The sequence below is a fragment of the Micromonospora sp. NPDC007208 genome, assembly GCF_042869175.1.
Classification (GTDB): Bacteria; Actinomycetota; Actinomycetes; order Mycobacteriales; family Micromonosporaceae; genus Micromonospora; species Micromonospora foliorum.
Genome location: NZ_JBIAFG010000006.1, coordinates 228,111 through 284,328 on the forward strand (window position 1 = coordinate 228,111; position 56,218 = coordinate 284,328).

Sequence of the window (56,218 nt, forward strand, 5' to 3'; positions counted from 1 at the left end):
GGGTCACCGCCACGATCGACGGGAGCCCGGCCAGCGCGGCCAGCCCGAGCAGCGGGTGCAGCAGGAAGACCGCGCCGAACAGCAACGTCAACTGCACCGTGGCGATGACGATGGTGGGCACCACGTCCCGGACGGTCGTGCCGACCGTCGACACGTCGACGGAGCTGCGGGTGGCCAGGTCACCGGCGCCGGCGCGTTCGACAACCGAGACGGGCAGCCCGAGGACCCGGGAGACGAACTCCTCGCGCAGCTCGGCGACGGCCCGTTCGCCGAAGCGGTGGCCGGCGTACTGGGCGTACCGGGAGAGCAGGGCGCTGACCAGGACGCAGCCGGCGATGGCCAGTGCCAGCCGGTCCACGGTGGCCACGCCCGCGCCCGCGGTGACCCGGTCGACGATGGTGCCCAGCAGCCACGGCGGGGCGAGCCCGGCGACCGCGGCGGCGCTGTGCAGCGCCAGCACGACCCCGACGGCGCGCCGGTGCCGGCTGATCATGTCCCGTAGGGCCCGGCGGACGGTGCCGCGGTCGGCCACCGGCAGCCGGCTCACCGGTACGCCTCCTCGCTGCCGCGGGCCACCAGGTGCCGGTAGGCCGGGTCGGTGTCGAGCAGGTCGGGGTGGCTGCCGGTGGCGGTGATCCGGCCGGCGCTCAGGTGCGCGACCAGGTCGGCCCGGCCGAGTAGCAGCGGTGACGTGGTGATCACCACGGTGGTCCGTCCGGCCCGTGCGGCCCTCAGCCGCTCGGCGATGCGTGCCTCGGTGTGCGCGTCCACCGCCGAGGTCGGGTCGACGAGGATGAGCACCTCCGGCTCGCTGTGCAGCGCCCGGGCCAGGCGGACCCGTTGGCGCTGACCGCCGGAGAGCGTCCGGGCGCGGGCCTCGATCGGGGTGTCCAGTCTGGCGGGCAGGGCGTCGACGATGTCCTGCGCCGAGGCGGTCCGCACGGCCGCGCTCATCCGCTCGTCATCGTCGTCGGCGCCGGCGCGCAGGATGTCGCGCAGCGTCCCGGCGAAGAGGTAGGAGTCGTGGTCGGCGACGAGGATCCGCGCGCGGACCTCGTCCAGGGCGACCTCGCGCAGCGGCACACCACCCCAGGTGACGCCGCTGGCCACGTACCGGCCGAGCCGGTCGGCCAACGCCACGGCCGCCGCCGGATCGTCTGCCGCCACGCCGGTCAGCTGGCCGGCGCGTACGGTCAGGCCGGTCACCGGGTCGTGCAGGTCGGCCGGGCCGTCCGGCGCTCCCGGGTCGTCCGGCCGGCGGGCCTCGGGCACGGCGCCCGGCCACCGCCGACCCGGGCCACCGACGTCGTCCGGTGTCACGGTGAGCAGGTCGGCGATCCGTCGGGCGGCGACCCGACCGCGGATGAGCTGGTAACTGCCCTCCAACAGAAACCAGACCGGCACGATCAGGGTGGCCACGTAGCCGTAGACGGCGACCAGCTCGCCGATCGTGACGTCACCGGTCACCGCCATCCGGGCCGTCAGCCACACCACCGCCGCCAGGAACAACCCGGGGATGGCGACGGTCGCCGCGTCGATCCAGCTGTTGACCGCGCCGACCCGGTAGCCCTCGGCGCGCAGCTCCTGGGACCGGGCCGCGTAGCGCCGGGCGAACAGGTCCCGACCGCCCACCCCGGCGAGCACCCGCAGCCCGGCCACGATGTCGCCGGATCGGGCGGTGAGCGCGCCCTGTTGCCGGCGGTAGACCGATTCGACCTGCTCCAGGCGGCGCAGCAGCGGCCCCACGACCAGACCGACCGCCGGCACCCCCACCAGCACGCACAGCGCGAGCATCGGGGAGATCGACCAGAGCACCACGGCGATCACCCCGTACGCGACGACCGCGCCGACGCCCGGCCCGGTCAGCGTCAGCACCTGCGCCGTCCAGTCGATGTCGGAGCCGCCGATGGTGGACACCTCGCCCGCCCCGACCCGGCGGGGCAGCACGGCGCCGATGCGGGACAGGTGGCGCAGCAGGACCTCCGCCGAGCGGGCCTTGGCGTCCTCCCGGATGAAGGTCATCGTGCGGTGCCGCATGATGCCCAGGTAGGACAGGCCCACGCCCGCGACGACGATGGCCGCGACCCAGAGCGCCAGGGCCTGGGTGTCGCGTTCGCGTAGCCCGTCGTCGACGGCGCGGGCGATCAGGTAGGGCCGGGCCGAGAGCCCGATCATCCAGGCCGTGCCGATCAGGCTGCCGCGCAGCACCCGCCAGGGTTGGCAGCGGACCAGCCACCAGAGGTATCGCATCGGACCCCGGGTGTCGGGGGTGCCAGGATCGGAGTGCGGGATCTGCGGAGGCACCCGGTCACGCTACCGACCGGCCCCGACACCGCACCGACCCGGCGGCGGTGAGGTGCGCCTCCGTTTCTGTCGGATGGGAGAGGCAGAATCACGTTCGTGCTGGTGGCGGTGGTGTCCGACGAGCGGGGTGGGGGAGTGCTGTGCCCGCTGGACGCCGCCGGCCGGCCGACCGGCCCGCCCGAGGCCGTCACCGATCTGGTCGCCGCGGTCGCCGCCCGCGAGGCCGCCGCGCACCCGCGCTGGGTCTGGTCGAGCGCCGTGGCGGTCTACCCGACGCTGCTGCGCGCCGGCGTCCGGGTCGATCGGTGTCACGACGTGGAGTTGACCGAGGCGTTGCTGCTCGGGCACGCGGGCCGCTGGGGCGAGCCTCGCTCGCTGGCCGCCGCGTGGGCCCGGCTGACCGGCGCGGCGGTGCCGCCGGACCCGCCGCCGCGCGCCGCCGCGCCGCCCGGGCACGGGCAGGGCGCGCTCTTCGACACCCTGCCCGGTCCGCCGGGCCCGGGCATCGAGGCACTGACCCAGGTGTACGCCGACCAGCTCGCCCGTGTCGCGGCGACCGAGCACCCCGGCCGGTTCCGGCTGCTGGTGGCCGCCGAGTCGGCCGGCGCGCTGATCGCGGTGGAGATGGGCGTCGCCGGGCTGCCCTGGCGGGCCGACGTGCACAACGAGATCCTGCACGAGCTGCTCGGTGAGGCTTCCCCGGTCGGTGGGCCGCCACGCCGACTCGCCGAGTTGGCCGCCCGGATCGCCGACGCGCTCGGCGTACGCGGCCTGCACACGGACTCCCCGGCCGAGCTGCTGAAGGCGTTCGCCCGGGTCGGGGTGGAGCTGCCCAACACCCGGGCCTGGGTGCTGCGCGGGGTGGACCATCCGGCGGTGCCGCTGGTGCTGGAATACAAGGAGCTCTATCGGATCTGGACGGCGCACGGCTGGGCCTGGCTCGATCAGTGGGTGCGGGGTGGCCGGTTCCAACCGGAGTACGTGCCGGGTGGTGTCGTCTCCGGCCGGTGGGCCACCCGGGGTGGTGGCGCGTTGCAGATTCCCAAGGTGATCCGGCGGGCGGTGGTGGCCGATCCGGGCTGGCGGTTGGTGGTCGCCGACGCCGGCCAGTTGGAGCCTCGGGTGCTGGCCGCGGTCTCCGGCGACGCCCGGTTGGCGGCGGCGGGCGGCGCCGGCGACCTCTACGCGGCCCTGGCCCGGGACTCGTTCGGCGGCGACCGGGCCAAGGCCAAGGTGGCCCTGCTCGGGGCGATGTACGGGCAGACCGGCGGGGCGGCGGTGCCCGCGTTGGCGGTGCTGAAGCGCAGCTACCCGACGGCGTTCGGTTACGTCGAGGCGGCCGCGCGCACCGGTGAGACGGGTGGGCTGGTGCGGTCGTGGCTGGGGCGGACGTGCCCGCCCGGCTCGGCCGGGTTCGGTGATCTCGACGACGAGCCCTCCGCTTCGGAGGGGGCGGCAGATCCGCACAGTCCACGGGCGCGTGCCGCCCGGTCCCGGGGGCGCTTCACCCGCAACTTCGTCATCCAGGCCACGGCGGCGGAGTGGGCGTCCACGTTGCTGGCCACGTTGCGGACGGAGTTGTCCGGCACCGACGCCGAGTTGGTCTTCTTCCAGCATGACGAGGTGGTCGTGCACGCGCCCGCCGGTCAGGCGGACGCGGTCGCGGAGGCGGTCAACCGGTCCGGCGAGCGCGCCTCGGCGCTGCTCTTCGGTGCGACGCCGGTCCGGTTTCCGCTGGATCTGTCCATCGTCGACTGCTACGCCGACGCGGTCTGACCGACGGAGTGTCCGCGTCGGGAGATGCCGGTCGTGTAACGGTTGTGCTATTTCTCCTTTTCGCCCCGCCACCCCCGGCTGGCCGTCCTCGTTGCAGTGTCCGTAGGAGGGGATGGATCGGTCACGGTCCGTCCCGTGCTGGAGGGGGCGCAGCTGAACGGGATCGCAGGAATGATCATCGCCGCAGGCGGGGGACGACGGATCGGTGGTCCCGAGGCGCTGCTGCACCAGGGCGATAAACCCCTGGTCAACCAGATGATCGACACGATGACCGAGGCGGGCTGCGAGCAGATCGTGGTCGTCCTGGGTGCCGCCGCCGAGCAGGTCCAGGAGACCGCCGACCTGGGCAAGGCCACCGTTGTGATCAACAAGGCGTGGGGCACCGGAGTCGGCTCGTCCATCCGGGCCGGCCTGGCCGCCATGGACGACGAGGGGATCGAGGCGGTGGTGGTGGTCCCGGTCGACATGCCGGGCCTGACCGCCGAGGCGGTCAGCCGGGTGGCCGCGCTGCCGTACCCGGACGTGCTGGTCTGCGCCACCTACGACGGGTTGCGCGGCTACCCGATGCTGTTCGGTCGCCGGCACTGGCCCGGCATCGCCACCCTGGCCAGCGCCGACGTGGGTGCCCGACCGTACCTGTTGGCGCACAAGGACCAGATCGTCGACATCGCCTGCGACTCGGTGGCCGACGGCAGCCGGGTCGACACCCCGGAGCTGATGGAGATGTACGGCCTGACGGTCCCGCCGCAGCGCGTCGGGGTCTGAGGCGGACTGGGTATCCGTACGGATGCGTCGGGCCGTCCAGCGGCGATACTCGTTGCCATGCGTCGACTCGTCACCGCTCTGCTGTGCCTGGCCGCGCTCGTCAGCTGCGCCAGGCCGGGCGAAGTGCCCGTGCGGGCCGGCCCAGCCGCGGACGACGGTTGGGTCACTTACCAGGCTGATGTCACGGCCGTCCGGGTCAGCGCGGACCCGCGCGCGCTCGTGCTGACCGTGGCGCTGCTGGGCGACGCCGACGGTTGCTCCCGGAACCCGCGAATCACCTACTTCACCGAGGAGAACAACCGCGTTTACGCCAACGTGGTGCAGGATTCGCGCCTGTCCGAGGTGGTCGGGGCCTGCCCCACCCACACGCCGGGCGAGGTGACGTTGACAGCGCCGGGGCAGATCGCCGGCCGGGTCGTCGTGTTGAACCAGGAGCCCTGGAAACGCGACGGCGCCGAGTACCACCGCTGCGACCCGACGTTCGGTTGCGATCCGATGCCGACGGACCGCTGCGACCCGGCGTGGGTCAGCGTCGCGGTCCGCGGCATGGACGTCTCCCGGCACTCCACCGGATCGGTCGAGGGCTGCGACGGCACCTGGTTGGTCATGACGGTCCCGTTCGATCCGGTGCCGTGCGGTGCTGAGGCGCGGCCCGGCTGCGACGCGTCGGTCAACGTTCGCCGGTACTTCCTGCGGTGGGCCGGCCAGGGCGGCTGGGCGACGATCGCCAACTCGACGAGGGCCGGCTGTGGAGATGTCCGCGCCACCGAGCCGACGTTCCCGAGCAGGCTCTGCGCCGACCTGCCCCGACCGTGATCGCGGTGCCTCCCCGGCGGCTGCGGGTCGAGCCGACCGGCCAGCCGCTTGGCCACCGCGGCGGGGCGCGGTCCGAATCAGGTCTGGCGGCGGGTGGTCGCGCGCACCACGACGCGCCAATCGTGGCGTGTTGATGCCGTGGCGGGGCGTCCCAGCGCCGTACGGGCACAGTGCGCGCCCTGCTCGCGCAGGGACTGTGCCAGGGTGGTCAGTCCGGCGTCCGTAGCCGCGTCGGAATCGTCCCAGCCCGTCAATGCGACGTCGTCGGGGACGCGTAGGCCGGCGCTCGCCACGGCGCGCAGCGCACCCAGGGCGAGTTCGTCGCTCATCGCGGCGATGGCGTCCGGTGGGTCGGTGCCCCGGAGCAGTTCGGCGACGAAGGTCTCGCCCTCGGCGATGTGGTTGATCGGACAGACGGCCAGTCGCAGGTCCTCGACTCGCTGACCCGAGTGGGTCCAGGCGTCCCGGAACCCCTCCCACCGGTGCCGGGTCACCGGAAACCTCACCTCCGGCTCCTCGTCGCCGGTGAGCAGGTGGCGGGCGCGGCTCCGATCGAGCGGAAAGCCGAGCACGAGCGGGCGTCGGGCCTCGGCGAAGGCCACCCGTCCGACCGCGGCGGCAGCGGCCCGGTCATCGATGCCGATCACCGGTAGGTCCCGCCGGTGCGGGCCGGCGTGCACCACCGCGGGCAGGCCGGTGTCGGCGACGGCGTCCAGAACCGGGTCGTCGTCGCTGGTGGTCCAGACGACGAAGCCGTCCACGGCTGCCTGCGCGACGCGCTCGGCGTCGGAGGGTGCGCCCGTGATCGGGACCAGGGTGAGTCCGACGCCTTCGGCGGCGCACACGTCGGAGACCCCGGCAAGAAAGCGTGCCGCCTGCGGATCGTCGAAGGCATAGCTCAACCGCTCACCGAGCACGACGCCGAGCGTGCCGACCCGCCCACGGCGCAACCCGCGGGCCGCTGGGTGCGGCCCGGGATAGCCCAGCTTCCGCGCTGCCGCGCGCACCTTCTCCGCAGTCTCCGCGGAAACCCTTCCCGGCTGGGAGTAGGTGTAGGAAACCGTCATCGGCGAGACGCCGGCAGCGCTTGCCACCTGGCGCAGCGTCGGCCGCCTGGGGTTGCCTGCGGGGCGGGTCATGGCACAGACTCTATCTGTGTATCGATACACAACGCGGCGGCAGGCCGCGACCGAGACCGAGACGTTCGTACGGGATGCGCCGACCGTGCTGTCGTACGCCGCCCTGGGTTGCTGGACGTTCTGGCTGTACGCCTTCGGGCCGGCGCTGACCCTCCTGCGCGAGGAGTGGGGGTTTTCCTACACCCTGCTCGGCGTCTACGAACTCCTCCTGGCGACCGGCGCTGCCCTCGCCGCGATGGGGTTCGTGTGGGCGGCTCGCCGTCTGGCCAGGGGTGTGCTGTTGTGGTGCTCGGCCCTCGCCACGGTCGTCGGTGCGGGTCTGTTCACCCTTGGCGGGGCCGTGCCGGCCACCCTGCTCGGAGCCGTGGTGCTCGGCCTTGCCGGGACCACGATGCTCACCGTGGTTCAGGCGGTTCTGTCCGACCGACACGGTGATCGGCGCGACCGGGCGTTGACCGAGGCCAACGTGGGCGCGGGCGCCTCCGCGGTGTTCGCCCCGCTGATCCTCGGCGTGCTGGCGGCCAGCGCGGTGGGCTGGCGCGCCACGTTCGCGTTGCCGGCCGCCGTCCTCCTGGTGCTGTACCTGCGCTACCGCCACCAACCGCTACCGGCGGTGCCTCAGCCCGCCGCGGCGAAGGGCGCCGGAGGCTTGCCGCTGGCCTGCTGGCTGTTCGCCGTACTGACCGCGGTCAGTTCGGCGATCGAGTTCTGCCTGGTGTACTTCGGACCCCAGATGCTCATCCACGCCGGCATGTCCGCCACCGCCGCCAGCACCGCGCTGAGCAGCAACTACCTCGGTATCCTGATCGGGCGCCTGCTCGGCGCGCGGCTGACCCGCCGTCCCGGTCGCGGTGTCGTGTTGCTGTACGCCTCACTGGCGGTCACCGGCCCCAGTTTCGTCCTGTTCTGGCTGACCGACCAGCCGTTCCTCGCCGTCCTCGGGCTGTTCCTGTGCGGGCTGGGAATCGCGAATCTCTATCCACTCTCGCTCGCCCTCACCCTCGGCGCGGCCGGCGGACACGAGGACCGGGCCAACGCCCGCTCGCAACTGATCCTCGGCGTGGTCGCCGGCGTCTCGCCCTTCCTGCTCGGCAGCCTGGCGGACCAGTACGGGCTGGTCACCGCCTTCGCCCTCGAGCCGGTACTGATCGGCATCTGCCTCCTGATGCTGTGGGGCGGGCTTCGTGCCCGCCGCAGCAACGCCTGAGACGGACGCCGTTCCCGGTGACAGTCGGGTGCGTGGCGGTCGGGGTGCCGGAACGACGTCGCCGCCACCAACCCTGAACGGGCGGGTGACGGCGACGCGCAATCGGTCGGTCAGTCCTGCGCCTGGTCCAGCTCACCGGTGGCGGCGAGGCGCTGGTACCAGTGGGCGCTGTCCTTCCAGGTGCGTACCTGGGTGTCGTAGTCGACCCGGATGATCCCGAAGCGACGGTCGTAGCCGTAGCCCCACTCGAAGTTGTCCAGCAACGACCAGACGAAGTAGCCGCGGACGTCCGCGCCCTGCGCGCGGGCGTCGGCCATCGCGCCGATGTGGCGACGCAGGTAGTCGATCCGCCGGTCGTCGTGGATCCGGCCGTCGGCCGACACCACATCGTCGAACGCCGCGCCGTTCTCGGTGATCATCATGGGCTGGCTGGGGTATTCGCGCTGGAGGCGCAGCAGCAGCTCGGTCAGCGCCGGCGGGTCGATGTTCCAACCCATCGCCGTGTACGGGCCGGGCTGCGGCAGGAAGTCGACGTTGTCCGCGGCGACCCACGGCGTGGACGTCGACGCGCCGTGCCCGTCGGCGTCGGAGCGGGCCGACACCCCGTCCCAGGCCCGGACCAGGGTGCTGGAGTAGTAGTTGACCCCGAGCACGTCCAGCGGCACCGCGATCAGCTTCTCGTCGCCCTCGCGGACGAACGACCAGTCGGTGACGGAGGCGGTGTCGGCCAACAGGTCGGCCGGGTACTCCCCGTCCAGCATCGGGCCGAGGAACGCCCGGTTCGCCAACGCGTCGATCCGCCGGACCGCGTCCTGGTCGGCGGCCGAGTCGGACGCGCCCCGAATCACGTGCAGGTTCAGTGTCACCGACAGCTCGGCGGACGGGGCCAGCTCCCGGACCACCCGGCCGGCCAGGCCGTGCGCGAGGTTGAGGTGGTGCACCGCGGCCAGCGCCGCCGCCGGCTCGGTCCGACCCGGCGCGTGCACGCCGGAGGCGTAGCCCAGGTACGCGGAGCACCACGGCTCGTTGAGCGTCGTCCAGGTGTGCACCCGGTCGCCCAGCGCGCCGACGATGCCCGCCGCGTACTCCTGGAAGCGCAACGCGGTCTCCCGCGCCGCCCACCCGCCGGCGTCCTCCAACTCCTGCGGCAGGTCCCAGTGGTACATGGTCGCGACCGGGCGGACGCCCCGCTCCAGCAGCCCGTCCACCAGCCGCGAGTAGAAGTCGATGCCCGCCTGGTTGAACCGGCCCGAGCCGCCCGGCTGCACCCGGGGCCAGGAGATGGAGAACCGGTACGCCCCGAGCCCGAGGTCGGCGATGTGCCCGAGGTCGTCGGCCCACCGGTGGTAGTGGTCGGCGGCCACGTCACCGGTGTCACCGTTGAGGGTCCGGCCGGGCGTGTGGCTGTAGGTGTCCCAGATGGACGGTCCGCGCCCGTCCTCGGTCGCCGCGCCCTCGATCTGGTACGCGGCGGTCGCCGAGCCCCAGACGAAGCTCTCCGGGAAGTGGTGTTGCGTCATCGTTCCGTCCCCTGGATCTCGCAGATGTAGCCCGTCGAGGTGCCGGCGACCAGTTCGGCGCTGGCCGTCCCACCCTCGTAGCGCACGTCGAACTCGGCGCCCGGTCCGTTGCCGGGTGACGGTACCCGTACCCGGGTCCGCTGCCCCTCGGTCGGTGCGTACACCCGCAGCCGCACATCGTCGGCCCACTCGTAGTCCGGTCGGTCGGTGCGCGAGCCGAACGGGATGACCGCGCCCGGTCGGGCCAGCACCGGCAGGCTGTCGAAGCCGTGCTTCTCGGTCACCCACGCCGGGCCGGTGACCTGCGCGCCGGTGACCAGGTGCGTCCAGGTGCCGGCGGGTACGTAGTACGTGACGTCGCCGTCGGCGCTGAGCACCGGGGCGACCAGCACGTCCGGGCCGAGCATGTACTGCCGGTCCAGGTGCGTCGTCGCCGGGTCGTCCGGGAACTCCAGGAACATCGGCCGCATCACAGGCGTCCCGTCGCGGTGTGCCTCCTGGGCGGCGGCCGCCAGGTACGGCATCAGGCCGAGCTTGAGGTGGGTGAAGTGCCGCAGCACGTCGACGGCCTCCTCGTCGTACGCCCACGGCACCCGGTACGAGCCGGACCCGTGCAGCCGGGAGTGCGAGGAGAGCAGCCCGAAGGCGACCCAGCGCTTGAACACCGCCGGGTCGGGGGTGCCCTCGAAGCCGCCGATGTCGTGGCTCCAGTAGCCGAAGCCGGACGCCGCCAGCGACAACCCGCCGCGCAGCGACTCGGCCATCGCGACGAACGTCGACTCGCAGTCGCCGCCCCAGTGCACCGGGAACTGCTGCCCGCCGGCGGTGGCCGAGCGGGCGAACAGCACCGCCTCGCCCTCACCGCGCTCGGTCTCCAGCAGCTCGAAGACCGCCTTGTTGTAGAGGTACGAGTAGTAGTTGTGCATACGCTGCGGGTCCGAGCCGTCGTGCCACACCACGTCGGTCGGGATGCGCTCGCCGAAGTCGGTCTTGAAGCAGTCGACGCCCATGTCCAGCAGCGCCTTGAGCTTGCCGGTGAACCAGCGGACCGCGTCCGGGTTGGTGAAGTCGACGAGCGCCATGCCGGCCTGCCACTTGTCCCACTGCCAGACCGAACCGTCGGGGTTGCGGACCAGGTAACCGGCCGCGCGGCCCTCCTCGAAGAGGTACGAGCGCTGCGCGATGTACGGGTTGATCCAGACGCACACCTTCAGGTCACGCTCGTGCAGCCGGCGCAGCATCCCCTCCGGGTCGGGGAAGGTCGCCGGGTCCCAGACGAAGTCGACCCAGTGGAACTGACGCATCCAGAAGCAGTCGAAGTGGAACACCGACAGCGGCAGCCCACGCTCGGCCATCCCGTCGACGAACTCGGTCACCGTCTTCTCGTCGTACGAGGTGGTGAACGACGTGGACAACCAGAGGCCGTACGACCACGCGGGGATCCGGGCCGGGCGGCCGGTGAGGGCGGTGTAGCGGCGCAGCACGTCCTTCGGGTGGGGCCCGTCGATGACGTAGTAGGTGAGCGACTGGCCCTCGACGCTGAACTGGGTCTGCGTGACGACCTCGGAACCGACCTCGAACGACACGTGCTCCGGGTGGTCCACGAACACCCCGTACCCGGCGCTGCTCAGGTAGAACGGCACGTTCTTGTACGCCTGCTCGCTGGCGGTGCCCCCGTCGGCGTTCCAGATGTCGACGGTCTGCCCGTTCTTGACGAACGGGCCGAAGCGCTCGCCCAGCCCGTACACCGTCTCACCGACACCGAGGGCGAGCCGTTCGTGTACGTGCCGGCGGCCCTCGGCGTCGGTGACGACGCCGATGCTGCGCGCGGTGGACGCGGTGACCAGCCGATCGCCGTGCAGGAAGTCGACCCGCCACCCGTCGATGAGCGCGACCCGCGCGGTCAGCTCGCCGGTGGTCAGCGTCGCGCTGAGCCCGGTGACGTCGATGGTGACCGGGTGTGTCTCGTCGGTGTTCAGCCCGAAGTGCGGCTCGCGGGGCAGCCCTCCGGTGTGGTGGGCGATGGTCACCCCGATGACGCCGGGGGCGGGGGAGAAGAACCGGACGGTGACCACCGGGCGGTTGAGGGTGTCGCCGCGTCCGGTGATCTGACCGGTCGGTGCGAAGACGGTGAAGCCGCGCTCGTCCGGCTCGACCGACTCCACGGTGCCGGGGCGCAGGACGCTGACGCCGGGGCGCAGCTGCCAGTACCCGTCGGTGAACTTCACTTCTCGGCTCCTGCCGTGATGCCGCGCGCCAGAGTGCGCTGGAAGATGAGGAAGAAGAGGATGGCCGGCACCAGGCTGATCAGCGCGCCGGCGTTGGTGGTCGGAGCGTCCATCAGCCGGTCGCCCTGCAACGAGGCGAGCGCGACCGGAATGGTCTGCGTCTGGTTGTCGATCAGCATGACCAGCGGGATGAGGAACTCGTTCCACGTCCAGATGAAGAAGAAGATGAGCAGCACCGCGAGGGTGGGCCGCAGGTTGGGGAAGACCACCCGCCAGAGCACCGTCCACTTGCCGGCGCCGTCCAGCGCGGCGGCCTCCAGCAGCGAGCGCGGGAACGTGCCCAGCACCGAGGCGAGCAGGTAGGTGCCGAACGCGCTCTGGATCACGGTGAAGATGATGATCACCGAGAGCTGGGTGTTGTAGAGGCCGACCTGCTTCGCCACGTAGTACAGCGGGTAGATCAGCGCCTCCTGCGGCAGCATGTTGGCCAGCAGGAAGAGACCGACGATCCACAGCCGGCCGCGCACCCGGCCGATGCCCAGGGCGTACGCGTTGAGCAGTGACACGGCGACGCCGAGCACGGCCACCGAGCCGGCGATGACCGCCGAGTTCCAGAACTTCAGCGGGAAGTTCACCTCGGTCCAGTACGTGCGCAGACCCTTGGTGTAGAACTCCGTCGGCCAGCTCAGCGGGCCGCCCGACGAGTAGTCGCCGGGCGACTTGAACGCGTTGAGCAGCATGAACGCGAACGGCACCAGCATGACGAGCGCGCCGAGGGTGACCAGGGCGAGCACCACCCAGCGGCTGACGCCGCGGTGGTGTCGATCGCGTACCGGCCGGGCCGGCGTCACCGGCGCGGCGCTCGGTGTGAGTGTGACGGCCATGTCAGAACCCCCGGTCCCGGCGCTCGCTGCGGGCCTGCATCCAGATGAAGACCCCGGCCACCACCACGATGATCAGTGTCAGCACCATGGAGATCGCGGAGCCGTAGCCGACCTGCAGCTTCTTGAAGAACGTGTAGTAGGCGAAGTAGGACGGCACGTTCGTGGCGTTGTCCGGGCCGCCCCGGGTCAGGGCGAAGATCGGCCCGAACACCTTCAACGCGGCGATGGTGCAGGTCAGGGCCACCACGAAGGTCTCCGGCCGGATCTGCGGAAGGGTGATCGCCCGGAACCGGTGCAGCCAGTTCGCGCCGTCGACCTCGGCCGCCTCGTACAGCTCGGGGTCGACCCGCTGCAACGCCGCCATGAAGACGACCACCGGGTAGCCGATCTGCACCCAGATCATTACGGCCATCACCGCCGGCAGGGCGGTACCCGGGTCACCGAGCCAGTCGTGGCGCAGCGCGCCGAGACCGACCGCGTCGAGGAGGCTGTTGAACGCGCCGTCGGGGCGCAGGATCCAGCCCCAGACGATGCCGGCCACCACGACGGGCAGCACCTGCGGGAGGTAGAACGCGGCCCGCAGCGCGGCGGCGGTGCGGGGCTTGAACCGGCGGCCGATGACGTCGAAGAGCACAGCGGCGAGCAGCAGCCCGAGCAGGGTAGGCACCACCACCATCGCGACGAGCATCCAGACCGTGTTGCGGAAGGACGCCCAGAACACGTCGTCGTGCAGCAACTGCTGGTAGTTGTCCAGGCCGACCCACCGGGGGTCGCCGATGCCGGACCACTTGGTCAGCGACAGGTAGAGGGTGCCGACCAGCGGCGCGCCGATGACCAGGAGAAAGAGCACCGCTCCGGGGAGCAGGTAGAGCCAGTACGCCGCGTTGCGGCCGCGGCTCCTGCGGCTCGGCGCGGGCGGGGTGGGAGTCGCGGCCGGCGGTGTGGCGGCGACCGTCTCGGAGACTGCCATGGAAGATCCTTCCCGGCGGGGCGGGCGGGCGCGCCGGTCCTGCCGGTCGCGCCCGCCGCTCGCCGTGTCACTTGCCGGTGATCTCCTTGACGCCATCGGCGTACGGCTTGGCGATCGTGTCGAGGACCTGGTCGGGCGTCTTCGAGCCGTTGATCAGACCCTGGAAGCCGGAGACCAGCACGTCGTAGTAGCCGGGGACCGGCCAGTCCGGGTAGAAGGCGAGCCCGTCGGACTTGCTGACCGTGTTGAAGTCCTCGATCAGCTTGCGGTCCTTCGGGTCGCTGATCTTCGACGCGTCGGCGGCGACCGGAACACCACCGTTGTTGCCGATCAGGTCCTGGATCTCCGGACGCAGGGTGATGTCGATGAAGTCGTAGGCCAGGCTCTTGGCCTTGCTGTTCTCCGGGACCACCCAGAGGTTGCCGGAGGAGCCGGCCTGCAGGGTGTTGCCGGGGAAGAGGAAGGTGTCCCAGTTGGCCTTCATCTCGGTCTTGAACCGGCCGTACCACCAGCTACCCGAGACGATCATCGGAACCTTGCCGCCGATGAAGGCGGTGCCCATGTCCTCGGCCTTGAGGCTTGCCGAGTTCTTCGCGACGTAGCCCTTCTGCACCCACTGGGCGAAGGTGTCCGCGCCGTACTTGAGCGGGTCGGCCTTGAAGTCGACCGGGTTCTTGTAGAGCTGGTAGTTGTCGACGAACTGCCGGTCGCCCTTGGAGAGGGCGAGCTGGTAGAAGAGCTGCCCGGCCGGGTACTCGGCGCCGGCCATGCCCAGCGGAGTGACGCCCTTGCCGACGAACGTGTCCATCGCGGCGGTCATCTCGGCCATGGTGGTCGGGACCTTGACGCCGTTGCTCTGGAACAGGTCCTTGTTGTAGTAGACCGTGACGTACTCGCCGTAGTTCGGCACACCGAACCACTTGCCGGAGCCCATCACGCCCTTGTCGCTGTACCGGGCGGTGGTCTGCAGGCTGGGGCTGAGCTTGCCGGCCCAGCCGCGCTTGTCGGCCTCGCTGCTCAGGTCGGCCAGCAGGCCCTGGGAGGAGAGCAGCCCGGCGGTCGCGTTGCCCTTGTTGTACTCCATGATGTCCGGGCCCTCGGACGAATTGATGATCATGCCGGCGTTCTGCTGGATCTGCTCGAACGCCTTGCGCTCGAAGCGCACCTCGACGCCCGGGTGCTCGGACTTGAAGATCTCGATCGCCCGGTTCCAGCCGACCCCCATGGCGCTGTTCTCGCTCTCGTAGTGCCAGAGCTTGAGGGTCTTGGCGTCGCTGTCGTTCCCGCTGTCACCACCGCCGCAGGCGGCCACGGTGGTCGTCGCGGTCGCGGCCAGGGCGATCGCGGCGACGAGCCGGTGGAATCGCTGCATTAGCATCCTCCTCGTTGAGTATCTAGCCGGTACTTCACGGGGCCCGTCGTCGCGTTGCAGCGCGGCGGCGGGCCATTTACTGATCGGCCCTCATTGGATGAGGGCTTCGGGGCGCGGCGGTCGACCCCCGGACCTCCAACGCGCACGGCAGCAACTGCTGGTGACGAAGGTCGGCGGGGCCATCCAGGTGGCGCGTCAGCGCCTCGATCGCGATCCGGCCGAGCGCCGAACCGGGTGACGTCATCGCGGTCAGCGCCGGGGTCGCCAGTTCGGCGACCTGCGGTGAGGTGACCATCGAGACGACGGAGACGTCGTCGGGCACCGACAACCCGCGGCCGGTCAACTCGCCGAGGATGCCGAAGATCGCCGTCTCGTTCATGGCCAACACCGCGGTCAGCTCCGGGGCCTGCGCGAACGCGGCGGCCAGGGCGGCCCGCCCGCCGGCGGCGCTGTCCTCGGCCGCGATCATCACCGGCTCCAGGCCGTGCCCGGTCATCGCTGCGGTGAAGGCGTCACGGGTCCGCAGCGCCGGCCCGTAACCGCTGGCCAGCGTGGCCGCGGAGTGGTTGACGTAGACGATCCGCCGGTGCCCGAGGCCGACCAGGTGCGCGACGGCCTCCCGGACGGTCTGGTCGAAGTCGATGTCGACGTAGGAGAGCGTGCTGGTGTCGCCGGTGCGGCCGATCAGCACCAGCGGCACCCCCGCCTCCTGGAGCACGGTGACCCGCTCGTCGGCCAGCTGGACCTCCATCAGCACGACCCCGTCGAGCATCCGCTGACTGGCCAGCCGACGCAGGTCGTCGAGGTCGCCCCCGCCGACCGGCGAGAGCACCAGGTGGTAGCCGGCGACGCTGGCCGCGGCGGCGGCACCGGTGACGAAGGCGGTCTCGGTGGCGCCGAGGCCGCGTTCGTCCATCGGCATCAGCAGGCCGAGGATCCGGCTACGGCGACTGGCCAGCCCACGGGCCATCGCGTTGGGCTGGTAGTCGAGCTGCGCCATCGCGGCCAGCACCTTGTTGCGGGTGGCCTGCGAGATCGGCCGGGTGCCGGTGAGCACGTACGAGACGGTGCTGACCGAGACCTGTGCGAGGCGGGCGACGTCGTGCATGGTGGCCACCGCGCACCTCCTCCGGCCTGGGGTGGGACCGCTCCCGAACTTCGTCGAAGCGTTTCGACGAAGCGGTTCGACAGGACGCTAGGCCACCTGTTACGGCGACGTCAATAGCCGATGTCGAAAAGAATTCAAGGAGGTGCGCGGCGCCCCTGCGTAGCGAGCAGACCGCGCCGATCTTGCAGTTCCTGTCGCCGACATGGATGGATATGCACCTTGTGTCGGGACAGAAAGTGCAAGATCGCGGCGCGGAGCGGTGCGGGTCAGGGCAGGTTGAAGAGGGTGGCGGCGCTGTTCCAGCAGACCGCGCGCAGCCAGTCGTCGCCCAGGTCCAGTCGGGCCAGCCCGGTCACCTGCTCGGCGTACGGGTAGGGGATGTTCGGGAAGTCGCTGCCCAGCAGCACCTTGCCGGCCAGCCCCAGCTCGCGCAGCCGGGGCAACTCGTCGGCGGGGAAGGGGACGAACTGGTCGAAGAACGGCGTGAACGCCATTGTGGTGTCCAGCCGGACCCGCTCGTACGTCTCGGCGAGGTCCAGAAAGGCGCGGTAGTCCGGGGCGCCCAGGTGCGCCACCACGGCGGTCAGCCGGGGGTGGCGGGCGAGCAGGGCGGCGAACGGGTCCGGGCCGGTGTGGGCGGTCCCCACCGGCGCGTGTCCGGCGTGCACCACCACCGGCACACCCGCGTCGGAGAGCATCCCCCATACCGGGTCCAGCGCCGGATCGGTCGGCGCGAAACCGCCGACCTGCAGGTGCAGCTTGAACAGCCGGGCGCCTTCGGCGAGGGCCGCCTCGACGTACCCGGGGGCGTCCGGCTCGGGGTAGAACGTGGCCGAGGCCAGGCACCCGGGGGTGTCGCGGGCGAAGTCCAGCGTCCAGCGGTTGAGTTCGGCCGCCATGCCCGGCCGGTGCGCGTACGCCAATGCGCTGAACGCCCGTACCCCGAGCCGGCGCAGGTGCGCGACCCGGTCGGCGTCGCTCCACCGGTAGCGGATCGGCCATTCGGTGCCGACCAGCGGTCCGGCGGCGTCGAAGTAGGCCCACACCCGACGCAGCAGTCGCGGTGGTAGGAAGTGCACGTGCACGTCGGCGAGGCCGGGGAGCCCCAGCGAGCGGCAGAACTCCGGCACGCGTTCGTCCTCGGCTGGCGGGACCACTGGCGCCGGATCGGTCATATGTCGATGTCGAATCGGCTCAGCACCGAGGGCGCGATCAGGCCGACGGTCGCGAGCGCGGAGACGACGGTCAGTGCGATGCGCATCCCGACCACTTCGGCCTTGCTGCCGACGCGCAGGGCGATGCTGTTCGGCAGGCCGATCATCATCCACATGCGCCGTTTGATCGGGATCGGCCAGAGGATCGGCACGCCGGCTCGGGTGATCATGTCGCCCAGGATGTGCACGAAGCAGCCCACGCCGAGCGCGGTGCCGATCAGTGGATAGCCGCGTCCGCCCGGCAGGTTGGCGAAGGTGAACCAGGCCGCGCCGGCCGAGGCGAGGGTGATGATCACCCAGCCGGCCCGTTCGGCCCACTCGTCGAACAGCCCGCGCAGCGCCAGGCCGAACATGAAGAACAGGATGGTGATGACCGCCCACTTGCCGTACGCGGCGCAGAGCGCGGTGGTGCCCCAGCCGACCAGCACGGTGAACGGCAGCGTGTGGGTCAGCGTCCGGTGCCCGTTGTTGCGGCGTGGGTCTCTGCTGAGCTTCGTGGCGTAGTAGACCCCGAGGGAGACCTTCTCCATCACCTCGGCGGCGAAGAGCGAGAAGACTCCGAAGGTACGGGCCACGGTGGCCCCACCCTGGTTCTTGGTGACCTTGCCCGACATGTCGAGGTCGGGAAAGAGTGCGCCACCGGCGCACACCGCGGTGCCCACCGCCAACGCGAGCGGCGACTGGTGGTAGTCGGCGAACTGCTCCAGTGCCCAGGAGCCCGCCAACCACACCGCCGCGCCAGACAGCGCGTGTTGCGGTCCCATCATCTCGGCTCACCCTCCCCAGGGATCTTGAGCGCCCAAAACTACGCCACTGTAGTCAGCGTCGGCGCCGCAGGGGCATCACCCGGAAGGTCCACATCAGACGGTGTCACAGGGTGGGGGTGAAGCTCTGCCGGATCATCGGCAAGTATGCCGCGTTGACCTGCCAGTCGAACTCTTCTGTCAACCACGAGACGGTGTAGGAGCGGTCGGCCGAGGTGTTGGCCAGCAGCCGGAAACTGTGCACCGCGACGCCGAGGGCGTTCTGCCAACCGCACTCCCACACCGCGCCACCCTCGAAGATGTCCATCGCGGAGATGTCCACCTTGCGATAGCCCGGCAGCGCCTCACTCGCGGTCAGCCGAGCCTCCTCGGCCTTCCAGTGCGCCACCGGATCCGCGCGGGCCGGCCCCGCCTCGACGCTGAGCACCCGGGACCCGCCGGATCTCCGGAAGCAGGTCACCGGGCCCTCGGTCCAGCGCGCCCACCCCACCGGCGCGGCGATCCGAAACCCGGTCGGGTCGTCGTACCAGGTCCAGCCCTCGCGCAGCGCGTACTTCACGTCGGCCGGCGGTGACGCCGACACCACCGGGGTCGCCGACGGTGGCGGGGCCGACGCGCAGGCGAACGCCGCCGGTCGGGAGGTCGGCGCGCCACCACCCGAGCCGGACGGTGGCGTCCGCTCGTCGTGCCGGGTGACCAGCGCCAGCGTGACGCCTCCCGCGACGAGCAGCGCGGCGGCCGCACCACCCAGGGCGATCAGGCGCCGCCGCCGGCCGGGCCGGCGCGGGCTCGGGGTCGGCGTCGCCGGCTCGCCCGACGGGGCCACCGGTTCGACCGGGTGGGGCGCGATGGCCCGGCCGGCGCTGCGGACCGCCGCCACCGCCGAGGACCGGACCGGACCGGCGGGCTCGTCGTGGCTCGCCGCGGCGCTGCGCAGCAACGGTTCCGCCTCGACGGCGGTCAACCGCCGCCAGGGGTCGCGCTGCAACAGGCCGGTGATGACGGGACCCAGCGGGCCGGCCCGACGCATTGGGTCCGGCGGTTCGGTGGCCAGCGCGCTGAGCGTCGCCATCGCGCTGGAGCGCGCGTACGGTGACTTCCCCTCGACCGTCGCGTAGAGCGTCGCGCCCAGCGACCACATGTCGGTGCGGGCGTCGGACACGCCTTCGCGGGCCCGTTCGGGGGCGACGAACTGCGGTGAGCCGAGCACCGTGCCGGGCCCGGTCATCACACCCTCACCGCCGTCGAAGGTGGCCAGCCCGAAGTCGGTGAGCACCACCCGTCCGTCGTCGGCCACCAGCACGTTGTGCGGCTTCACGTCGCGGTGCAGCACCCCGGCGGCGTGCGCGGCCCGGAGCGCGGCGAGCACCGCCAGCCCGATCCGGGCGGTGCGCTGCGGGCTCAGCGGCCCCTCGGCGCTGATGATCTGCTGTACCGACCGCGACGGCACGTACTCCATCACGATCCAGGGGCTCTCCCGGTCGTGCACCACGTCGTAGAGGCGGACCACGTTGGGATGGTTGAGTCGGGCGGCGGTGCGTGCCTCACGCAGGGTTCGGAGCCGCAGCTCCTCGCGTTCGGTCTCGGCCAGCCAGGACGGCGGCACGATTTCCTTCACCGCCACGTCGCGATGCAGCATCTCGTCGCGAGCAAGCCACACCCGGCCCATTCCGCCGGTGCCGACCAGGTCGAGCAGCCGGTACCGACCCGCGATCAGCAACTGATGCACGGTCGCTCCCCCTCGGTCACCCCGGGATCCACGATAGCCACCGATGCCGGCTTTCTCATCCACTGAGCGGCCTCGATCCACGCCGGACGGTGGCTCGGATCATGGCCATACGGTGCAGGTCAGCGGGGTGTTCGGAAACTCCTTCGCGCCCGTTCCCAGTCGGCGGCGGCCCCGGCCCAGTCCTCGTCCCGGGTGATCCAACCCAGCGTCCAGCGATCGGCCCCGAGGACCTGTTGGCGGGCGTGCAGCCACGTGCCGTGCGGTGTCTGCCAGCGGAGCTCCCACTCGGCGTCACGTTCGTCCGCGGCGAGCCGGATCTCGTCGTACCCCGGTAGGGAGCCCGCCCCGGCCGCGGCGTCGCGGGCGGTGCGCAGCCGTTCGAGGGGATCGACGGCGCCGCCCTCGGCGACGCTGAAGGCCCGGCCGGTCGCCGGGTCCTGGAAGCACGCCACCGTGCCGTCGCGGGAGGTCAGCCACGTGGCCGGTACGGAGACCCGGAAGCCGGCGGTGTCGGCGTGCCAGACCCAGCCGGGCGGCGGCCGGAACTCTTCGCCCGAGTTCGGCGTGCCGGCCTGCACTGGCGTACCGACGATGTCGGGGCGGACACAGGCGAACGGGGGCGGGGGGACGTTCCGCCCGTTCGGCGGCGGGCCGGGTGGCGGGCCGGGGCCGAACGGCCCGCCGTTGGGCGGACGGTTCGGTGGCGGGGTGGACCAGCCGGTGGTGTCGCGGGGCTTGTCGTCGGCGACGGTCAGCGCGGTCACGACGCCGGCCACGACGGCGACCAGCAGCGCCACGGCGACCACCGCCACCCGACGTGCGGTACGCCCGGCGGCCGCCGGGTCCGGGGTCGGCGTGGGGGAGGCGCTGACGGCTACGGCCGGGTCGGGCAGTGGAACGGTGGGGTCCTGGTCGTCGGGGTCGTCCGCCGTGGCGCGCTGGCCAACCAGCCCCGGCACCGGCCCGTCGGCCGAGGGCCGGTCGGTCGCCGACGGCGGGTCGGCGCGGCCGGTCGCGGCAGTGCTGAGCAACCGACGGGCGGTGTCGTGGTCGAGGCGGTCGCGCGGGTCGCGGCGCAGCAGCCCGTCGAGCACCGGCGCGAGCGCCCCGGCGTGCGGGGCGGGGTCCGGAGGGCCGGCGGCCAGTGCGCTCAGGGTGGCCATCGCGGTGCTGCGGGCGTACGGGGACTGCCCCTCCACGGCGGCGTGCAGGGTCGCCCCGAGCGACCACAGATCGGCGGCCACGGTGGACGCCCCCTCGGCGGCCCGCTCCGGGGCCACGTACTGCGGGGAGCCGAGGACCATGCCGGGGCGGGTCATCGCGCCGTCGCCACCGTCGAAGGTGGCCAGCCCGAAGTCGGTGAGCATCACCCGCCCGTCGTGCGCCACGAGCACGTTCTGCGGTTTGATGTCGCGGTGCAGCACCCCCGCGGTGTGCGCGGCCCGCAGCGCGTCGAGCACGGCCAGGCCGATCCGGGCCGCGCGGGCGGGCTCCAGGGGGCCCTCGGCGTCCACGACGTCCTGCAGGGTGCGGGACGGGACGTACTCCATGACGATCCATGGGCTGCCCTCGACCGCGACGACGTCGTAGAGCCGGACCACGGCGGGGTGGTTGAGTCGGGCCGCGGCGCGCGCCTCCCGCATGGTGCGCGAGCGCAGCTCTTCCCGTTCACGATCGGCCAACCAACTCGGTGGGACGATCTCCTTGACCGCCACCTCGCGGTGCAGCATCTCGTCGTGGGCGCGCCACACCCGACCCATGCCCCCGCGACCCACCAGGTCGAGCAGCCGGTACCGACCGGCGATCAGCACCTGTGCACGCTCCTCCTCAGCCGCTGTCCGGGCTACACCCTAACCAGCGGATCGGAAGTCACCTATCGATCGTCCGACTCAGCTCAGCATGCGGCGTGGTCGACGGCGGCGGCGAACAGGTTCCCCTCCGGGATGGCGATCCGGGTCCGCCCGCCGGCCAGCCGGGCGGCGGCGCGTCGGGCCTGCACGGGGCCGTGTTCGCGACGGGCGGTGGCGTAGCTGGCGGCGGTGCGGGCCGCGATGGTGGCCCAGCCGTACCGCTCACCGACCATCGTGCGGGCCCGGCGGGCCAACCGCCGGGCGAAGACCTCGTCGCCGAGCAGTTGGCCGACCGCGCCGGCGAGCGCGTCCGGGTCGCTGTGCGGGAACGTCACCCCGGTCACGCCGGGTTCGACGATCTCGGCGAGGCCGCCGGTACGGGCCACGGCGAGGGGCGCTCCGGCTGCCGCCGCCTCCAGCGCCACCATGCCGAACGGTTCGTAGAGGCTGGGGACCACTGTCGCGTCGGTGGCGCCGAGCATGGCCGGCAGTTGGGTGGAGTCGAGGAACCCGGTGAACCGGACGGTCGAGCTGAGCGCCAGCCGCCGGGCCTCCGCCTCCAACTCGGCGCGGTACGGGCCGTCGCCGGCGATCACCACGCGCAGGCCGGGGTGCCGTTCGCGGAGCCGGGGTACGGCGTGCACCAGGTGCTGGACGCCCTTCTCGTAGACCAGCCGCCCGGCGTACCCGACCAGCGGGCCTTCCCCGGCGAACCGGGCCCGGGCCGACGCGACCGCTCGGGGGCGGGCCCGCCAGGCCCGGTCGTCGACCCCGTTGGGCACCACGTCGACCTGGGCGGCCGGTACGTCGAACAGCGCCGTCACCTGGTCGCGCATGTAGCCGGAGCAGGTGATCACCCGGATGGAGGAGCTGCTGAGCCAGTGCTCGACGCCGTGGATGGTGCGGTTCATCTCCTCCGGCAGCCAGCCCTGGTGCCGGCCGGCCTCGGTGGCGTGCATGGTGGTGACCAGGGGGAGGTCCAGGTGCTCGGCCAGGGTGACGGCCGTGTGCGCGACGAGCCAGTCGTGGGCGTGGATGACGTCGTAGGAGCCGGCCTGGGTGGCGCGCAGGGCGGTGCGGGTGAGGGTGTGGTTGAAGGCCATGGTCCAGGCCAGTAGGGAGCCGGTGGCGAGGGGGAAGGTGACCGGGTCTTCGGGGGCGCGCAGGATGCGGACGCCGTCGGCGTACTCCTCCAGGGGTGCGCCTTCGCTGTGGCGGGTGACGACGGTGACCTCGTGGCCGGCGGCGGCGAGGGCGACGGAGAGGGCGTGCACGTGTCGGCCGAGACCGCCGACGAGCACCGGCGGGTACTCCCAGGAGAGCATCAGCACCCGCAGCTGTCGGGCGGGGTTGATGTCGATCACGTGGGCATCGAGTGACATGCGGCCCCCTTTGAGTTGTCCCCGGGCGCGCGCCGACCGACACCGGAATGGGTGTCGCCGTCGCGTCTGGATCGGGGCCAATCCTGCCGGGATCGCGATAACCAGCGGCGACACCACCGTTGCGGTCGTGTAAAGCGCTACTGGCTCTTTCGCCGCACCCGCAGCAGCTCGGCCACCGACCATGCCTGGAACGGGCACCCGGTAGCGGTGTGCGGCGCGAGGCCATCGGCCGTCTCGCTTACCGAGCCTAACCCATATTCCATCAAATGGGCCTCAATGCCGACGAATACGTCATCGACGGACATCTTTCCACGGCGTGCGGCGTCCACGTACGGGCCGAGCAGCCACGGCCAGACCGTGCCCTGGTGGTAGCCCCCGTCCCGGTCGGCCGGGCCGCCCCGGTGCCGGCCCACGAACTCCGTGGAGTCCGGGGCGAGACTGCGCGGCCCGAGCGGGGTGAGCAGCCCGCCCGCGACCCGCCGCAGCGTGGCCTCGTCCGGCTCTATCGGCGCGTACGGCAGCGACCAGGCCAGCAACTGGTTCGGCCGCAACGCGTCGTCGTCGTGCAGGGCGGCGCCACCCAGCGGGTACGCCGGCGCGGGCGCGTCCAGCACGTCGTGCAGCCACCCGGTCGGTGCCGGGAACCGCTCCCGGAACGAGGCGCTGGCCTGCCCGTGCCGTCGCCACAGCTCGTCCGCGTCCTGCCCGGCCAGCTCGGTCAGCTCCGCGAGCCCGGCCAGCCCGTTGATCCACAACGCGTTGACCTCGACCGGCTTGCCGGTGCGCGGGGTGACCGGCACCCCGTACACCCGGGCGTCCATCCAGGTCAGCGCGGTGCCGGCGGCGCCCTGGGTGAGCAGCCCGTCGGCCGGGTCGACGCGGATCCCGTACCGGGTGCCGGCCGCGTGCGCGTCGATCACGGCGCGGAGCGCGGGCAGCAGCTCGTCGCCGAGGTCGGTGTCACCGGTGACGGTGACGTGCCGGCTCACCGCGTGCAGGAACCACAGCGTGCCGTCGACGGTGTTGTACTCCACCCGCCCGGTGTCGGCCGTGTTGGCGAGCATCCCCTCGGAGAGCGTCGCCGCGTACGCCCGCAGCAGCTCCCGACCCTCGTCGGCGCGACCCGTGCAGAGGAACAACCCCTCGTACGAGATCATCGTGTCCCGCGACCACGCCCCGAACCACGGGTAGCCGGCGACCACGTCCACCGCCGCCTGGTTGGTGCGCACCACGAACGCGTCGGCGGCCAGCGCCAGGGTGGCGTCCACGTCGTCGGCCGGCTTCGCCGTCGCCACCACCTGACGGTTGCGCCGTCGGGCCGTCGCCACGATCTCCTCCGCCGGCGGCGGTTCCTCGTCGAGTCGACCGGCCCAGGCCCGCACCGACACCGTGTCGCCGGGGCGTTCCAGCTCTCCGGAGAAGCGGCCCGCGTACCAGAGGTCCTCGTCCGGGTGCAGCCCCCGGTTGGCCTCCTCGCGGTGGTGCACGCCCAGCCACCACTGCCCCTCGGGGGCCCAGCCCGGGCCGGCGAGCCGGTACGCGCCCTCGACCACCGCGCCGTCGGCCACCGCCTCGACCTGCGGGACCGGGCCGTCGGCCCGCCGTTCGCCGTGTGCGTCCCGCCAGGTGCAGGCGGCCGACAGCTCCAGCCGGACCGGACCGCCGGCGACCAACCGGTGCACCACGGCGACGCAGGAGCGGCCGGGCAGCATGGCCAGCTCCCGTTCGATCACCACCGCGCCGATCCGCCACCGCCAGCGGGGTAGCCCGTCGACGAGGTCGAAGCGCTCCAACAGCTCGAAGCCGCGCGGGTCCACGTCGCCGGAGGCCCACTCGTGCGCGCCGAGGCGCACCCGCGCGCCGGACGGCAGGGTGACCGCCGGATCGAGACTGACCAGTCCCACCTGACGGGATGCCGGCGTTTCGCCGGGAACCACCAACAGACCGTGGTAGCGACGGGTCCGCAGCCCGCCGACCGTGCCCATCGCGTAGCCGCCGAGGCCGTCGGGGACCAGCCACTCCCGGCTGGCCGCGCTGGTCAGATCGCCACAGATCTGCGGGCCGAAGTGAATGTCGATCAACTTTCCTCCACCGGCGGCGGGGTGTAACACGCCACGACGAGAATGGCCGCTGTGGTCAAGTACCGCGGCGACGTCAAAGATGTGCACGTGATCACTGACCGATCGTCCTCCGACGCCTCGCCACCCGACGCTGAGCGGCTCCGGCTCGCCCAGGCTGACTCGGGGGAGCAGGACTGGCGTGCATGGGGTCCCTATCTGTCCGAACGGGCGTGGGGGACGGTACGGGAGGACTACAGCGAGCACGGTACGGCCTGGGACTACTTCCCGCATGACCACGCGCGGTCCAGAGCCTACCGGTGGAATGAAGACGGGATGGCCGGCGTCTGCGACGAACGACAGACCTTCGCCTTCGCCCTGGCCCTCTGGAACGGCAAGGACCCGATCCTCAAGGAGCGGATGTTCGGCCTCGGCGGCGACGGCGGCAACCACGGCGAGGACGTCAAGGAGTACTGGTGGTACGAGGACTCCACGCCCACCCACTCCTGGATGCGCTGGCGCTACCACTACCCGCAGGCCGCCTTCCCGTACGACGAACTCGTCGCGGTGAACGCGTTGCGCGGCCGCGACGACACCGAGTACGAGCTGGTGGACACCGGGATCTTCGACGACGACCGGTACTGGGCGGTGACCGTCGACTACGCCAAGGCGTCCCCGACCGACCTCTGCATGGTGGTGACCCTCGCCAACCGGGGCGACCGGGCGGCGACCCTGCACGTCCTGCCCACCCTGTGGTTCCGTAACACCTGGTCCTGGGGCCTGCCCGGCGGCGACCGGATCCCCCGGCTGACCGGCCAGGGCACCCGCCTCGTCGGCGAACACCGGGTGCTCGGCCAACTGCTGCTGGAGGGCGACGGCGGCCCGGTGCCGCTGCTCTGCGACAACGACACCAACGCCGAACGGCTCTGGGGGCTGCCCGGCCGCACGCCGTACCCGAAGGACGGCATCAACGACCACGTCGTCAACGGCGCGGCCACGGTCAACCCGGCCCGGGAGGGCACCAAGGGCGCGCTGCACTACGTGCTCGACGTGCCGGCCGGCGAGCAGCGCCAGATCCGGCTGCGGCTGACCCGTACCGCGTCACCGCCGGCCGCCGCGCCGCCGCCCCCGGCCGACCTCAGCGACGGCTTCGAGGCCGTGGTGTGGGCGCGGCGGGCCGAGGCGAACCGGTTCTTCGCCGGAGTGATCCCGCCGGCCGCCACACCCGACGAGGCGCTGGTCGCCCGGCAGGCCATCGCCGGGCTGATGTGGGGCAAGCAGTTCTACCACTTCGACGTCAAACGCTGGCTCGAAGGCGACCCGGGTTCGACACCGCCGCCGGCCGGGCGTCGGCACGGGCGCAACAGCGCCTGGTGGCACATGACCAGCTTCGACGTCATCTCCATGCCCGACCCGTGGGAGTACCCCTGGTACGCGGCCTGGGACCTGGCCTTCCACTGCGTGAGCATCGCCCGGGTCGACCCGGGCTTCGCCAAGGAGCAGATCCTGCTGCTGCTCCGCGAGTGGTACCTGCACCCCAACGGGCAGATCCCGGCGTACGAGTGGGCGTTCGGTGACGTGAACCCGCCGGTGCACGCGTGGGCGGCGCTGAAGGTGTTCGAGATCGACGGCGGCCGGGACTACGAGTTCCTGGCCCGGGTGATGCACAAGCTGCTGCTCAACTTCACCTGGTGGGTCAACCGCAAGGACACCGGCGGCAACAACGTCTTCGAGGGCGGCTTCCTCGGGCTGGACAACGTCGGGCCGTTCGACCGCTCGGCGGCGCTGCCGGTCGCCGGGGTGCTGGAGCAGTCCGACGGCACCGGCTGGATGGGCATGTACGCGCTCAACCTGCTGGACATGGCGATCGTGCTCGCCGAGCATGACCGGACCTGGGTGGACACCGCCACCAAGTTCTTCGAGCACTTCGCCTACATCGCCGCCGCCGCGTACGAGCAGGGGTTGTGGGACGACGAGGACGCCTTCTTCTACGACGTGCTGCGCCTCGCCGACGGTACGAAGGTGCCGTTGAAGGTCCGCTCCGTTGTCGGGCTGCTGCCGTTGGCCGCCACCACCCGGCTCACCGCCCGGACCCTGCACCACCTACCGGAGCTGGGAGCCCGGTTGCGCTGGTTCCTCACCAACCGCCCGGAGTACGCGCAGGTGATCGGCACCCGCCGGCTGGGCCCCGACGGCCGGCAGCAGCGGCTGTTGTCGATGGTCGGCCCGGAGCAGGTGGTCCGCCTGCTCGCCCGGATGCTCGACCCCGACGAGTTCCTCTCCGACTTCGGCCTCCGGACGCTGTCCCGCGCGCACCTGGACAAACCGTTCTCGGTCACCCTCGGTGGGCAGGAGTTCTCCGTCGGCTACGAGCCGGCCGAGTCGACCAGCGGGCTGTTCGGGGGCAACTCGAACTGGCGTGGCCCGATCTGGATGCCGACGAACTTCCTGCTGATCAGCGCGTTGCGGGATTATGCGGCGTTCTTCGGCGACGACCTCCAGGTGGAGTACCCGACCCGCTCCGGGGTGAAGCGCACCCTGGACGAGATCGCCGACGACCTCTCCGCCCGGCTGATCGCGCTCTTCACCCAGGACGACTGGGGTCGCCGGCCGATCTACGGCGCGTGCCAGCTCTTCCAGACCCACCCGGACTGGCGCGACCTGATCGCCTTCCCCGAGTACTTCCACGGCGACAACGGGGCCGGCCTGGGCGCCTGGCACCAGACCGGTTGGACAGCCCTGGTGGCCGACCTGATCCTCACCCTGCGCCGTTGACGGCAAGGTCCGCCGATCCGACGGACGCCGGATCCATCGTCGTACGACTATGGTTCGTGCCCGGAGGGTCCTTGCCGTGAAACGGGGATGAGGTGAGGGTGTGCTGTCGTCCGCGGCGGTGCGTCGGCGGAGTCTGTTGACGGCTGCGGCCGGTGCCCTGGTGGCCGGTTCCGCGAGCTGTGGTGGCACGCCGCACCCGCGAGGTCCGCTGCGAATCGCCACCGGCGGGCGGGGCGGCGTGTATTTCCGGCTCGGTACGGGGTTGGTCCGCGCGCTGCGGCGGATCCATCCTGAGCTACGAGCGGAGGTCCTGGTCACCGCGGCCTCGGCGAGCAACGTGAAGTTGGTTGCCACCGGCGCCGCCGAGGTGGGCTTCACCCAGGCCGACGTGCTGGACCCGCGGCAGCTTCCGGCCGTGTCGGCGCTGGCCCGGTTGCATGACGACTACCTGCACCTGGTGGTCCGCACCGACGGGTCGCTGCGATCGGTGAGCGACCTACGGGGGCAGCGCGTGTCGCTGGGCGCCCAGGGGTCGGGCACCGAGGTGATCGCCGAGCGGGTCCTGACCGCCGCCGCGCTTCCTCCCGCCGACGTGGTGAACGTACGGCTGGGTGTCGACGAGTCGGCCGCCGCGCTCGCCAGCGGTGTCGTGTCCGCGTTCTTCTTCTCCGGCGGACTGCCCGTGACCGCCATCGCGACGCTCGCCGAGGCGACCCCGGTGCGGCTCGTCAGCCTCGGGCGCTATGTTCCCGACCTGCGCCTACGCTTCGGTGAGGTCTACGCGGAGCTGTCCATCCCGACCTCCATCTACGGCGTTGAGCCCACTGCCACGGTCGCGCTGCCCAATTACCTCGTCGTGTCACCGACGATGCCCGCCGAAACGGCCTACGCGCTGACCGAGGTGTTGCTGGAGCAGCGGAGCGTGCTGGCCGAGGAGCATCCGGCGGCCGAGCACTTCAATCGGCGCGAGGCGATCGACACCGGGCCCCTGCCACTGCACTCCGGGGCCGCCTCGTACTTCCAGGAGAGCAAGCCCTAGACGCCGGCCGGCGCGGATTCCGCCGCGGTGCTCACCGCGAGGTGCAGTACGGCCACCAGGCCACCGGCGTCAGAATGGTCGAGTTCCAGTCGCCCGCCGGCGACGGCGGTGAGCGCGGCGACGATCGACAGACCCAGGCCGTGCCCCGCCACGTTCTGCGACTCCGGTGCCCGCCAGAACCGCTCGGTGGCCCGCGCCAGGCGCTCGGGCGACAGGCCCGGCCCGTCGTCGAGGACATGAACCGCCGGACGCTCGCCGGCGACAACCCGCACTGTGACGGTCTGCGCGCCGAACTTGAGCGCGTTGTCGATCAGCGCGTCCAGGCACTGATCCAGACCGGTCGCCACGCTGAGTACCGGCACCGGGCCATCCGGTGCGTCGAGGCGCAGCCGGCCTCCGCGGGCGGTCGCCACCGGTTCCCAGGCGCGTACCCGGGCCGCGGCGACGGTGACCGCGTCGACGGTCACGGTGGCGTCGCCGCCGCGTTCGGCGCGGGCCAGCGCCAGCAGACCTTCAAGCATTCGGCGCAGCCGGTCGACCTCCTCCACGGCGAGTCGATGCTCGGTGCGCCCCTCCTCGGTCAGCGGCTCCACGCCCAGCGACTCCATCCGCAGCAGCAACGCGGTGAGCGGGTTGCGCAGCTGGTGGCTGGCCTGGGCGACGAACGCCCGTTGTCGGGCGAGTGCCTCGGTGACCGTGTCGGCCATGTCGTTGAACACCACCACCAGCTGGCGCAGCTCGGGCGGACCCACGTCGGCCAGCGCCCGGGTCGTGTACTTGCCGGCGGCCAGCTCCTGGGCGGCGCGGTCCAACTCGCGGACCGGTCGCAGGGTCCAGCGGGCGAGCAGGGTCGCGGCGAGGAGGCACGCCGCCATGGGGACCGTGCCGGCGGCGGACAGCAGCAGCCAACTGCGGACCGACTCCGAGCGTTGCCGATCGGTGGGGGACAGCGTCACCACCGCACCGACGGCCTGGCCACCGCTGGAAACCGGAATGGCGATCACCAGCCAGTGCGGTCCCCACGGCCAGATCCGGGTGTCGGAGCCCTCCTGTGCACCGGCAAGTGCACGGCGTAGCACCGGCCCGATGTCTACCCCGGTGGCCTCTTCGGCTGCCCGGCCGGCGTCGTCGCCGGTGTCCGCGAGGACGCGGGACTGGGCGACGGTACGACCGTCGGCGTCGACGACGAGGGCGTGGATCCCGTACAGGTCCTCGTACCGGACGAGCGCTGTTCGGAGCGCTTCGCTCTCGCCGGTGCGCAGCGCCGGTTCGGCGACAGCGGCGAGGGAGATCGCGTCGGCCAACCGGTCAGCGGTGACCCGGTGACTGTCATGCCCGACGTCGGTGATCGCCAGCGGCACGGCAAGGGCGAGCAGCACCGCCGCCAGGAGTGAGGCGTAGCCAAGGACCAACCGTCGGCGCACGGTGCCGGGTCCTACCGGGGCTGCAGGCGGTAGCCGACGCCCCGCACGGTGCGGACCACGTCGGGGTCGCCCAGCTTGGCGCGTAGTGCCGCGATGTGCACCTCCAGAGTGCGGCCTCCGCCGAAGGTGGTCTGCCAGACCGCCAGCAGTAGCTCCTCGCGGGTGACCGCCACGCCGGGTCGGTTCGCCAGTGTCAACAGCACCTCGAACTCCATCCGGGTGAGGCTGATCTCGCGGCCGTTGAGGCTGACCTGCCGGGCGGCCGTGTCGAGCCGCAGCGAACCGACCTCCACCACGTCGCCGGGCGGGCGGGCGGCGCGGACCGCACGGCGCAGCACGGCCTCGATGCGCGCCTGGAGCTCGGCCATCGAGAACGGTTTCACCACGTAGTCGTCGGCGCCCGTGCGGAGGCCGGCGACGCGCTCGTGCTCCTCGCCGCGCGCGGTCACCGCGATGATCGACAGATGGGGGTGACGCTCGCGGAGCCGTCGGCACACCTCGAGGCCGTCCCGGTCGGGTAGCCCCAGGTCGAGCAGGACCAGGTCGGCGGTCGGCGCGGCCAGCGCCTCCTCTGCGGTGGTCGCGCAGTTGACGGAGTAGCCGTGCCGACGCAGCGCGCCGGCGAGGGCGGCGGACACTCGCACGTCGTCCTCGACCAGAAGCACCCGCATGGCTTTGACAGTATCGGGATGGTCATCATTTAGGCGAGCAGCATCATCGATGCCCCGGCGGTTCGTCTCACCCATGGTGGGCTCACCGAAGCTGCGGGACGTGGCCCCGCACCAGGTCGAGAGGGTTGACCGAGATGCCGAAGCGTTGTCGCAGGACGCGGGCGGCGGCGTGCACCCCGGCCATGCCGTGCACGGCCTGCCCCGGAGGCGTCGAGGCAGAGCAGAGGTACACGCCTGGCAACGGGGTGCGGTACGGGTCCCAGCGGGGCACCGGACGCGCGACGAGTTGCCACAGCGTGGTGGCCCCACCGGAGATGTCACCGCCGACGTAGTTCGGGTTGCGGGTCTCCTCGCCCGCGGCAGTCACCGCGTGCCGGGCGAGGATCAGGTCCCGGAAGCCGGGTGCGAAACGCTCCACCTGCGCGACGACCGCGTCGGTGACGTCCATGGTGGAGCCGTTCGGCACGTGGGCGTAGGTCCAGAGAACGTGCCGGCCGGCCGGCGCGCGGCCGGGGTCGACGACACCCGGTTGCACGGCCAGGACGTACGGTCGGTCCGCGTGCCGCCCGGCGGCGACCGCCCGTTCGGCCCGTACCGCCTCGGCGCGGCTGCCGACCAGGTGCAGGGTGCCCGCCCGGTCGCAACCGTCGGCGGCCCACGGCACCGGCCCGGACAGCGCGAAGTCGACCTTGCAAGCGGCACCGCCGTGTCGGTACCGGCGTAGCTGCCGGGCGTACCCGGAGGGAAGGTCGCCACCGGCCAGTCGCAGGAGGCCCCGGGGCGCCACGTCGAGCAGGACCGCCCGGGCGGCTGGTAGTTCCGGCAGGCTGTCGACCCGGTGGTCGGTGATGACCCGTGCTCCCCGACGGGAGAGCTCGGCGAGCAGCGCCGCCGCGATGGCCTGACTGCCGCCCCGGGGCAGTGGCCAGCCCACCGCGTGGGCCAGGGTGCCGAGCAGCAACCCGGCGCCTGCTGGCGCCAGCGCCCGTGGCGGGGCGATGGCGTGTGCGCCCACCCCGGTCAACAGCGCCGGTGCCACCTCACCGCGGAACCGGACGTCCCACAGGGGGGATCCCTGTTCGAGGGTGCGCGCCGCCAGCCGCACCGCGCTGCCGAGGTCGCGTGGAGGGCTGCGGTAGTCGGACATCGCCAGGTCGACGAGGGACTGCCAGCGCGAAACCAGCGGCCCGAACAGCGAGCGCCAGGCGGCAGCGTCCCGGCCCAGGCCCTCGGCCGTCCGCTCCAGGTCACGCCACGCCAGCCCGGCGCGACCGCCGTCGAGCGGGTGCGCGTACGCGACCTCGGGTTGCACCAGTTCGACGCCGTGTGCCGGCAGATCGAAGGCCCGGAAGAAGGGTGACGCCACGGCCATCGGATGGACCGCCGAGCAGACGTCGTGCCAGAACCCGGGGAGGGTGAGCTGTTCCGTGCGCAGCCCACCCCCCGGAGTCCCGGCTGCCTCGTAGACCACGACGTCCAGGCCAGCGCCGGCCAGCACCAGGGCCGCGGCCAGGCCGTTGGGGCCCGAGCCGACGACGACCACGTCGACCTCGGTTCGGGTGCCCCGGTGGGGGTGTGCCGCCGTCGGTGCCACGTCGATCCTCCTGTCGCTCGATGCCATCAGGCGGTACGACGCCAGAACCGGCGCAACGCCTCCCCGGGTGTGTCCATCCGGACCGCCGCGGCGAACAGCCGCGCCCCGATCAGGCTCAGGACCAGCGCGCAGGCGAGGATCACCGCCGTGCTGGCCAGGACGTCCGCCGTCGAGATCTCCCGGGTGATCACGCCGAGCGGCACGAGGACGGCCGAGAACGGAGGCACCTTGTTGATCACGTCCACCCAGGCGGCGGCGGGGTTCTGCACGGCGACGATGCCGACCAGGAAGGTCATCATGTTGATCAGCTGCATGGGTACGGTGATGGTCGGCGCGTCGTCAGGCTTGCGCATCAACCCACCAACCGCGCCGTAGATGACGCCCATGAACAGGAAGCCGAGGGCGTACCAGAGCAGCACCACCCAGCCGATCTCCAGCACGATGCCCATCGTCGTGTGATCGCCGCTGACGGCGAGGAGGAGCAGGGCTGCGGCGGCCATCACCCCGGTCTGCACCAGGCCGGCGACACCCGCACCGATGACCTTGCCCCAGAGCAGCGCGAGCGTCTTGACCTTGGGCAGCAGCAGGTCGATGACCCGGTTGGCCTTCTCCTCCATCAGCGCCTGCGTGACGGCGGAGGCCATGCCGACGATCTGCCCGAAGAGCAGCACGACGACGAGGTACCCGATCAGCAGCCGGGCGGTGTCCTCCGAGTCGTCGGAGACCGCCGTGAGCTGCGGCGTCGCCACCGCGCTGTCCTCGCCCGCGAGCCGGTCCAACTGCAACCGGGTGACGATGCCCTCCAGGTCGGTCAGCTGGGACGACTTCCAGGCCGCGCCGGTGGTGCCGGCGTCGCCGAGCGACACCACGTACGGCGTCTGCTTGTCCGGCACCTGCCCGGGCTGGCCCTGCACCAGCTCGTGACCGGGCAGCTGGGCCGACGCGGCCTGTAGCTGCGTCGGGGTCATCCCGACCACCGCGACGCGGGCGCGTTCGGCATCGCCGCCGATCAGCTTCGGTACGAAGATCAGGCCAGCGATGATGAGGACGCTGAACGCCAGGCCCATCAGCGCGGCGCGGGAGAAGGTCCGCAGGCGGATCTCCCGGCCGGCGATGATACGCAGCGACCGTCCGAACGGGACGCGTCCGTTACTCGGGAACGTCGGCACGCCACACCTCCGCGAAGATGTCACTCAGTGACTGACGGGCACGGGTGAATTCGGTTACCTCGCCGAGCCGCATGCACTCGCGCAGCACCCGCGACGGGTCGTCCGCGTCGACCGGCACCGCCCAGGTGTCGCCGTGCAGGAGCCGGGCGGCGGGCAGCGCCGCCCGCACCCGGTCGGCCGGCACCGGGGCCTCGAAGGTGACCCGGACGACGGTGTCGCCCCGGTCGAGCAGTCGTGCGACAGTGCCTTCGGCGACCACCCGGCCGGCGTGCAGGATCACCGCCCGCTCGCAGACGCTCTCGACGATGTCGAGCTGGTGGCTGGAGAAGAACACCGCCACGCCGTCGGCGGCGAGCTCGCGGAGGATGTCCGACATCGAGGCCACGGCGGCCCGGTCCAGACCGGAGAACGGCTCGTCGAGGATCACCAGTCGGGGCCCGTTGAGGAGGGCGGCGATCAACTGCACCCGTTGCTGGTTGCCGAGGCTCAGCGTGTTGAGCTTGGCGGACGCGTACTGCGCCGCGCCGAGTCGTTCGAGCCAGTCCGCGACCTGCTGGCGAGCCTGCGTCTTGCCGGCGCCGTACAGCCGGGCCAGGTACTCGAGCTGGCGGGCCACCCGCATCTCCGGATAGAGGCCGCGCTCCTCCGGCATGTAGCCGATCGCCGAGCGGAACTCCGTGGTGACGGGCCGCCCGGCGACCCGCACCTCACCGCCGTCCTGTTGCAACAGGCCGGTGATGATGCGGATGGCTGTCGTCTTTCCCGAGCCGTTGTTGCCGACGAAGCCGGTGATGGTGCCGGCCGGGACGGTGAAGCCGACCGCGTCTAGGGCGAGCTTGTCGCCGTACTTCTTGGTCACCGCGTGCACCTCGACGTCGCCGGCGCCCACGGCGGGCGCCGGCGGTTCGGCCACCCGCGGTGCGGTCTGCACGCTCACCGCTTCGCCTCCCGGCCACCGATCGACGCGAAGGCCGCGCCGAGGACGAAGGCGATCACGATCGCCAGCGCCCAGGTGCCGCCATCGAGGTCACCGTCGCGCAGGACGGCCAACAGGATCGGCAGGGTCAGGGCGAAGACCGCCAGAAACCGTAGGCCACGTCGGCGCTTGATCATGGTGTCGACTCCGTTCTCTCGGGGTGCTGTGCCGGGGTCTCGGCGATATACCAGATGAACGGTTGCTCCGGACCGCCAGCTACGTGGACAGCGCCGAAGCCCGCCACCCGCAGCAGCTTGGCGATCTCTGCCGAGTCGAGGAGCAGCACCTGCTCGGCGAAGCTGGTCGTCTCGTTGCCGGCGCGCACGTCGGTGGTCGCGGTCATGATGTCGGTGTCCGGGTCGACCGCGAGCCGGGTGTGCATCTGCTCCCCGCCGGGAAGCGAGGTGCTCATGGTGCCGCCGGTCAGCCGGATGACCTCCAGGTACAACTCCCGGGCGTAGTACTCCATGCAGAAGACCGCGCCGGGGTGCAGCACGTTGCGGACATGCCCCAGCGCAGTGCGGAGATCGTCGCGGGTCAGGCAACAGGCCATCGAGCCGAGAGTGCTGTAGGCGGCGTCGAACCGCTGGCCCGGCCGACCCGGCACCGGGTCGCGGAAGTCGGCCTCGACGAGAGTCACATTGGGCGGAACGCCCTTCTCGCGAAAGGTCCGCAGCATGTCGGGTGAGTTGTCCACGCCGGTGATCGAGCGCGCCTCGCCGGCCAGTGGTACGGCGATACGCCCCGTCCCGACACCCAGTTCCACCACGTCTCGGCCCCGCACGTACGGAGTCAGGCTCTGCACTGTCATCTCGGTGGGCGTCGGATCGGCGAACATCCGGTCGTAGACCAGGGCGACCCCGGCGCCGTACTGCACGCTGGTCATGGCGCCACCGGTTCGTAGTCCATGATCAGGTCGTACTTCGGGTCCTCGCTGTGGTCGTAGCCCGCGTAGCGCACCAGCATGAGCTGCATCAGCGGGTGGTCCGGTTCGGGCTGGACCCGGTTGCGGACGAAGTCGACGATCAGCCGGTAGGCCGATTCGCGGGCGCGCTCGGTCATCGGGTTGTTGGTGTTGGTGTTCGAGGTCAGCGTGGCGGCGACGTCGAAGATGCTCTTCTCGATGCGACGCCCGGGAAACCAGATCCCGTGGATCGCCCGTCGCGGTGCCACCTCGTACACCGAACGCCACTCGGTGTGGCTGCTCTTGTCGGCGGTCGCCAGCCGGTAGAGGAAGTGTTGGTCCTCGACCGCCGGCTCGGGCGCGAAGAAGCGCCAGTTGGGAATGAAGATTCCAGTCTTGTCGAATTTGCGAAGCTTGTCGTAGCTGCGGTCGGGGTGCTGGGAGATCACGCTGGCGACGAACCAGGACGACAGGGCGCCCAACAGGATCGCTTCCCTGGCCTTGAGCATGGTCAGGCCACCTTTCCCACGGAGTCGGCCCGGAGGGGTCCGCCGGTCCACCTGTCCACGATCGCCGTGACCTGCTTGGCGACGTCCGCGCAGTGCTCCGGGTCGTGCAGGAGCGACAGGTGGCTGGAACCCTCGACGGTGGTGATCTCGCCGCCGGTGCCCGCCTCGACGTACTCCTCGTACAGTTGGAACTGTTCGGGTAGGTGCTCGCGGGTCTCGCCGGCCGCGATCACGCTGACCGGCACCTGCACCTTCTCGATCGGGCGGCCCCCGTCGAGCATGAACGGGTACACGTACGACCACTCCCGGCGGCTGGTGCGCCAGGTCGAGGCGGCCGACAGCTCCCAGCGCAGCTGCTGCCGGTACGGGCTGTGTTGCGCGAAGGCGAGGATGCCCCGCTTGTCGAGCAGTGCGCCACCGCCCAGCAGCATCGTTGTCGACGCCAGCACGAGGGTGGAGTCGAGCTGGGTGGCTCCGGCCCGCTGCGACCGGCTGAGCTGGAGCTGCCGTGGGTGCATCGGGTCGAGCAGGATGATCCCGGCGGTCCGCTCGGCTGCCTCACGGGCGGCCCGCTGCACGAGGTAACCGCCGAGCGAGTGCCCGACCAGGACGGTCGGACCCTCGGTCATGACGGTCAGCACCTCGACCAGATCGGTGACGCTCTCCGCGATGCAGTACCGCTCGTTGTTCCGACGCAGGGAGTTGCGGTACCCGGCCCGGTCGTAGATGACCACGGTCGCGGTGGGGTCGAGGTGGTCGAGCAGTTGCCGCCACGCCATCGCGCTGGTGATGTGCCCGGCTTCGAGCAGCATGGTCGGCCCGCCCGGGAGCCCCGGGCGTCGGTAGCAGGCGAGGATGTTGCCGGTCGGGCTGACGACCCGCTCCCGCTCCAACTCCGGCGGGTCGGCCTTGGCCCGCAGGCTGCAGTAGATCTGGTGACCGACGCCGGCGACACCGAGGGCGCCCACCAGCAGCCCGGTCACCTTACCGAGACTCGTCATGACTGCCCCGTTCCTTTCGCCAGTGCCCGGACGGAGGGGTAGGTGGCCACGAACGCCCAGGCGAAGCGGGACAGCCCCATCAGTCGGGCGTTCGCCAGGTGGAACGAACCCATGGCGAGCAGGCCGAGATCGATGTGGCGCCCGTTCTTGAGCAGGAGCAGCGGGAACCCGCACTCCAGGGCCAACACCGCATGGCAGAGCAGGCGCGAGGCGGCCGGCCACTTCGACAGGAGCTGGAAGAACTGCTCGTCGCCGTACGTCTGGGTTCGCATGATCTTGATGAGGGCGTCGCCGCTGCGCCACCGGTGCCCCGGCAGCTTGGCGAGGCCGGAGGCGCCGTAGGCGAGCACCGCCTGGGCGCCGATGAAGTCACTGGCGATCTTGCGGCTGCGGTCGGTGCCGCCGAGCCGGCCCAGCGCCGCCGCGGTCTGCACCAGGAACGACACCTGGTCGGAGCCGTCCGTGCCGAAGAAGTGTCGTGGGTAGACCACCAGTTGCGAGGCCGAGAGGTACGCGTTGCACGCCATCCGGACGCGGTTGTCGCCGACCGGTGAGATGAGGACGGCGGCAGCCGCCGCGCGGGAGGCGTGGATGGCCTGGGTGACTGGCTCACGGGCGACGAGGTCCATCAGCTTCTGGACACGGCGCGACTTGAGTGGGAACTGGTCGCGGGTGTACTCCCAGTTGTTGAGTCCGCCCGGCTGTCGATCGACGGAGCGGGCCATGTATTCGAGACTGCTCAGCAGGTGGGTGACGGCGCTCAGCCTCTCGGCACTGCTGAGAGGCTGAGCGCCGACCTGCTCGGCAGCCCGTCGGAGACGGTTCTGCAGCTTCACGTCGGGGACCCAAACTTTCGGCTAGCTGTTGGCGGTCTTGGCGATTGCGGCGCCGGCCGCCGCGCCGGCCACGGCCCACGCCGCGATCTGCGCACCGGCCTTGAAGGCCACGACGAATGCCGCAGGCGTCGCCATGACCGGCATGATCGCCTGGTTACCGGCCACGGCCTGGCAGGCGTTCACCTTGCTCAGCATGATGTTCGTGCAGGTCACTGGTTCGTCACCTCGTACGCGACGTAGGCCGCACCGGTCACCATGCCGGCGCCGGCCGCGAAGCCGAGCGCCTTGGCGGCACCGGCGGCGATGGCCGGGGTTGTCGGGCAGGCGATGGTGAAGGTGGCCATGATCGGCGCTGCGGCACCCTCGGTCGGCGTCAGCGGCACGTAGCCCGCCAGCGCCGGGTTGCTGTTGACCTTGTCGAGAAGCATGGATTTCCTTTCCAGGGTGTGTGGAGACAACTGTGTGAAAGCGTTGGCGACCATGCGCCAGGGCCTGGTTCGCCGTAACGGGAAATCGCGGGATCAAGCCGTTTTCGACTGACCATAGTGGCGGAAGTTTGGGTCCCTGACGCCTTCCCGTCCTTCCCCGTCGGAGCCGAAGAGTGCCGATTGATTGACGACTCAGGGATCAACCGGTGCCCTCGTGCTTTTCGGTTATAGCAGCGATCCGTGGGAATCCGTCACCATGGATTTTGAACCCCGTATGTCCGCTTTGGACGCGCCAAGGTCACGATGAGTATGGAGATCAGGGAAATCTGGTACACGTAGAGTCACATTGGAGGGTCGATGAGGGTGTCGTGTTACCTAAACGTTATCCGTCTTCCGGCTGCCCTAATCAGGGCAGCTCAAGAAAACCTCAAGAAGCGGCCTTGCCGCCGGATGGCTCTGTCGGCCCTTCTAGGCTGAGGTGTCGGCTCGATGTGCGGAGTCGCGCTCCCGCATTTCTCGACGCGGTCAAGAATTGTTTCCGCTGACCGCCTCCGCAGGCTTTTCCGCCGCCGGGCGCACTCGTCACCGAGCACCGGGCGCAGGCCGCAGATCACGATGGAGATGGACGGCCGGGCGGTGGACCGACCGGGCGGTATTGCTCAGTGCGAGGACGCCGGTCCGGTTCTGTGGGTCGAACGCGAGGTACGCGGCGTACCCGCCCGTGGTGCCGCTGTGCCAGAACTCCCGCGGACCGTCGGTGGTCAGGTCCGGCCGGTGGCTCAGCCAGCCCAGGTGGACCGCCCGCGACCCGTCGACACGGTGCTCGATCCGTTGGCAGAGCGCGGTTGCCTCGGCCAGCTCGCCCCCGTCACGCAGATGGGCGCGGAGCAGCAGCGCCAGATCACCGGCGGTCGAGCAGAGCCCACCCGCGCCGACCAGGGCGGCGAGGTTCCACCGGGGAGTTGGTCGCCGCCGGGCGCTGTGGCCCTGCGCGAGCCGGTCGGCGTCGACGGTCACGCCTGTGTCGTCGAGCGCCAGGGGGCGGCAGACGGCATCCGTCACGAGGGTCTCGTAGGTCGTGCCCACCCGCCGGGCGAGAGCCAGCCCCAGCAGACCCATGCCGAGGTTCGAGTACCGGAAGCGACGGCCCGGCCGGCTCCGCAGCCGGGTTCTCGCGAGGCCGGCCAGTAGCCGATCCGTCGTGCAATCCCGGTACGGGTCCGGGTGGCCGGGATGCGTCAGGGCGCGGCGCAGCAGTCCGGCCGGCAGTCGCGGCAGCCCCGCGGTGTGGGTGGCGAGGTGGCTCAGAGTGATCTCCGCGCCGGCCCAGGTCGGCACCGACGCACCTGGCGGGAGCAGGTCCTGCAGCGGCTCGTCCAGGCTGACCGTGCCGGCGAGCGACAGGCGCGCGAGGGCGAGCGCGGTGAAGATCTTGGTGATCGACCCGATCTCGAACACGGTGCTCGCGTCGGGAACCGTCGGGGCCGGGCCGCCAGTGCTGCCCGCGCCGTGGACCACCACGCTGTCGGCCGTGACCGCGGCGGCGACCGCACCCACTCCGCGCCTCGCCAGCCGCTCGGCGGTCCGTCGGACGAGGAGATCCAGATCGGTCATCCGTCCATCATCGTTTCCTCAAGAAGCCCTCAAGACACGACAGGTGTCGCGCCACAGGTGTTCGAGCGGTGCAGATACTGGCTCGGGATTCCAGGGCAGCCGCCCACCCCAGATCCCTTCACGACACCCCGAGGGTAGCTGTCGGTGATCAGTGCGCCCGGTGGTCGACCGGGGCGCGTCCGCGCGGTCTCGGGGGCAGACCTTGCGACAGGAGGAACCATGCGGAAGTTTCGTACCGGCCTGGTGACGGCCATCGCCACGCTCTCCCTGATCGGCGTTGCCGCCCCGGCCGCGGCGGCTCCGGCCCGGGCCACAGCGGCGCCGACCGTGGTGCCGTGGTCGGCATCGCACGGCGACGCCACCGCGAGCGGTGGACGCTGGCTGGAGACGCGCAGCGGTCAGTTCATCCCCGACGTGGTGGTCGAGGGACAGCTGGAGACGACCGGTACCGGTTGCCACGCGGTCTGGGTGCAGTGGCGGCGTGACTTCTTCCCGTTCCCCTGGACCCAGGTCGCCAGCCGGTGCGGTGCCGGGACCACCCCGGTGACCACCCGCTACTACGGCTACCTTCCGACGGTGACCGGCCAGCTCAAGGTCTGCCGAGGCCAGGCCGATCAGCAGGACTGTGGGCCGTCCACGTCGCTGACCAGCTGGCCGGTGGCTCAGCCGTAGCGGTGACCGGCCTGCGGCCGTACTCGCGCAGGGCGAACATGCCGGCCACTCACTATCGTGGACCGCCATGGGGGAGTCGGCGGAGCCGGTGGGCGAGGTGCACGTCCTCGGTCAGTCGCGGCCCTGGCCCGCCATCGCGATACCGGCCGTGATCCTGGTGGTGATGATCGTTGTCAGGGTGCTCTTCGACCTGGTCAACTGGATCGTCGTGGCGTTTGGTGCCGCCTCGACCATCGTCGCCATCACGCATCTGCGAAATGCGGTGTTCGCTGACGACCTGGGGCTGCTGGTCCGCGACCGCTCAGGCTTACGGCGTTCGTACGCCTGGGAGGAGATCGAGCGAATGGGTTGGGTCGATGCGGGAATGATGTGGGGGAATTCCCTGGCGGTCTACCCCCGGGGCGGTCCCTACGATGTGCCGGGGCCCAACGCCTCTATCAACGTGGGGCGCATCTGGCGTCCGGGCCGTCGACGCTCTGCGGACCCCCTGCCCGAGCTGCTCGAGACCCATGGCATCAAGGGATTGTTCGATCAGTGAGCAGTTGACGAGGTGCACCACCCGCCGGCGGCCGGTCTGCGGCGCGTGCCGGCTCTTCCAGGGCCTGCGCCCGCCCGTCGGCCACGGCATGATCGCGCTCGATCCAGGATGTAGTGGTGTCGCTGGCGTAGGAGGCCACTCGATCCAGGATCGAGCACGATCATGCGGGCTGCGGGCTGCGGGCTGCGGGCGGCGGGCGGCGGGCGGCGGGCGGCGGGCGGCGGGCTGCGGGCAGCGGGCAGCGGTCTGCGGTCTGCACCGCTCAGCGGTTTGCCCGTTTGATACCTCGTCGGACGAGGCCGCTGATGCCGGGGAGGGTGATCGCCCGGATGGTCAGATCGCTCATCCAGACGTGGAATCGGCTGGGTGGCGCGTACTGGGCCATTCCCCGGCGGGCGAGTGCCTGTCGTTTGCTGACCTCCGGGCGGAGTCCGGTCTCCCACTCGGAGAGTGCGGCCGGGAGGTCGTCGGGGTGTCGCCGCAGGGCGGTGCCGAGGTGGTCGGCGCCGGCCAGTGCGAGGGCCGCGCCGTGTCCGGCGAAGAGCGTCACACACCACGCCGCGTCTCCGAGCAGTACGACGCGGCCGGTGCTCCAGCGCGGCATGACCACCTGGCTGACGGCGTCGAAGTAGGCGCTGGCCGGGTTCTTTTCCAGGTGGTCGATCGCGTCGGGCACGCCGCCTGACAGATCGCCGAACGCGGCCCGGATCGCGTCGACTGGTCCGCGCCTCAGGTCGGCGGTGGGCTCCGCGCTGCGCCAGGTGAAGAACGCCGACGACCGCTGCGGGCCCAGGTTGACGATCGCCGCGGTGCGCCCGGGGCCGATGTACGTGGTGGCGGACGACTCGGGCACGCCAGGCACCGGGTGGGTCAGGGGGAAGGCGGCCACGAGGTACGGGAGGTCCACCCGGAAGTCGGGGCCGAACACGGCGGTGCGGGTGGCCGAGTGCACCCCGTCGGCACCGACGAGCAGGTCGGCCTGTTCGATGGTGCCGTCGCTCAACTCCACGCGTACGTGATCGGTGTTCTGGTCGATGGAGGTGACGGTGGTGCCGAAGCGGATGTCGACACGGTCTCGCACCGCTTCGAAGAGGCTGGCTTCCAGGTCGCCACGGAACACCGAGAGGGCCCGCGTGCCGAGTGCTGCCTCGGCGATGGCGGACGGCACGGTGAACTTGGGTCGTCCGTCGGCGTGGACCAGCACTGTGGTGAACAGCCCCAGGTCGGCGGCGGACAGCGCGGGGAGCAGGCCGAGGCGTTCGGCGGCGTCGTAGCCCGGACCGATCAGGTTCACCATGTAGCCGCTGCTGCGCCGGGCCGGGGCCCGCTCGGCCACCATGACCCGCCACCCCTCCTGGTGGAGTCGCAGGGCTGTGGCCAGCCCGGCTATCCCCGCGCCCACGATCACCGCACGTTTCATCCCGCACCTCGCCACCTAGAATGAGCATCTGCTCAAACCAGTATGAGCAACTGTTCATACCCGCGCAATGACGGCGGCGGGACCGCCTAGACTTCAGCCATGCCGCGCGGAGTCGCCATCCCAGCGCTCAGACAGCAGCTATTCGCTGCCGTCGAGCGGTTGATCGTGGAGGAGGGGCCGAGCCGGCTCACCGGCCGGGCCGTGACGCGCGAGGCGGGCGTCGCGACCGGCCTGCTCTACGCGCACTTCGCGAACTTCGACGATTTCCTGACCGGGTTCGCGGTCGACCGCGTCTTCCACATCTCCGGCGAGGTGGCCGGCCTGCCGGAGCGCGCCGGGTCCGGCACTGTCGCCGACAACCTGCGCCAGGCCGTCCTGGCGACACCGCTGGACACGCTGACGGCATTGACCCGGCTGACCGCGTTCAGTCCGGAGTTGACGGCGAACGTCGAGGCGGTCCTGGGCAGCGGGATGTCAGGGCTGCGGGGGGTCGAACGCGCGGTCGCCGGCTACCTGGCCGCCGAGCAGAGCCGTGGGCGCGTGCCGGCCGGCGCCGACACCGAGGCACTGGCCCTGGCGGTGGTCAGCGTGCTGCACCACGTCGCGCTGACCGGCCACACCGACTCGACAGCGGAGCACCGGATCCAGCGGGTGATCGACGCGCTCACCGCCGGTTTCCCCGCCACCGCACGCTCCTGAGCCGAACGCGGCAAGGCGGTGTCGCAACCTGGGGCGCTGAGCAGGCCCGGAACGGCTCACTCATAGCCGACGCGGACGATCAGCCTGCCGTCCCTGGGGTTGGCTCCTACGTAGACAGACGCCGGGTCGAACAGGGTCGGCGGCAGGCTCAGCTCCTCGGTGAGACCCATCTCGCGTGCCAGATCCTCCGGAGACTGCCCCGCCGCGGGCACCAAAGTGATCGTTCGCCAGCATCCACCGGAGGCGCATTCCATGCTCTCTTCGGCGACCGTTGCTCCGGCCGGCACCTCCGGTATCCGTGACTTCGGCGGCAACGATCCCTCGGTCTTGAACACCTGCAACCACAGGAACGACAGGACCCACAGGCAGGACAGCAGGCCCAGCGTGACGGACACTGCCACGAGGATGCGCCTGGTGCGTCTCCTCAGCGCGGTCCGTGACGTCATCGCGCGAGGATAGCCGGGCACGGTTGATCAGCCGGGGCAGGAGTGGGCTGAGATCAGCCGGTGAAGGGCTCGGGTCCGAGCCGGCCCCAGGCCACGAACGCGGCCACGGCGAGGTAGACCAGATTCAGCACGATGAACCTCGCCTCGCCGTGGCGCAGGTGGGTGATCATCGCGCCGACCATCAGCAGGATCCAGCAGACGGCGGTGACCGGCACCAGCACCGGTGCGATGTCCAGCACGGCGGGCAGGATCAGGCCGACCGCGGCCAGGAGTTCGAGGACGCCGAGGGTCTTGACGAAGCCCACGCTCGCGTCGCCGGTCCACCCGCCGCCGTTGGCCGCGGCCAACTTCTCCTTGGGTACGAATGTCTTGGTGATGCCGCCGGTCAGGGCGACTGCGGCCAGCAGTCCGGCCGCGATCCACAGAGCCAGGTTCATGAGTCTTCCATTTCGTGTCGGGGTCGCCCACCAGACACCGCCAGCCCGCTCGCCGTGACGGCTCGGCACACGTGACGTGGCGCACGGGGGCTCGGCGTCACAAAAGGCGGGGGAGTGGTGTCCTGTGGGCGACGCGAACGAGACCGACGAGACTGGAGAACGCATGGATGCTGGAGCGGACGCCGCTGTCGATGGATTCGTCACCCACCGGAACCTGCTCTTCACCGTCGCGTACGAGATGCTGGGCTCGGCCGCCGACGCCGAGGACGTACTCCAGGAGACCTGGCTGCGGTGGGCGGACGCTGATCTCTCGACGGTGCGGGACCAGCGTGCGTACCTGGTCCGGATCACCACCCGCCAGTCGCTCAACCGGCTGCGTGCGGTCGGCCGGCGCCGGGAGTCCTACGTCGGCTCCTGGTTACCCGAGCCGTTGTTGACCGCACCCGACGTCGCCGACGACGTCGAACTCGCCGAGAGCGTCTCGATGGCGATGCTCCTGGTGCTGGAGACGCTGGCACCGACCGAGCGGGCGGTGTTCGTACTCCGTGAGGTCTTCGACCTTGGATACGACGAGATCGCCGAGGCGGTCGACAAGAGTTCGGCCGCGGTCCGTCAGATCGCCCACCGGGCGCGGGCGCATGTCGCCGCGCGGCGGCCCCGTGGGATGGTCTCGCCGGCCGAAACCCGACGTGCGCTCACCGCGTTCCGGCTGGCGGTCGAGACCGGCGACGTGCAGGGCCTGCTCGACGTCCTCGCGCCGGATGTCGTGCTCCTCGGCGATGGCGGCGGGATCAAGCAGGCCGTGCTGCGGCCTGTCGCCGGGGCCGACAAGGTGGCCCGCCTGCTGTGCAGCACACACGGCAGGACCGCGACCATGTCGCTGCACCCCGCCCAGGTCAACGGTCACCCGGCGCTGGTTCTGCGGCTCGACGGCGCGGTCGACACGGTCCTCGCGCTGCGTATCGACGACGGTCTCATCAGCGGGGTCTACGCGGTGCGCAACCCGGAGAAGTTGTCGCACATGCGGAGCGAAACGGCCCTGCGCCGCTGATCGCCCGCCTGCGTTCTGCGCTTCCTCGCCCGGCTGGGGCTGGCCTGGTGGCGGGACAACACCGCCGCAGGGAGCAGTCCTGCGGATCTAGAAAGGGGGCGTGGGTGTCTCCGGCGACCGGTGGCGGGAGCGTCGCGTGTCCGCCCCGGCGACGCCGAGCAGCACCACGGCGGCAACCGCGCCAGCGGTGAGCGGCTGGAGGTGCAGTGCAACCGGCGTGAGCAGGCCGAGGGCGAGCAGGCCAACAATCCGACTCCGGGAGACGCGGCCGAAGACCTGGTATTCGAGGGTGGATCGCCCGGCGAGGAAGAGCGCGGGGCCACCGAAGATGGCGATGAGCCAGGCAGCCGGGAGGTGCCCGAGCGGCTCGGTGATGAACAGTTCGAAGCCGACGCCGGTCAGCACGATCGCCGCGATCATGACCATGTGGGCGAACGCCATGTCGGTCGCGAGCCGGGCGGCGTCGCGGGAGCGGCCGATGGCGGCGTCCAGCACCCTCCCCGCGACGTGGAAGTAGACCAGCCAGAGCAGGACGGTGGTCGTCAGGGCAAGGAGGAAGCCGCCCGTCTGGTCGGCGTGAAAACCGCTACCGCTGTACGCCAGCCCGATGACGAAGACCGCCTCACCGATCGCGATGAGGAAGAACTGTTGGTACCGCTCGGCCAGGTGCTCGGCCGCGATCACCTGGCCACCGAAGCGCTGCGCGCCGAGGCGCGGGGTCGGCCAGCCGAGGAACAGTCCGGTGTAGTCGATCAGCACGGCCAGGGTCCAGAGCGTCCCGCGGACCGTGCCCGTGCTGGCCAGGCCGCCGATGACCCAGAGCGGCGCGCTCAGACCGAACCAGACCAGGACCCGGGTGGTTTGTCGAGAGTCGGGTCGGCCGTGCCCGGCGATGTGGAAGTAGACCACCCGGCCGATCTGGAGGCTGACGTAGGTGATGGCGAAGAGACCGGCCCGGACGCCGAAGCCGTCAGGTACCGCGACGGCCATCGTCATGGCGCCGATCATCGTTATCACGATGACGGTCTGGACGATCGGCGCTTCCGGGTCCAGCCAGCTGGTGGACCAGACGGTCAACACCCAGACCGCCCACAGGGCCAGAAACAGCAGCAGGGCCTGACCGAGCCCCGCGTACACGCCGCGTTGGCCGTCGGTGAAGTCGACGATCACCCGTGCCGAGATCCGGGTGAGGGCGAAGACGAAGACCAGGTCGAGGAAGAGCTCCAGGAAGGTCGCCCGCTGGAAGCTGGCCTCGCTGCGCACCAGTCGTCCGGCGTGGTTCTCGCTCATCGGCTCGCCACGCGCCGGTGTCGCCGAACGAGCACGTGCCCTCCCGTCGCGGTGATCTCCTCGCCTAACGAGCCAGGGGCCTGCTGTGGCACGTGGGGGAGGGGTCGGGCCCACCACAACAGTCACCAATCCGTCACCCGGCCGCTACGGCACGTGTACGCCCTTACGCTCGTGGGCGTGCCCGGACCTGCCGAGAAGGCCACTGAACAGGACCGGCGTGACCTTCTCGTCACGGTCGCGCGAGAGCTGGCCGAGACGGAGGGCTGGGCGGGTGTGACCACCCGGCGGCTCGCCGAACGGACCGAGATCGACATGGGTGACATCTACCGGCACTTCGCCGACCTGGAGGCGCTGATCGCCGCCGTCGCGGTGTGCGCCTTCGCCGACCTGGCCGCCGACCTCGCCGAGGCGCACGCGGAGATCGCCGGCAGCCCCGAGGGGGTCTGGCCGGCGGTCGCGACCGCGTACCTCGACTTCGCGTACACGAATCCCGAGGTCTATGACGCGATGCTCGCGCTGACCCCCGACCTGGCCCTCGGCGTGGATGGTGTGCCGGCCGCGCCGCGGGCGGTCTTCGCCGAGCTGCGGGCGGCCCTGACCCCACTGGCCGAGGGCCGGGACCCGGACACCCTCGCCGAGGTGGGCTGGAGCCTGCTGCACGGCGTGGTGATGCTCACCCGTGGTGGCCGGCTCCGACCCGAGGGGCAGGAGGAACGCGAGGCTCTGATCGCGCAACGGCTGTTGCGGTGGCCCGTGACCACGCCGCCGCCGACGCCCCCGATCGTGGTCAGTTGAGGGGCTCGCGGTCGGCCGGGCCCTTGTCGGTGAACCGGAACGTGGTGTTCAGCGGGGCGTTGCCCAACTCCTTGAGGACCAGGCCGTTGCCGGAAAGGTGCTGGAGGAAACGGGTCTCGCTGCCGATCGCGTACGTGCCGTTGCCCTTGGCGATGATGGTGAACCGCTGGATCGGGTCGTCCTGGTCGCAGACGACGGACTCGATGGTCAGTTCGGGCTCGATGTCCAGCCCGTTGACCTGCCAGCAGGAGGGGTCGTCGTTGGCGGGGTGGCCGTCCTTCACGCCGAATGCCCTGATCACGTACCGGTCGCCGCCGATCGGCGTCGGCACGAACAGGACGCGACCGCCGGTGTCACCGCCCTCCTCGAGCCGTCCGCTGAGCTCCAGCGCCTTCCCCGAACCCTGCACCCGGGTGATCGTGACCTCGCGCTTGCCGGAGAGCAGCGGGTCGGCCGCCGCTGCCGACGACGTGGCCGGTGCCCCCGCGGTGGGCGACGGCGCGCCTGTCACCGCGCCCGACGGCGTCGGGGTGCCCGCCGCGGTGCCCGGCGCCCTGTCCGCACCGCCCTGGCACCCCACCAGCGCGCTGGCGCAGGCCAGCATCGCCGCGCCGGTGACCCACTTCATGGTGACCATGCCGTACTCCTCAAGAGCCGTCCCGAGCGGTTCACGGAAAATCGGGAAGATCTGACATCTGTCTGCCGCCTATCCTGGCCCTCGGCTTAGCGGGCTTTGGGCGCGGGGAGGCGATGGCATGACGGTCGGCGTGGCGGCGCGGCGGCAGGCACAGGTGTTGATCTTCGATGCGGACGACACGTTGTGGGAGAACAACGTCGTCTTCGAGCGGGTGATCGACGACTTCCTGGGCTGGCTGGACCACCCCACCCTGGACCGGGCCGAGCTGCGGGCGGTCCTCGACGACATCGAGCGGGCCAACGCGGTGGCGCACGGGTACGGCAGCAAGGTCTTCCTGCGCAGCCTGGCGGAGTGCCTGGAGCGGTTGCGTGAGCGGCCGGCCACCGACTCGGAACGTGAGGAGATCGACCGGCTGGCGGTGGCCCTGGTAGAGCACCAGGTGGAGCTGATGCCCGGGGTGGCCGACGCGCTCGACGAGCTGGCCGGCCGGCACGAGCTGCTGCTGCTGACCAAGGGTGACCAGGAGGAGCAGCAGCGCAAGCTGGACGCCTGCGGCCTGCTGCACCACTTCGGGGCCGCGCACATCGTCGCCGAGAAGAACGTCGACACGTACCGGTGGCTCACCCGGGAGCACGGCTTCGCGCCGGCCGGCGCGTGGATGATCGGCAACTCCCCGAAGTCCGACATCCTGCCGGCGCGGGCGGCCGGGTTGAACGCGGTGTTCATTCCGAACGCGAACACGTGGGTGCTGGAGGAGGACGAGCTGGACCCGACCGACGACGGGGTGCTGCGGCTCGCCGCGTTCCGGGACCTGCTGCGGCACTTCTGACCGTCTCGAAGGCAAACAGCGTCGGCGATCATGGTGGCGTTACGCCGAGATGCCTGTTTTTCACAGTGGCATCAGTCCTGCCTCCGGCAGCCCGACGCGGCTTGTCCGGCCGACCGGAGCCCGCCTAGCCTGGTCCGGCGCTCACGGCCTTTCGGGGTGTGTCGGGGCGCGTCGGCGTTCGGCGGGCGAGCACCGTGGAGCTGAGTGCTGACGGAGTGGCTGGCCCACCCCGTTCTCGCGCGTGGCGTCGTGCCACGCCCGCGCGGCGGGGTGCCGAAGCTGTCCGCTCCCCTGTCGGACGGCCGAGGGTCAGGGCCGGGTAGTTGCGGACCCGGTCCTGACCCGGCCGGCGAATCGCTCAACCGGGCCGAGCGGGGCAGACCGCGCGGCCGATCGACTGTCAGGATGGCGGCATGAAGCGCAGATCTCTCCTGCTCGGTACGGCGGCAGGTCTGGCCGCCCCGGCGGTGCTCAGCCCGGCCGCGCCGGCACTCGGCGCGAGCGGGCCGCTGCGGCCGGCCTGGGGCATCGCCCCGGTGCCCGGCCCCCGGTCGTCGCTGCCGCTCCACAACCGGGCCAGTGAGCTGCGGACGCTGCCGGCGGAGACCAAGCAGGTGATCATCGTCGGCGCCACCAGCTACACCACCACCTACGCGACCCTGGAGGCGTACGTGCGGGTGCGCAACGGCTGGCAGCCGGCCGCGGCGAAGTTGCCGGCCCGGATCGGCTCGAAGGGCTTCAGCGACAACCACGTGGAGGGTGTGCCGACCACGCCGACGGGGGTCTACTCGATCGGCCCCACCATGTACGGCATCGCCGCCAACCCGGGCGTGCGGTTCCCCTACCACCGGCTGGTCAGCGGTGACTGGTGGAACGAGAATCCGTCGTCCGCGCTGTACAACACCTTCCAGCACAGTGCGACCAACCCGGGCGGGGCCAGCGAGGCACTGTGGAAGGAGGTTCCCGCGTACACACACTTCGCGGTGATCACCTACAACATGCCGCCGAACGTGTCGAAGCCGGTGCCGAACGCGGGCAGCGGGATCTTCCTGCACCAGTTCAGCACCACCGCCGGCAACGCCACCGCTGGCTGCGTCTCCCTCGCACACGACCACCTGGTCGACGTGCTCAACTGGCTGGACCCGGCGCTGTCGCCACGCATCGTGCTCAGCCCGTACGCCCAGCTCAGCCGATACTGAGAAGCGCCGCGGCTCAGTCGGCCTCGCGCCGGACGATCGCCACCGCCACCCGGCAGAACTCGTCCATGTCCGGGTTGAACCCGGCCGCGATGTCGGGGTGCAACCCGGAGCGGGTTTCCTCCAACAGTCGCTGGCAGACCTGCTCGACCGGTTCGCCCGCGTAGTCGCCGCGGACCCGGTCGGTGGCCGCCTGAAGGGCCGAGGTCAGCTGCTCCTCCAGCGGGCCGCGCAGCTTCTGCTGCACAGGATCGAGCCCGCGGGGGTCGAGCGTGACATGTGGCTCCGACATCGGTGCTCCCTTCGTCGGCGTCCGCGATACCCCACCGCGGACGTCGGTCAAACCCCGGTCGGTACGGCGGCGACCCGCACCTGGTACGAGAATTCCTCGGCCGGCTCCTCGTGGTACGACAACCGGCGGATCTGCCGGTCGTCGTCGTACAAAGCGACGTCCACAAGGACGCCGAGGTGGGCGAGCCCGATGCTCGACACCCGCTTCTTGTCCTGCAGCACCGCGCAGATGCCGCCGAGCAGGGTGCTGGCGTCGGACGTACGGTGCCCGGGCGGGCAGCGCAACACCAGGTCCACCTCGATCGGCCCGGGCAACGGCGTCCAGCCGGTGCGCTGAGCCGCGACGAGGGCGGCCTGGAGCAGGGTGCGGACCCTCGTCGCCTGCCGATGCCCGGCGGCGAAGATGGACAACGCTTCGGTCTTGACCGGTGGCAGGCCGCTCACCTCGAACGTCAGGGCGAGAGCGCGGGTGTCCTGCACGACGGCACCTCCTCGTTGGGACGATCCTGCCGAACCGGGGGAGCGGCGGTGGGTCGTTCCCGCGATTACCAACCGATCGGGCAGGTGTGGGGTCGGCCGGAGGCGTGTCGACGGCGGCGGCGAACGCGCCGGCTACGGCGCTAGGAAAACGCTAGCCGACGACGCCCGCGCTGGGTAGTCGGTCGTTCACCCGGTGGGGCGTGGTGCGAAGGCGCAGAACTCGTTGCCCTCCGGGTCGGCCAGCACCCACCACCAGTGCGCCTCGTCGAGCGGCTCCCGCAGCAGCGTCGCGCCCGCCGCGATCAGCGCCATCGGCTCCGGGTCGTCCAACTCGACGTCCCAGTGCAGCCGGTTCTTGACCGTCTTGGGCTCGGGCACCGCGGCGAACACCCAGTAGTCCCAGGGGAACCCGGACGCGCCGACCACCGACGCGTGGGCCGGCTCGTGCTCGACGGTGCCGCCGACCACCCCGGCCCACCAGGTCGCCTGCGCCGCCGGGTCGGCCGAGTCGACGACCAGCTCGAACGGGCCGGGTGGGGTGTCGTCGCGGGCCGGGAACGCGCAGAACTCGTTGCCCTCCGGGTCGTCGAGCACCCACCAGGTCGCGTCGCCGGCCGGTTCGCGGACCAGTCGGGCACCGTCCGCGAGCAGCGCCGCCGGGTCCGCACCGGCCATCCGCAGATCCAGGTGTACGCGGGTCTTGCCGACCCGAGGCTCCGGCACCTTGTTGACCCAGATCGACTCGGCGTTCGAGCGCGCCGAGCGCGGGTCCACCCGGGTGTCGTCGTCACCGGCGTCGGCCACGTCACCGTCGAGCATCCGGGCCCAGAAGGCGCCCAGTGCGAGCGGGTCAGCGGCGTCCAGACAGAGGTCCTTGAAGCGCGCGATCATCCTTCCAGCATGCCCGGTCCGAGCTGGCCGCCCGTGGAACAAGCGCCGCGTGGCGGAGTCAGTGCCGCTCGGCGCCTCGTCGATCATGGAGTTGTGGTGGGTGACAAAGTCCGCGATCATCCCAAACCAGGCACCATAACTCCATGATCGACCCGACCCGGCCGCGATCTTGCACTTACTGTCCTGACGTAAGGGGGCATTCCACGCTTTTTGGAGACCGAAACTGCAAGATCGGCGCGGGCCGCCGGTCGGGACCTGTCTCCTCTGGAGAAGCCCCCGTCTGAGGGTTTCTCCGAGTTCGCGTTCAGTGCTGCTTGGCGTACTGGATGAAGGACTTCCAGGCCGTCGGGTCGACGTGCAGGGCGCCGCCGTCGCGGTCCTTGGTGTCGCGCACCAGCACCACGCTCGGCAGGTTGTCGGCGACCTCGACGCAGGCGCCGCCGTTGCCGCCGGACCGGGTCGACTTTCGCCACTGTGGGGTCAGCGTGCCCATGACTTCGCCACTTCCTTGATCAGCTCGGTTGACTGCCGGCGGCTTCGGGACCCGTCAGGCTAGATCTTGGACAGTTTCCGTTCTGCCCGAACGGAAACTGTCCAAGATCTCCAGTTTCGGGATTGATCGCCTTTGGTCACTACTCTTCATCGAAGGGTCGATCGTGGGCGAGGTTCGAGGTCTGGCCGGTCAGGGCATATCGCTTCCGGAGAAGACCCAGGGTAGGCATCTTCTCCGAGTTTGTGTTCAGTGCTGCTTGGTGTAGCTGACTCGTGGTTCATCCCGGGAAGTGGATCAGCGGCACCTCCTCGGACCAGCCGGGGCCCTCGCCGGTGAGCACCGCGGTCCCAGCTCATGATCGACTCCGCTTAAGGAAGGGCTGGTGCTTCCTGGCGCGGTGATGGCGCGACGTCCAGGAAACCGTGTCGATCACGGGCGCTGTTGGGGCGGCCGGTTCAGGAAGCCGGGTCGATTCTGCGCGCGGCGTCGGTGCAGGGCACGGGCGGCCGGTCGCTGCGCGCGCCCCCGTTGTGACAGCCAGGTTTCGTGGCTTCGCGGGTGGGGCAGAGTAGCCGCTACAGAGCATCCGGGCCGGAGTTTCCGCAGCTTGCCGGCTCGGAATCGTCTCGCCGTGCGCCGGGGCACGGATGCCCTCCCCGGTCTTTCGCCGAGGAGAGGGGGAGGGCGATGACGGACCCCGAGACGGCTCGACACCGACGCCGGCCGGTTGTTCGGCTGGGGGCGGCGGCTGCCGCGCTGGCACTCGTCGCGCCGCTGGCCGCATGCGGCTCGGACGACGCTGGCGGCCCACCGACGATCAACCTGTACTACCCGCCTGAGCAGAACCTGCAGAAGGTCGTCGACGACTGCAACGCGCAGGCCCAGGGGCGGTACGAGATCGCCTACCGGGTGCTGCCCCGGCAGGCCGACGACCAGCGGGTGCAGATGGTGCGCCGGTTGGCCGCCGAGGACAGCGGGATGGACGTGCTCGGCCTGGACGTCACCTGGACCCAGGAGTTCGCCAGCGCCGACTGGATCCGTGAGTGGACCGGCCAGGACAAGGCCGAGGTCGAGCAGGGCACCCTCGCCGGGCCGTTGGACACCGCCCGCTACGAGGACAAGCTGTATGCGGCGCCGAAGAACACAAACGTCCAGTTGCTCTGGTACCGCAAGGACCTGGTGCCGCAGCCGCCGACCACCTGGGACCAGATGATCAGCGCGGCCCAGCAGCTCAAGGACCAGGGCAAGCCGTACCAGGTGCTCACCATGGGTGCCCAGTACGAGGGTCTGGTCGTCCTCTACAACACCCTGGCCGAGAGCGCCGGCGGGAAGATCCTCAACGACGAGGGTACGAAGTCCGTGATGGACGAGGGCACGGTCCGGGCGTTGGAGCAGCTGAAGAAGTTCGCCACGTCGGGCGTGACCTCGCCGTCGTTCAGCAACGCCACCGAGGACCCGGTTCGGCTGGAGTTCCAGTCCGGTTCCGGCGCGTTCCAGGTGAACTGGCCGTTCGTCTACCCGGCCCTTCAGGAGGCGAACCCGGAGCTGGCCAAGCAGGTCGGCTGGGCTCGGATCCCCGGCATCGACGGGGGCACCCCCAGCAAGGTCACCATCGGCGGGGTCAACCTGGCGGTCAGCTCCTACTCGAAGCACCCGGAGCAGTCCTTCGAGGCGGCCCGGTGCATCCGCAGCGCCGAGCACCAGAAGTTCTCCGCCATCAACGACGGCGTGCCGCCGACCATCGAGGCGGTCTTCGACGACCCGGAGATGACCGAGGCGTACCCGATGAAGGACACCATCCTGGAGGAGTTGAAGGACCCGGCGACGCGTCCTCTGACCCCCGCCTACCAGAGCATCTCCACCGTGATGTCGGCGATCCTGTCGCCGCCGTCCGGGATCCGCCCGCAGCAGACCGCCGACGAACTGCGCGGCGCCATCGCCGACGCCCTCCAGTCCAAGGGGGTCCTGCCGTGAGCATCAACGCCACACCAACCGGCGCCGATGTCGCCGCCGAGGAGACCCGCCGGCCCGCCGCCGTACCGAAGCAACGCGGCGGCCGTCGCAAGCCCCCGTTGAGTGAGAACAAGAAGGCCGAACGCAAGCTCGGTCTGCTGCTCTGCGCGCCGGCCGCGCTGGTCATGATCGCGGTGACCGCGTACCCGATCATCTACTCGGTCTGGCTGTCGTTGCAGCGCTTCGACCTGCGCTTCCCCGACCAGCGTGAGTTCATCGGGTTGGAGAACTACGTCACCGTGCTCACCAACGAGTTCTGGTGGACCGCGTTCGGGGTGACCATGCTGATCACGGTGGTCACCGTGGCCGTCGAGCTGGTGCTCGGCATGGGCCTGGCGATCATCATGCACCGCACCCTGGTCGGCCGCGGCCTGGTCCGGACCTCGGCGCTGATCCCGTACGGGATCGTCACCGTGGTCGCGGCGTTCTCCTGGCGGTATGCCTGGACGCCCGGCACCGGCTACCTGGCCGACCTGTTCAGCGACGGCGCGCCGCTCACCGAACGGGCCAGCTCCCTGGCGATCATCATGCTGGCGGAGATCTGGAAGACCACCCCGTTCATGGCGCTGCTGCTGATGGCCGGGTTGGCGCTGGTGCCGGAGGACCTGCTCAAGGCGGCGTCCACCGACGGCGCGACCGCCTGGCAGAAGTTCACGAAGGTGATGCTGCCGGTGATGAAGCCGGCGATCCTGGTCGCGTTGCTGTTCCGCACCCTGGACGCGTTCCGGGTCTTCGACAACATCTTCGTGTTGACCGCTGGCGGCAACGAGACGTCGTCGGTGTCGATGCTCGCCTACAACAACCTGATCCGGGGTCTCAACCTCGGCATCGGTTCGACGATGTCGGTGCTGATCTTCATCACCGTGGCGATCATCGCCTTCGTCTTCGTGAAGCTGTTCGGCACCGCTGCTCCGGGCAGCGACGACGGAGAGAGGCGCTGACATGGCTGTCGAAACCACTACCAGGGCAAAGCTGCGCTGGGGTCTGCTCGACGTCCTCGTGGTCGTCTTCGCGCTGGTCCCGGTGCTGTGGATCGCGTCGCTGTCGTTCAAGACGCCGGCCACCCTCACCGACGGGAACTTCATCCCCCGGGAGTGGACGCTGGACAACTACCGGACCATCTTCGACACCGACCAGTTCGTCCGGGCGCTGGTCAACTCGATCGGCGTCGCGCTGATCGCCACGCTGATCGCGGTGGTGCTGGGAGCGATGGCCGCGTACGCGATCAGTCGGCTGGACTTTCCCGGTAAGAAGCTGCTGGTCGGCGTCTCCCTGCTGATCGCGATGTTCCCGCAGGTGTCACTGGTGTCGCCGCTGTTCGAGATCGAGCGTCAGCTCAAGATCTTCGACACCTGGCTCGGGCTGATCCTGCCGTACATCACCTTCGCGCTGCCGCTGGCGATCTACACGCTGTCGGCGTTCTTCAAGCAGATCCCGTGGGACCTGGAGAAGGCCGCGAAGATGGACGGCGCCACCCAGGGGCAGGCGTTCCGACGGGTGATCGCGCCACTGGCCGCGCCCGGGCTGTTCACCACGGCGATCCTGGTCTTCATCTTCTGCTGGAACGACTTCCTGTTCGCCATCTCGCTGACCTCGACCGAGCGCTCCCGCACGGTGCCGGCCGCGTTGTCGTTCTTCACCGGCGCGTCGCAGTTCGAGGACCCCACCGGGGCGATCTGCGCCGCCGCCGTGGTGATCACCGTGCCGATCATTCTGTTCGTCCTCTTCTTCCAGCGTCGCATCGTGTCCGGTCTGACCTCCGGCGCAGTCAAGGGATAGGTGAGTAGTCATGGCTGACATCGTGCTGGACAAGGTGAGCAAGAGCTTCCCGGACGGGACCGTCGCCGTGCAGGACGTCGACCTGGAGATCGCCGACGGCGAGTTCGTGATCCTGGTCGGGCCCTCGGGCTGCGGGAAGTCCACCACCCTCAACATGATCGCCGGGCTGGAGGACATCAGCTCCGGTGAGCTGCGCATCGCCGGGCAGCGGGTCAACGACAAGGCTCCCCGGGACC

At 71.0% G+C, this 56,218-nt stretch carries 54 protein-coding genes (2 of these 54 only partly in view); 17 read left to right on the plus strand and 37 right to left on the minus strand.

The genetic code is table 11. From position 1 onward, the window contains the following. A protein-coding gene (locus ACFYL6_RS15230) for an ABC transporter ATP-binding protein (RefSeq protein ID WP_387171776.1) crosses the window boundary here: on the minus strand, nt 1-493 show its start. It extends 1,202 nt beyond the left edge of the window; only the first 493 of its 1,695 coding nucleotides appear in the window; it begins with the start codon at nt 491-493; its stop codon lies beyond the left edge, outside the window. A 50-nt stretch (nt 494-543) separates the two neighbouring features. Further along, on the minus strand, nt 544-2,250 hold the full coding sequence (locus ACFYL6_RS15235) for an ABC transporter ATP-binding protein (protein ID WP_387171778.1): 1,707 nt from the start codon (nt 2,248-2,250) through the stop codon (nt 544-546). A gap of 150 nt (nt 2,251-2,400) precedes the next feature. Between ACFYL6_RS15235 and ACFYL6_RS15240 the strand changes: the two genes are divergently transcribed. The 3 genes from ACFYL6_RS15240 (at nt 2,401) to ACFYL6_RS15250 (ending at nt 5,661) form a co-directional block, all read left to right on the plus strand. Further along, a complete protein-coding gene (locus tag ACFYL6_RS15240; protein ID WP_387171486.1) occupies nt 2,401-4,080 on the plus strand; it encodes a bifunctional 3'-5' exonuclease/DNA polymerase in 1,680 nt (559 codons plus the stop codon). Between the two features lie 171 nt (nt 4,081-4,251). After that, on the plus strand, nt 4,252-4,845 hold the full coding sequence (locus ACFYL6_RS15245) for an NTP transferase domain-containing protein (protein WP_238687087.1): 594 nt from the start codon (nt 4,252-4,254) through the stop codon (nt 4,843-4,845). 57 nt (nt 4,846-4,902) lie between these two features. Next, nucleotides 4,903-5,661 (plus strand): hypothetical protein, encoded by a 759-nt coding sequence (locus ACFYL6_RS15250; protein WP_387171488.1) that lies wholly within the window; start codon nt 4,903-4,905, stop codon nt 5,659-5,661. A gap of 77 nt (nt 5,662-5,738) precedes the next feature. On the opposite strand, the gene ACFYL6_RS15255 is transcribed toward ACFYL6_RS15250, so the two are convergent. Beyond that, nucleotides 5,739-6,800, minus strand: a complete 1,062-nt coding sequence (locus ACFYL6_RS15255) for a LacI family DNA-binding transcriptional regulator (protein WP_387171490.1) — start codon at nt 6,798-6,800, stop codon at nt 5,739-5,741. A gap of 16 nt (nt 6,801-6,816) precedes the next feature. Here ACFYL6_RS15255 and ACFYL6_RS15260 point away from each other — a divergent pair, with 16 nt between their 5' ends. After that, nucleotides 6,817-8,007, plus strand: coding sequence for an MFS transporter (locus ACFYL6_RS15260; RefSeq protein WP_387171492.1), 1,191 nt, complete (start codon nt 6,817-6,819; stop codon nt 8,005-8,007). Nucleotides 8,008-8,117: 110 nt separating this feature from the next. On the opposite strand, the gene ACFYL6_RS15265 is transcribed toward ACFYL6_RS15260, so the two are convergent. The 12 genes from ACFYL6_RS15265 to ACFYL6_RS15320 all read right to left on the minus strand — a co-directional run bounded on the left by ACFYL6_RS15265 (nt 8,118) and on the right by ACFYL6_RS15320 (nt 25,109). Next, nucleotides 8,118-9,527 carry a GH1 family beta-glucosidase gene (locus tag ACFYL6_RS15265; RefSeq protein WP_387171493.1) on the minus strand — a complete coding sequence of 470 codons (1,410 nt, stop codon included), beginning with the start codon at nt 9,525-9,527 and terminating at the stop codon, nt 8,118-8,120. Beyond that, the gene (yicI, locus tag ACFYL6_RS15270) at nt 9,524-11,755 is read right to left on the minus strand and encodes an alpha-xylosidase (RefSeq protein ID WP_387171495.1); all 2,232 of its coding nucleotides are present in this window, start codon (nt 11,753-11,755) and stop codon (nt 9,524-9,526) included. The genes ACFYL6_RS15265 and yicI overlap by 4 nt, the downstream gene beginning before the upstream one ends. Next, nucleotides 11,752-12,639: a carbohydrate ABC transporter permease gene (locus ACFYL6_RS15275; protein ID WP_387171497.1), complete on the minus strand. Its 888-nt coding sequence runs from the start codon at nt 12,637-12,639 to the stop codon at nt 11,752-11,754. The genes yicI and ACFYL6_RS15275 overlap by 4 nt, the downstream gene beginning before the upstream one ends. Nucleotide 12,640: 1 nt before the next feature. Next, nucleotides 12,641-13,609, minus strand: a complete 969-nt coding sequence (locus ACFYL6_RS15280) for a carbohydrate ABC transporter permease (RefSeq protein WP_387171498.1) — start codon at nt 13,607-13,609, stop codon at nt 12,641-12,643. Between the two features lie 67 nt (nt 13,610-13,676). Beyond that, the gene (locus tag ACFYL6_RS15285; RefSeq protein ID WP_387171500.1) at nt 13,677-14,981 is read right to left on the minus strand and encodes an ABC transporter substrate-binding protein; all 1,305 of its coding nucleotides are present in this window, start codon (nt 14,979-14,981) and stop codon (nt 13,677-13,679) included. Nucleotides 14,982-15,057: 76 nt separating this feature from the next. After that, complete coding sequence (locus ACFYL6_RS15290; RefSeq protein ID WP_387171779.1) at nt 15,058-16,089, minus strand: LacI family DNA-binding transcriptional regulator; 1,032 nt, start codon at nt 16,087-16,089, stop codon at nt 15,058-15,060. A gap of 266 nt (nt 16,090-16,355) precedes the next feature. Continuing rightward, nucleotides 16,356-17,264 carry an amidohydrolase family protein gene (locus tag ACFYL6_RS15295; RefSeq protein ID WP_387171501.1) on the minus strand — a complete coding sequence of 303 codons (909 nt, stop codon included), beginning with the start codon at nt 17,262-17,264 and terminating at the stop codon, nt 16,356-16,358. Next, entirely contained in the window at nt 17,261-18,070 is an 810-nt protein-coding gene (locus tag ACFYL6_RS15300) for a metal-dependent hydrolase (protein WP_387171503.1), read from the minus strand. The genes ACFYL6_RS15295 and ACFYL6_RS15300 overlap by 4 nt, the downstream gene beginning before the upstream one ends. 103 nt (nt 18,071-18,173) lie before the next feature. Next, complete coding sequence (locus ACFYL6_RS15305) at nt 18,174-19,796, minus strand: protein kinase (RefSeq protein ID WP_387171505.1); 1,623 nt, start codon at nt 19,794-19,796, stop codon at nt 18,174-18,176. A 119-nt stretch (nt 19,797-19,915) separates the two neighbouring features. Continuing rightward, nucleotides 19,916-21,607, minus strand: coding sequence for a protein kinase (locus tag ACFYL6_RS15310; protein ID WP_387171507.1), 1,692 nt, complete (start codon nt 21,605-21,607; stop codon nt 19,916-19,918). A gap of 83 nt (nt 21,608-21,690) precedes the next feature. Next, entirely contained in the window at nt 21,691-23,028 is a 1,338-nt protein-coding gene (locus ACFYL6_RS15315; RefSeq protein WP_387171509.1) for a glycosyltransferase family 4 protein, read from the minus strand. A 137-nt stretch (nt 23,029-23,165) separates the two neighbouring features. Next, complete coding sequence (locus ACFYL6_RS15320) at nt 23,166-25,109, minus strand: amylo-alpha-1,6-glucosidase (RefSeq protein ID WP_387171511.1); 1,944 nt, start codon at nt 25,107-25,109, stop codon at nt 23,166-23,168. Nucleotides 25,110-25,151: 42 nt separating this feature from the next. Between ACFYL6_RS15320 and ACFYL6_RS15325 the strand changes: the two genes are divergently transcribed. Together ACFYL6_RS15325 and ACFYL6_RS15330 are read left to right on the plus strand one after the other, a co-directional pair. Further along, nucleotides 25,152-27,860: a glucosidase gene (locus ACFYL6_RS15325; RefSeq protein ID WP_387171513.1), complete on the plus strand. Its 2,709-nt coding sequence runs from the start codon at nt 25,152-25,154 to the stop codon at nt 27,858-27,860. Nucleotides 27,861-27,960: 100 nt separating this feature from the next. Continuing rightward, a complete protein-coding gene (locus ACFYL6_RS15330; RefSeq protein WP_387171515.1) occupies nt 27,961-28,899 on the plus strand; it encodes a TAXI family TRAP transporter solute-binding subunit in 939 nt (312 codons plus the stop codon). On the opposite strand, the gene ACFYL6_RS15335 is transcribed toward ACFYL6_RS15330, so the two are convergent. The 13 genes from ACFYL6_RS15335 to ACFYL6_RS15395 all read right to left on the minus strand — a co-directional run bounded on the left by ACFYL6_RS15335 (nt 28,896) and on the right by ACFYL6_RS15395 (nt 40,025). Next, nucleotides 28,896-30,323, minus strand: a complete 1,428-nt coding sequence (locus ACFYL6_RS15335; protein ID WP_387171516.1) for a sensor histidine kinase — start codon at nt 30,321-30,323, stop codon at nt 28,896-28,898. The two genes, ACFYL6_RS15330 and ACFYL6_RS15335, sit on opposite strands and share 4 nt — an antisense overlap. A gap of 11 nt (nt 30,324-30,334) precedes the next feature. Beyond that, nucleotides 30,335-30,994 carry a response regulator transcription factor gene (locus tag ACFYL6_RS15340; RefSeq protein WP_387171518.1) on the minus strand — a complete coding sequence of 220 codons (660 nt, stop codon included), beginning with the start codon at nt 30,992-30,994 and terminating at the stop codon, nt 30,335-30,337. An 82-nt stretch (nt 30,995-31,076) separates the two neighbouring features. Beyond that, complete coding sequence (locus ACFYL6_RS15345) at nt 31,077-32,588, minus strand: phytoene desaturase family protein (RefSeq protein ID WP_387171520.1); 1,512 nt, start codon at nt 32,586-32,588, stop codon at nt 31,077-31,079. Nucleotides 32,589-32,614: 26 nt separating this feature from the next. Next, nucleotides 32,615-33,757, minus strand: a complete 1,143-nt coding sequence (locus ACFYL6_RS15350; RefSeq protein ID WP_387171522.1) for an ABC transporter permease — start codon at nt 33,755-33,757, stop codon at nt 32,615-32,617. Continuing rightward, complete coding sequence (locus ACFYL6_RS15355; RefSeq protein ID WP_387171524.1) at nt 33,738-34,694, minus strand: ABC transporter ATP-binding protein; 957 nt, start codon at nt 34,692-34,694, stop codon at nt 33,738-33,740. Before ACFYL6_RS15355 ends, ACFYL6_RS15350 begins: the two co-directional genes overlap by 20 nt. Beyond that, nucleotides 34,691-34,870, minus strand: coding sequence for a hypothetical protein (locus ACFYL6_RS15360; RefSeq protein ID WP_387171526.1), 180 nt, complete (start codon nt 34,868-34,870; stop codon nt 34,691-34,693). The genes ACFYL6_RS15355 and ACFYL6_RS15360 overlap by 4 nt, the downstream gene beginning before the upstream one ends. After that, nucleotides 34,867-35,619 carry a class I SAM-dependent DNA methyltransferase gene (locus ACFYL6_RS15365; protein WP_387171528.1) on the minus strand — a complete coding sequence of 251 codons (753 nt, stop codon included), beginning with the start codon at nt 35,617-35,619 and terminating at the stop codon, nt 34,867-34,869. The genes ACFYL6_RS15360 and ACFYL6_RS15365 overlap by 4 nt, the downstream gene beginning before the upstream one ends. After that, entirely contained in the window at nt 35,616-36,146 is a 531-nt protein-coding gene (locus ACFYL6_RS15370) for a hypothetical protein (RefSeq protein WP_387171530.1), read from the minus strand. Before ACFYL6_RS15370 ends, ACFYL6_RS15365 begins: the two co-directional genes overlap by 4 nt. 2 nt (nt 36,147-36,148) lie before the next feature. Further along, the gene (locus ACFYL6_RS15375; protein WP_387171532.1) at nt 36,149-37,147 is read right to left on the minus strand and encodes an alpha/beta fold hydrolase; all 999 of its coding nucleotides are present in this window, start codon (nt 37,145-37,147) and stop codon (nt 36,149-36,151) included. Further along, the gene (locus ACFYL6_RS15380) at nt 37,144-37,983 is read right to left on the minus strand and encodes a hypothetical protein (protein ID WP_387171534.1); all 840 of its coding nucleotides are present in this window, start codon (nt 37,981-37,983) and stop codon (nt 37,144-37,146) included. Before ACFYL6_RS15380 ends, ACFYL6_RS15375 begins: the two co-directional genes overlap by 4 nt. 21 nt (nt 37,984-38,004) lie before the next feature. Next, nucleotides 38,005-38,196, minus strand: coding sequence for a hypothetical protein (locus ACFYL6_RS15385; protein WP_387171536.1), 192 nt, complete (start codon nt 38,194-38,196; stop codon nt 38,005-38,007). Beyond that, entirely contained in the window at nt 38,193-38,411 is a 219-nt protein-coding gene (locus ACFYL6_RS15390; RefSeq protein WP_387171538.1) for a hypothetical protein, read from the minus strand. Before ACFYL6_RS15390 ends, ACFYL6_RS15385 begins: the two co-directional genes overlap by 4 nt. A 582-nt stretch (nt 38,412-38,993) precedes the next feature. After that, a complete protein-coding gene (locus ACFYL6_RS15395; RefSeq protein WP_387171540.1) occupies nt 38,994-40,025 on the minus strand; it encodes a serine hydrolase domain-containing protein in 1,032 nt (343 codons plus the stop codon). Nucleotides 40,026-40,244: 219 nt separating this feature from the next. Here ACFYL6_RS15395 and ACFYL6_RS15400 point away from each other — a divergent pair, with 219 nt between their 5' ends. Together ACFYL6_RS15400 and ACFYL6_RS15405 are read left to right on the plus strand one after the other, a co-directional pair. After that, nucleotides 40,245-40,697, plus strand: coding sequence for a hypothetical protein (locus tag ACFYL6_RS15400; RefSeq protein ID WP_387171541.1), 453 nt, complete (start codon nt 40,245-40,247; stop codon nt 40,695-40,697). Between the two features lie 67 nt (nt 40,698-40,764). Next, on the plus strand, nt 40,765-41,235 hold the full coding sequence (locus ACFYL6_RS15405; RefSeq protein WP_387171543.1) for a hypothetical protein: 471 nt from the start codon (nt 40,765-40,767) through the stop codon (nt 41,233-41,235). A gap of 262 nt (nt 41,236-41,497) precedes the next feature. Here ACFYL6_RS15405 and ACFYL6_RS15410 read toward each other — a convergent pair whose 3' ends face one another. Then, nucleotides 41,498-42,655 carry an FAD-dependent oxidoreductase gene (locus ACFYL6_RS15410; protein WP_387171545.1) on the minus strand — a complete coding sequence of 386 codons (1,158 nt, stop codon included), beginning with the start codon at nt 42,653-42,655 and terminating at the stop codon, nt 41,498-41,500. A 99-nt stretch (nt 42,656-42,754) separates the two neighbouring features. Between ACFYL6_RS15410 and ACFYL6_RS15415 the strand changes: the two genes are divergently transcribed. Continuing rightward, on the plus strand, nt 42,755-43,354 hold the full coding sequence (locus ACFYL6_RS15415) for a TetR/AcrR family transcriptional regulator (RefSeq protein ID WP_387171547.1): 600 nt from the start codon (nt 42,755-42,757) through the stop codon (nt 43,352-43,354). A gap of 56 nt (nt 43,355-43,410) precedes the next feature. On the opposite strand, the gene ACFYL6_RS15420 is transcribed toward ACFYL6_RS15415, so the two are convergent. Continuing rightward, entirely contained in the window at nt 43,411-43,800 is a 390-nt protein-coding gene (locus ACFYL6_RS15420; RefSeq protein ID WP_387171549.1) for a hypothetical protein, read from the minus strand. A gap of 53 nt (nt 43,801-43,853) precedes the next feature. Continuing rightward, nucleotides 43,854-44,237 carry a DoxX family protein gene (locus ACFYL6_RS15425; protein ID WP_387171551.1) on the minus strand — a complete coding sequence of 128 codons (384 nt, stop codon included), beginning with the start codon at nt 44,235-44,237 and terminating at the stop codon, nt 43,854-43,856. 163 nt (nt 44,238-44,400) lie between these two features. Between ACFYL6_RS15425 and ACFYL6_RS15430 the strand changes: the two genes are divergently transcribed. Next, nucleotides 44,401-45,288 carry an RNA polymerase sigma-70 factor gene (locus tag ACFYL6_RS15430; protein ID WP_387171553.1) on the plus strand — a complete coding sequence of 296 codons (888 nt, stop codon included), beginning with the start codon at nt 44,401-44,403 and terminating at the stop codon, nt 45,286-45,288. 87 nt (nt 45,289-45,375) lie between these two features. Here ACFYL6_RS15430 and ACFYL6_RS15435 read toward each other — a convergent pair whose 3' ends face one another. Then, nucleotides 45,376-46,578 (minus strand): low temperature requirement protein A, encoded by a 1,203-nt coding sequence (locus ACFYL6_RS15435; protein WP_387171555.1) that lies wholly within the window; start codon nt 46,576-46,578, stop codon nt 45,376-45,378. A 177-nt stretch (nt 46,579-46,755) separates the two neighbouring features. Between ACFYL6_RS15435 and ACFYL6_RS15440 the strand changes: the two genes are divergently transcribed. Next, a complete protein-coding gene (locus tag ACFYL6_RS15440; protein ID WP_387171557.1) occupies nt 46,756-47,373 on the plus strand; it encodes a TetR/AcrR family transcriptional regulator in 618 nt (205 codons plus the stop codon). Here ACFYL6_RS15440 and ACFYL6_RS15445 read toward each other — a convergent pair. Further along, complete coding sequence (locus tag ACFYL6_RS15445; RefSeq protein ID WP_387171559.1) at nt 47,366-48,010, minus strand: hypothetical protein; 645 nt, start codon at nt 48,008-48,010, stop codon at nt 47,366-47,368. The genes ACFYL6_RS15440 and ACFYL6_RS15445 overlap by 8 nt on opposite strands. Nucleotides 48,011-48,128: 118 nt before the next feature. Between ACFYL6_RS15445 and ACFYL6_RS15450 the strand changes: the two genes are divergently transcribed. Together ACFYL6_RS15450 and ACFYL6_RS15455 are read left to right on the plus strand one after the other, a co-directional pair. After that, the gene (locus ACFYL6_RS15450; RefSeq protein WP_387171561.1) at nt 48,129-48,839 is read left to right on the plus strand and encodes an HAD family hydrolase; all 711 of its coding nucleotides are present in this window, start codon (nt 48,129-48,131) and stop codon (nt 48,837-48,839) included. Nucleotides 48,840-49,252: 413 nt separating this feature from the next. Beyond that, nucleotides 49,253-50,038 carry a L,D-transpeptidase family protein gene (locus ACFYL6_RS15455; protein ID WP_387171562.1) on the plus strand — a complete coding sequence of 262 codons (786 nt, stop codon included), beginning with the start codon at nt 49,253-49,255 and terminating at the stop codon, nt 50,036-50,038. Nucleotides 50,039-50,051: 13 nt separating this feature from the next. On the opposite strand, the gene ACFYL6_RS15460 is transcribed toward ACFYL6_RS15455, so the two are convergent. From ACFYL6_RS15460 to ACFYL6_RS15475, 4 genes are all read right to left on the minus strand, one after another. Then, complete coding sequence (locus ACFYL6_RS15460) at nt 50,052-50,327, minus strand: hypothetical protein (RefSeq protein ID WP_238657004.1); 276 nt, start codon at nt 50,325-50,327, stop codon at nt 50,052-50,054. A gap of 47 nt (nt 50,328-50,374) precedes the next feature. After that, on the minus strand, nt 50,375-50,806 hold the full coding sequence (locus tag ACFYL6_RS15465; RefSeq protein ID WP_387171564.1) for a hypothetical protein: 432 nt from the start codon (nt 50,804-50,806) through the stop codon (nt 50,375-50,377). Nucleotides 50,807-50,992: 186 nt separating this feature from the next. Next, nucleotides 50,993-51,697: a VOC family protein gene (locus tag ACFYL6_RS15470; protein WP_387171566.1), complete on the minus strand. Its 705-nt coding sequence runs from the start codon at nt 51,695-51,697 to the stop codon at nt 50,993-50,995. Between the two features lie 304 nt (nt 51,698-52,001). Beyond that, nucleotides 52,002-52,190: a DUF397 domain-containing protein gene (locus ACFYL6_RS15475; RefSeq protein ID WP_387171568.1), complete on the minus strand. Its 189-nt coding sequence runs from the start codon at nt 52,188-52,190 to the stop codon at nt 52,002-52,004. 687 nt (nt 52,191-52,877) lie between these two features. Here ACFYL6_RS15475 and ACFYL6_RS15480 point away from each other — a divergent pair. The 4 genes in view from ACFYL6_RS15480 to ACFYL6_RS15495 are tightly spaced (at most 10 nt apart) and all read left to right on the plus strand, a layout consistent with a single transcriptional unit that may run on beyond the window. Further along, nucleotides 52,878-54,164 (plus strand): ABC transporter substrate-binding protein, encoded by a 1,287-nt coding sequence (locus ACFYL6_RS15480; protein WP_387171570.1) that lies wholly within the window; start codon nt 52,878-52,880, stop codon nt 54,162-54,164. Further along, a complete protein-coding gene (locus ACFYL6_RS15485) occupies nt 54,161-55,144 on the plus strand; it encodes a sugar ABC transporter permease (RefSeq protein ID WP_308193598.1) in 984 nt (327 codons plus the stop codon). Before ACFYL6_RS15480 ends, ACFYL6_RS15485 begins: the two co-directional genes overlap by 4 nt. Before the next feature lies 1 nt (nt 55,145). After that, nucleotides 55,146-55,982: a carbohydrate ABC transporter permease gene (locus tag ACFYL6_RS15490; protein WP_350853661.1), complete on the plus strand. Its 837-nt coding sequence runs from the start codon at nt 55,146-55,148 to the stop codon at nt 55,980-55,982. A 10-nt stretch (nt 55,983-55,992) separates the two neighbouring features. Beyond that, on the plus strand, nt 55,993-56,218 hold the 5' portion of the coding sequence (locus tag ACFYL6_RS15495) for an ABC transporter ATP-binding protein (protein WP_387171572.1). The gene runs 983 nt beyond the window's last position; the window shows 226 of its 1,209 coding nt (coding positions 1-226); it begins with the start codon at nt 55,993-55,995; its stop codon lies off the right edge, out of view.

Coding starts and splice junctions, on each gene's coding strand:
- ACFYL6_RS15235 (WP_387171778.1), bottom strand. CDS start 2,250: ATGCGATACCTCTGGTGGCTGGTCCGCTGCCAACCCTGGCGGGTGCTG.
- ACFYL6_RS15245 (WP_238687087.1), top strand. CDS start 4,252: ATGATCATCGCCGCAGGCGGGGGACGACGGATCGGTGGTCCCGAGGCG.
- ACFYL6_RS15250 (WP_387171488.1), top strand. CDS start 4,903: ATGCGTCGACTCGTCACCGCTCTGCTGTGCCTGGCCGCGCTCGTCAGC.
- ACFYL6_RS15255 (WP_387171490.1), bottom strand. CDS start 6,800: ATGACCCGCCCCGCAGGCAACCCCAGGCGGCCGACGCTGCGCCAGGTG.
- ACFYL6_RS15265 (WP_387171493.1), bottom strand. CDS start 9,527: ATGACGCAACACCACTTCCCGGAGAGCTTCGTCTGGGGCTCGGCGACC.
- ACFYL6_RS15275 (WP_387171497.1), bottom strand. CDS start 12,639: ATGGCCGTCACACTCACACCGAGCGCCGCGCCGGTGACGCCGGCCCGG.
- ACFYL6_RS15280 (WP_387171498.1), bottom strand. CDS start 13,609: ATGGCAGTCTCCGAGACGGTCGCCGCCACACCGCCGGCCGCGACTCCC.
- ACFYL6_RS15285 (WP_387171500.1), bottom strand. CDS start 14,981: ATGCAGCGATTCCACCGGCTCGTCGCCGCGATCGCCCTGGCCGCGACC.
- ACFYL6_RS15290 (WP_387171779.1), bottom strand. CDS start 16,089: ATGCACGACGTCGCCCGCCTCGCACAGGTCTCGGTCAGCACCGTCTCG.
- ACFYL6_RS15295 (WP_387171501.1), bottom strand. CDS start 17,264: ATGACCGATCCGGCGCCAGTGGTCCCGCCAGCCGAGGACGAACGCGTG.
- ACFYL6_RS15300 (WP_387171503.1), bottom strand. CDS start 18,070: ATGATGGGACCGCAACACGCGCTGTCTGGCGCGGCGGTGTGGTTGGCG.
- ACFYL6_RS15315 (WP_387171509.1), bottom strand. CDS start 23,028: ATGTCACTCGATGCCCACGTGATCGACATCAACCCCGCCCGACAGCTG.
- ACFYL6_RS15325 (WP_387171513.1), top strand. CDS start 25,152: ATGGCCGCTGTGGTCAAGTACCGCGGCGACGTCAAAGATGTGCACGTG.
- ACFYL6_RS15340 (WP_387171518.1), bottom strand. CDS start 30,994: ATGCGGGTGCTTCTGGTCGAGGACGACGTGCGAGTGTCCGCCGCCCTC.
- ACFYL6_RS15360 (WP_387171526.1), bottom strand. CDS start 34,870: ATGATCAAGCGCCGACGTGGCCTACGGTTTCTGGCGGTCTTCGCCCTG.
- ACFYL6_RS15365 (WP_387171528.1), bottom strand. CDS start 35,619: ATGACCAGCGTGCAGTACGGCGCCGGGGTCGCCCTGGTCTACGACCGG.
- ACFYL6_RS15370 (WP_387171530.1), bottom strand. CDS start 36,146: ATGCTCAAGGCCAGGGAAGCGATCCTGTTGGGCGCCCTGTCGTCCTGG.
- ACFYL6_RS15375 (WP_387171532.1), bottom strand. CDS start 37,147: ATGACGAGTCTCGGTAAGGTGACCGGGCTGCTGGTGGGCGCCCTCGGT.
- ACFYL6_RS15390 (WP_387171538.1), bottom strand. CDS start 38,411: ATGCTTCTCGACAAGGTCAACAGCAACCCGGCGCTGGCGGGCTACGTG.
- ACFYL6_RS15395 (WP_387171540.1), bottom strand. CDS start 40,025: ATGACCGATCTGGATCTCCTCGTCCGACGGACCGCCGAGCGGCTGGCG.
- ACFYL6_RS15400 (WP_387171541.1), top strand. CDS start 40,245: ATGCGGAAGTTTCGTACCGGCCTGGTGACGGCCATCGCCACGCTCTCC.
- ACFYL6_RS15405 (WP_387171543.1), top strand. CDS start 40,765: ATGGGGGAGTCGGCGGAGCCGGTGGGCGAGGTGCACGTCCTCGGTCAG.
- ACFYL6_RS15410 (WP_387171545.1), bottom strand. CDS start 42,655: ATGAAACGTGCGGTGATCGTGGGCGCGGGGATAGCCGGGCTGGCCACA.
- ACFYL6_RS15415 (WP_387171547.1), top strand. CDS start 42,755: ATGCCGCGCGGAGTCGCCATCCCAGCGCTCAGACAGCAGCTATTCGCT.
- ACFYL6_RS15420 (WP_387171549.1), bottom strand. CDS start 43,800: ATGACGTCACGGACCGCGCTGAGGAGACGCACCAGGCGCATCCTCGTG.
- ACFYL6_RS15425 (WP_387171551.1), bottom strand. CDS start 44,237: ATGAACCTGGCTCTGTGGATCGCGGCCGGACTGCTGGCCGCAGTCGCC.
- ACFYL6_RS15430 (WP_387171553.1), top strand. CDS start 44,401: ATGGATGCTGGAGCGGACGCCGCTGTCGATGGATTCGTCACCCACCGG.
- ACFYL6_RS15435 (WP_387171555.1), bottom strand. CDS start 46,578: ATGAGCGAGAACCACGCCGGACGACTGGTGCGCAGCGAGGCCAGCTTC.
- ACFYL6_RS15445 (WP_387171559.1), bottom strand. CDS start 48,010: ATGGTCACCATGAAGTGGGTCACCGGCGCGGCGATGCTGGCCTGCGCC.
- ACFYL6_RS15450 (WP_387171561.1), top strand. CDS start 48,129: ATGACGGTCGGCGTGGCGGCGCGGCGGCAGGCACAGGTGTTGATCTTC.
- ACFYL6_RS15455 (WP_387171562.1), top strand. CDS start 49,253: ATGAAGCGCAGATCTCTCCTGCTCGGTACGGCGGCAGGTCTGGCCGCC.
- ACFYL6_RS15460 (WP_238657004.1), bottom strand. CDS start 50,327: ATGTCGGAGCCACATGTCACGCTCGACCCCCGCGGGCTCGATCCTGTG.
- ACFYL6_RS15470 (WP_387171566.1), bottom strand. CDS start 51,697: ATGATCGCGCGCTTCAAGGACCTCTGTCTGGACGCCGCTGACCCGCTC.
- ACFYL6_RS15475 (WP_387171568.1), bottom strand. CDS start 52,190: ATGGGCACGCTGACCCCACAGTGGCGAAAGTCGACCCGGTCCGGCGGC.
- ACFYL6_RS15480 (WP_387171570.1), top strand. CDS start 52,878: ATGACGGACCCCGAGACGGCTCGACACCGACGCCGGCCGGTTGTTCGG.
- ACFYL6_RS15490 (WP_350853661.1), top strand. CDS start 55,146: ATGGCTGTCGAAACCACTACCAGGGCAAAGCTGCGCTGGGGTCTGCTC.